42 protein-coding genes and 1 pseudogene (1 of these 43 cut by a window edge) are annotated in these 42,979 nt (G+C 71.7%); 23 read left to right on the top strand and 20 right to left on the bottom strand.

Annotated elements, in window-relative coordinates:
- Together ACH34T_RS21850 and ACH34T_RS21845 are read left to right on the top strand one after the other, a co-directional pair.
- Positions 1 to 497, top strand: a 497-nt coding sequence (locus ACH34T_RS21850; RefSeq protein WP_395994035.1) for an alpha-glucosidase C-terminal domain-containing protein, incomplete at its 5' end; no start/stop codon positions are given.
- A gap of 2 nt (positions 498 to 499) precedes the next feature.
- Entirely contained in the window at positions 500 to 1,933 is a 1,434-nt protein-coding gene (locus tag ACH34T_RS21845; RefSeq protein WP_395994034.1) for an aminoglycoside phosphotransferase, read from the top strand.
- 56 nt (positions 1,934 to 1,989) lie between these two features.
- Here ACH34T_RS21845 and ACH34T_RS21840 read toward each other — a convergent pair whose 3' ends face one another.
- A complete protein-coding gene (locus ACH34T_RS21840) occupies positions 1,990 to 2,778 on the bottom strand; it encodes a GntR family transcriptional regulator (protein ID WP_395994033.1) in 789 nt (262 codons plus the stop codon).
- A gap of 182 nt (positions 2,779 to 2,960) precedes the next feature.
- On the opposite strand from ACH34T_RS21840, the gene ACH34T_RS21835 reads away from it, so the two are divergent.
- From ACH34T_RS21835 to ACH34T_RS21825, 3 genes are all read left to right on the top strand, one after another.
- The gene (locus ACH34T_RS21835; protein WP_395994032.1) at positions 2,961 to 3,179 is read left to right on the top strand and encodes a hypothetical protein; all 219 of its coding nucleotides are present in this window, start codon (positions 2,961 to 2,963) and stop codon (positions 3,177 to 3,179) included.
- A gap of 354 nt (positions 3,180 to 3,533) precedes the next feature.
- Positions 3,534 to 5,780 carry a 1,4-alpha-glucan branching protein GlgB gene (gene glgB / locus ACH34T_RS21830; protein ID WP_395994031.1) on the top strand — a complete coding sequence of 749 codons (2,247 nt, stop codon included), beginning with the start codon at positions 3,534 to 3,536 and terminating at the stop codon, positions 5,778 to 5,780.
- Positions 5,781 to 5,801: 21 nt separating this feature from the next.
- Complete coding sequence (locus tag ACH34T_RS21825) at positions 5,802 to 6,176, top strand: ACT domain-containing protein (RefSeq protein ID WP_395994030.1); 375 nt, start codon at positions 5,802 to 5,804, stop codon at positions 6,174 to 6,176.
- A gap of 13 nt (positions 6,177 to 6,189) precedes the next feature.
- Here the strand turns inward: ACH34T_RS21825 and ACH34T_RS21820 are convergent, their stop codons facing one another.
- Positions 6,190 to 7,047, bottom strand: coding sequence for an NUDIX domain-containing protein (locus ACH34T_RS21820; RefSeq protein WP_395994029.1), 858 nt, complete (start codon positions 7,045 to 7,047; stop codon positions 6,190 to 6,192).
- Between the two features lie 57 nt (positions 7,048 to 7,104).
- Here ACH34T_RS21820 and sppA point away from each other — a divergent pair, with 57 nt between their 5' ends.
- Together sppA and ACH34T_RS21810 are read left to right on the top strand one after the other, a co-directional pair.
- Positions 7,105 to 8,808 carry a signal peptide peptidase SppA gene (gene sppA / locus ACH34T_RS21815; protein ID WP_395994028.1) on the top strand — a complete coding sequence of 568 codons (1,704 nt, stop codon included), beginning with the start codon at positions 7,105 to 7,107 and terminating at the stop codon, positions 8,806 to 8,808.
- A gap of 47 nt (positions 8,809 to 8,855) precedes the next feature.
- The gene (locus tag ACH34T_RS21810; protein ID WP_395994027.1) at positions 8,856 to 9,287 is read left to right on the top strand and encodes a flavin reductase family protein; all 432 of its coding nucleotides are present in this window, start codon (positions 8,856 to 8,858) and stop codon (positions 9,285 to 9,287) included.
- Here the strand turns inward: ACH34T_RS21810 and hutI are convergent.
- The 5 genes and pseudogenes from hutI to hutH form a co-directional block, all read right to left on the bottom strand.
- The gene (hutI, locus tag ACH34T_RS21805) at positions 9,275 to 10,459 is read right to left on the bottom strand and encodes an imidazolonepropionase (RefSeq protein ID WP_395994026.1); all 1,185 of its coding nucleotides are present in this window, start codon (positions 10,457 to 10,459) and stop codon (positions 9,275 to 9,277) included. The genes ACH34T_RS21810 and hutI overlap by 13 nt on opposite strands.
- A gap of 29 nt (positions 10,460 to 10,488) precedes the next feature.
- Complete coding sequence (locus ACH34T_RS21800; protein WP_395994025.1) at positions 10,489 to 11,874, bottom strand: formimidoylglutamate deiminase; 1,386 nt, start codon at positions 11,872 to 11,874, stop codon at positions 10,489 to 10,491.
- Positions 11,875 to 11,884: 10 nt separating this feature from the next.
- Positions 11,885 to 13,100 (bottom strand): annotated as a pseudogene (locus tag ACH34T_RS21795) (allantoate amidohydrolase).
- Between the two features lie 40 nt (positions 13,101 to 13,140).
- Positions 13,141 to 14,796 carry a urocanate hydratase gene (hutU, locus tag ACH34T_RS21790; protein WP_395994024.1) on the bottom strand — a complete coding sequence of 552 codons (1,656 nt, stop codon included), beginning with the start codon at positions 14,794 to 14,796 and terminating at the stop codon, positions 13,141 to 13,143.
- A 78-nt stretch (positions 14,797 to 14,874) separates the two neighbouring features.
- Positions 14,875 to 16,419 carry a histidine ammonia-lyase gene (gene hutH, locus ACH34T_RS21785; protein ID WP_395994043.1) on the bottom strand — a complete coding sequence of 515 codons (1,545 nt, stop codon included), beginning with the start codon at positions 16,417 to 16,419 and terminating at the stop codon, positions 14,875 to 14,877.
- A 268-nt stretch (positions 16,420 to 16,687) separates the two neighbouring features.
- On the opposite strand from hutH, the gene ACH34T_RS21780 reads away from it, so the two are divergent.
- The 10 genes from ACH34T_RS21780 to ACH34T_RS21735 all read left to right on the top strand — a co-directional run bounded on the left by ACH34T_RS21780 (position 16,688) and on the right by ACH34T_RS21735 (position 22,851).
- A complete protein-coding gene (locus ACH34T_RS21780) occupies positions 16,688 to 17,308 on the top strand; it encodes a DUF4360 domain-containing protein (RefSeq protein ID WP_395994023.1) in 621 nt (206 codons plus the stop codon).
- Positions 17,309 to 17,385: 77 nt separating this feature from the next.
- Positions 17,386 to 18,171 carry an IclR family transcriptional regulator gene (locus tag ACH34T_RS21775; RefSeq protein ID WP_395994022.1) on the top strand — a complete coding sequence of 262 codons (786 nt, stop codon included), beginning with the start codon at positions 17,386 to 17,388 and terminating at the stop codon, positions 18,169 to 18,171.
- A gap of 109 nt (positions 18,172 to 18,280) precedes the next feature.
- Positions 18,281 to 18,730, top strand: a complete 450-nt coding sequence (locus ACH34T_RS21770) for a YbaB/EbfC family DNA-binding protein (protein ID WP_395994021.1) — start codon at positions 18,281 to 18,283, stop codon at positions 18,728 to 18,730.
- Positions 18,727 to 19,125: a hypothetical protein gene (locus ACH34T_RS21765; protein ID WP_395994020.1), complete on the top strand. Its 399-nt coding sequence runs from the start codon at positions 18,727 to 18,729 to the stop codon at positions 19,123 to 19,125. The genes ACH34T_RS21770 and ACH34T_RS21765 overlap by 4 nt, the downstream gene beginning before the upstream one ends.
- Before the next feature lie 16 nt (positions 19,126 to 19,141).
- Positions 19,142 to 19,471, top strand: coding sequence for a hypothetical protein (locus ACH34T_RS21760; RefSeq protein WP_395994019.1), 330 nt, complete (start codon positions 19,142 to 19,144; stop codon positions 19,469 to 19,471).
- Positions 19,471 to 19,965 (top strand): hypothetical protein, encoded by a 495-nt coding sequence (locus ACH34T_RS21755; protein ID WP_395994018.1) that lies wholly within the window; start codon positions 19,471 to 19,473, stop codon positions 19,963 to 19,965. The genes ACH34T_RS21760 and ACH34T_RS21755 overlap by 1 nt, the downstream gene beginning before the upstream one ends.
- 27 nt (positions 19,966 to 19,992) lie before the next feature.
- Positions 19,993 to 20,487, top strand: a complete 495-nt coding sequence (locus ACH34T_RS21750; protein ID WP_395994017.1) for an EndoU domain-containing protein — start codon at positions 19,993 to 19,995, stop codon at positions 20,485 to 20,487.
- A 23-nt stretch (positions 20,488 to 20,510) separates the two neighbouring features.
- Positions 20,511 to 20,954: a hypothetical protein gene (locus tag ACH34T_RS21745; protein ID WP_395994016.1), complete on the top strand. Its 444-nt coding sequence runs from the start codon at positions 20,511 to 20,513 to the stop codon at positions 20,952 to 20,954.
- Between the two features lie 164 nt (positions 20,955 to 21,118).
- Positions 21,119 to 22,045 carry an ATP-binding cassette domain-containing protein gene (locus tag ACH34T_RS21740; protein WP_395994015.1) on the top strand — a complete coding sequence of 309 codons (927 nt, stop codon included), beginning with the start codon at positions 21,119 to 21,121 and terminating at the stop codon, positions 22,043 to 22,045.
- Positions 22,042 to 22,851 carry a hypothetical protein gene (locus ACH34T_RS21735; protein WP_395994014.1) on the top strand — a complete coding sequence of 270 codons (810 nt, stop codon included), beginning with the start codon at positions 22,042 to 22,044 and terminating at the stop codon, positions 22,849 to 22,851. Before ACH34T_RS21740 ends, ACH34T_RS21735 begins: the two co-directional genes overlap by 4 nt.
- A gap of 6 nt (positions 22,852 to 22,857) precedes the next feature.
- Here the strand turns inward: ACH34T_RS21735 and ACH34T_RS21730 are convergent, their stop codons facing one another.
- From ACH34T_RS21730 to ACH34T_RS21705, 6 genes are all read right to left on the bottom strand, one after another.
- Positions 22,858 to 23,385: a GNAT family N-acetyltransferase gene (locus tag ACH34T_RS21730; RefSeq protein ID WP_395994013.1), complete on the bottom strand. Its 528-nt coding sequence runs from the start codon at positions 23,383 to 23,385 to the stop codon at positions 22,858 to 22,860.
- A gap of 212 nt (positions 23,386 to 23,597) precedes the next feature.
- Positions 23,598 to 24,389 carry an alpha/beta fold hydrolase gene (locus ACH34T_RS21725; protein WP_395994012.1) on the bottom strand — a complete coding sequence of 264 codons (792 nt, stop codon included), beginning with the start codon at positions 24,387 to 24,389 and terminating at the stop codon, positions 23,598 to 23,600.
- Positions 24,390 to 24,548: 159 nt separating this feature from the next.
- Positions 24,549 to 25,472: an ABC transporter substrate-binding protein gene (locus ACH34T_RS21720; protein ID WP_395994011.1), complete on the bottom strand. Its 924-nt coding sequence runs from the start codon at positions 25,470 to 25,472 to the stop codon at positions 24,549 to 24,551.
- Positions 25,473 to 25,488: 16 nt separating this feature from the next.
- Positions 25,489 to 26,175 carry an ABC transporter permease gene (locus tag ACH34T_RS21715; protein ID WP_395994010.1) on the bottom strand — a complete coding sequence of 229 codons (687 nt, stop codon included), beginning with the start codon at positions 26,173 to 26,175 and terminating at the stop codon, positions 25,489 to 25,491.
- A 76-nt stretch (positions 26,176 to 26,251) separates the two neighbouring features.
- Positions 26,252 to 26,902: an ABC transporter permease gene (locus ACH34T_RS21710; protein ID WP_395994009.1), complete on the bottom strand. Its 651-nt coding sequence runs from the start codon at positions 26,900 to 26,902 to the stop codon at positions 26,252 to 26,254.
- Positions 26,902 to 28,107 (bottom strand): ABC transporter ATP-binding protein, encoded by a 1,206-nt coding sequence (locus ACH34T_RS21705; RefSeq protein WP_395994008.1) that lies wholly within the window; start codon positions 28,105 to 28,107, stop codon positions 26,902 to 26,904. Before ACH34T_RS21705 ends, ACH34T_RS21710 begins: the two co-directional genes overlap by 1 nt.
- Before the next feature lie 177 nt (positions 28,108 to 28,284).
- Here ACH34T_RS21705 and ACH34T_RS21700 point away from each other — a divergent pair, with 177 nt between their 5' ends.
- On the top strand, positions 28,285 to 29,748 hold the full coding sequence (locus ACH34T_RS21700) for an aromatic amino acid ammonia-lyase (protein ID WP_395994007.1): 1,464 nt from the start codon (positions 28,285 to 28,287) through the stop codon (positions 29,746 to 29,748).
- Between the two features lie 3 nt (positions 29,749 to 29,751).
- On the opposite strand, the gene ACH34T_RS21695 is transcribed toward ACH34T_RS21700, so the two are convergent.
- On the bottom strand, positions 29,752 to 30,759 hold the full coding sequence (locus ACH34T_RS21695) for a LacI family DNA-binding transcriptional regulator (RefSeq protein ID WP_395994006.1): 1,008 nt from the start codon (positions 30,757 to 30,759) through the stop codon (positions 29,752 to 29,754).
- Between the two features lie 180 nt (positions 30,760 to 30,939).
- On the opposite strand from ACH34T_RS21695, the gene ACH34T_RS21690 reads away from it, so the two are divergent.
- Complete coding sequence (locus ACH34T_RS21690) at positions 30,940 to 31,464, top strand: cysteine dioxygenase (protein WP_395994005.1); 525 nt, start codon at positions 30,940 to 30,942, stop codon at positions 31,462 to 31,464.
- 235 nt (positions 31,465 to 31,699) lie between these two features.
- Here the strand turns inward: ACH34T_RS21690 and ACH34T_RS21685 are convergent, their stop codons facing one another.
- Positions 31,700 to 32,860: an acyltransferase family protein gene (locus ACH34T_RS21685; RefSeq protein ID WP_395994004.1), complete on the bottom strand. Its 1,161-nt coding sequence runs from the start codon at positions 32,858 to 32,860 to the stop codon at positions 31,700 to 31,702.
- Positions 32,861 to 33,126: 266 nt separating this feature from the next.
- Here ACH34T_RS21685 and ACH34T_RS21680 point away from each other — a divergent pair, with 266 nt between their 5' ends.
- Positions 33,127 to 33,897 carry an SGNH/GDSL hydrolase family protein gene (locus tag ACH34T_RS21680; RefSeq protein WP_395994003.1) on the top strand — a complete coding sequence of 257 codons (771 nt, stop codon included), beginning with the start codon at positions 33,127 to 33,129 and terminating at the stop codon, positions 33,895 to 33,897.
- 30 nt (positions 33,898 to 33,927) lie between these two features.
- Here ACH34T_RS21680 and egtD read toward each other — a convergent pair whose 3' ends face one another.
- The 4 genes from egtD to egtA are packed head-to-tail and all read right to left on the bottom strand — an operon-like array spanning position 33,928 to position 38,239.
- Positions 33,928 to 34,884, bottom strand: coding sequence for an L-histidine N(alpha)-methyltransferase (egtD, locus tag ACH34T_RS21675; protein WP_395994002.1), 957 nt, complete (start codon positions 34,882 to 34,884; stop codon positions 33,928 to 33,930).
- 20 nt (positions 34,885 to 34,904) lie between these two features.
- Positions 34,905 to 35,639, bottom strand: a complete 735-nt coding sequence (egtC, locus tag ACH34T_RS21670; protein WP_395994001.1) for an ergothioneine biosynthesis protein EgtC — start codon at positions 35,637 to 35,639, stop codon at positions 34,905 to 34,907.
- Positions 35,640 to 36,986 (bottom strand): ergothioneine biosynthesis protein EgtB, encoded by a 1,347-nt coding sequence (gene egtB / locus ACH34T_RS21665; protein WP_395994000.1) that lies wholly within the window; start codon positions 36,984 to 36,986, stop codon positions 35,640 to 35,642.
- On the bottom strand, positions 36,974 to 38,239 hold the full coding sequence (gene egtA / locus ACH34T_RS21660; protein ID WP_395993999.1) for an ergothioneine biosynthesis glutamate--cysteine ligase EgtA: 1,266 nt from the start codon (positions 38,237 to 38,239) through the stop codon (positions 36,974 to 36,976). The genes egtB and egtA overlap by 13 nt, the downstream gene beginning before the upstream one ends.
- Before the next feature lie 244 nt (positions 38,240 to 38,483).
- Between egtA and ACH34T_RS21655 the strand changes: the two genes are divergently transcribed.
- Positions 38,484 to 39,782: an RNA polymerase sigma factor gene (locus tag ACH34T_RS21655; RefSeq protein ID WP_395993998.1), complete on the top strand. Its 1,299-nt coding sequence runs from the start codon at positions 38,484 to 38,486 to the stop codon at positions 39,780 to 39,782.
- Positions 39,783 to 39,816: 34 nt separating this feature from the next.
- On the opposite strand, the gene ACH34T_RS21650 is transcribed toward ACH34T_RS21655, so the two are convergent.
- Positions 39,817 to 41,436, bottom strand: a complete 1,620-nt coding sequence (locus ACH34T_RS21650; protein WP_395993997.1) for an MFS transporter — start codon at positions 41,434 to 41,436, stop codon at positions 39,817 to 39,819.
- A gap of 175 nt (positions 41,437 to 41,611) precedes the next feature.
- Here ACH34T_RS21650 and ACH34T_RS21645 point away from each other — a divergent pair, with 175 nt between their 5' ends.
- Positions 41,612 to 42,277: a TetR family transcriptional regulator gene (locus ACH34T_RS21645; protein ID WP_395993996.1), complete on the top strand. Its 666-nt coding sequence runs from the start codon at positions 41,612 to 41,614 to the stop codon at positions 42,275 to 42,277.
- Between the two features lie 31 nt (positions 42,278 to 42,308).
- A protein-coding gene (locus ACH34T_RS21640; RefSeq protein WP_395993995.1) for a glutamate decarboxylase crosses the window boundary here: on the top strand, positions 42,309 to 42,979 show its beginning. Its footprint extends 883 nt past the window's final position; the window shows 671 of its 1,554 coding nt (coding positions 1–671); the start codon lies at positions 42,309 to 42,311; its stop codon lies beyond the right edge, outside the window.

Genomic DNA, 42,979 nt, shown 5'->3' with positions numbered 1-42,979 from the left:
CCCCCGACCGCAACGCCGGCTTCTCCGCCTGCGACCCCGCCCGCCTCTACCTCCCCGTCATCATGGACCCCATCTACGGCTACCAAGCCGTCAACGTCGAAGCCCAAACCAACAACCCCGGCTCCCTACTCCACTGGACCCGCAAAATGATCGAAATCCGCCAACGCCACCCCGTCTTCGGCGTCGGCACCTACGTCGAACTCTCCGCCTCCAACCCCTCCGTCCTCGCCTTCACCCGCGAAATCGACAGCGAGGACGGCAACCAGTGGGGCGGCATGGGCACGGTCCTGTGCGTGAACAACCTGTCGCGTTTCCCGCAGCCCGTGGAACTCGACCTGCGCCGTTTCCGGGACTCCAGCCCGATCGAGTGCATGGGCGGCGTCCAATTCCCCGCCATCGGCGACCTGCCCTATCTGCTGACATTGCCCGGGCACGGTTTCTACTGGTTCCTGCTGCCGCCGCCCGAAGCGCGCGAACAGGGAGAGGGAGCGGTGTAGCCGTGACGCCGTCCGACCATTCCCTCGTCCGGCTCCTGGCCGGCTGGCTGCCCGAGCAGCGATGGTTCGGCGGCAAGGACGGCCCCATCGAGAACCTTTCCATCGGCACCGCCACCGAACTGCGCACCGGCGACCCCGCACTCCACCACCTCATCCTCGACGTCCACCAGAACGGCACCGTCGACCACTACCAACTGCTCCTCGGCGTACGCCGCCACCTGCCCGACCCGCTGCGGCATGTCGCGATCGGACGGCTGACCGGCGGCGAGCAGGGCATCGACGGGCACGTGTACGACGCCGTCCACGACCCGGAGCTCACCCGTCCGCTGCTCGCGCACATGGCGGACGAGACGATGGTCGGGCCGCTGCGGTTCCGCCACGCGCCCGGCGCCGGCCTCCGCACCGACCTGGACGGCGCCCCCATCACGGCGGAGCAGAGCAACACCTCGCTGATCTTCGGCGACGCCCACATCCTCAAGCTGTTCCGCCGCCTCTCCCCCGGCGTCAACCCGGACCTGGAGGTCAACCTGGCGCTCAGCGGCAGAGGCTCCGGGCACGTCCCCGCCGTGCACGGCTGGATCGACCTGGACCCTGGGACGGACGGCGGCGAGAACGAGCCCACGACGCTCGCGCTCCTCTCCGAGTACCTCCGCGGCGCGACCGACGGCTGGCAGCTCGCGCTCACCAGCGTCCGCGACTGGCTGGCGCAGCCCACGCCGCCAGGACCGGGCCGGGCGCCGACCACGAGCGACGCGGGCGCCGCCGGCGGCGACTTCGCCGCCGAGGCCGAACGGCTCGGCGCGGCCACCGCCGAGGTACACCGCGACCTCGCCGCCGCGTTCGGCGTGACGCAGGCGCCGCCCGCCCTGCTGCGGGAGACCGTCTACGCGATGCACGCGCAGCTCGACCAGGTCAGCGCCGCCGTCCCGGAGATACGCCCGTACGCCCACGCGCTCCGGGAGGCGTTCGACGAGGTCACGGCCGGGGCGCGGACGCTGCGGGTCCAGCGCGTCCACGGCGACTACCACCTCGGCCAGGTCCTGCGCACCGGCGCCGGCTGGGCGCTGCTGGACTTCGAGGGCGAGCCCGCCCGCTCCCCCGCCGAGCGCCGCGCCCCCGCGCATCCGCTGCGGGACGTCGCCGGAATGCTGCGCTCCTTCGAGTACGCGGCCCGGTTCCTCATCGCGCGGCACGGCGACCTGCCGCCGGACACGGCCGACGCGCTGGAACTGCGCGCCCGCGCGTGGGCGGAACGCAACCGGAAGGCGTTCTGCACCGGCTACGCCGCGGCCGGCGGGCCCGACCCCGCCGCGCACGCGGCGCTGACGCGGGCGTTCGAGTTCGACAAGGCGGTCTACGAGATCCGGTACGAGGCGCGGAACCGCCCGTCGTGGCTGCCCGTCCCGCTCAGGTCGCTGGCCCACCTCACCGCCTGACCCGCGCCCGCGCGGACGGCCAGAGCCCGCCATGACGGCCAGAGGCGCCGGGACGGTCAAAGGTCGATGGAGTAGTCGAGGACGACGCGGTCGGCGGGGAGCACGATGTCACGGCAGACCTCCATCACCTCGGCGCGCGACAGCAGCCGGCGCGTGATCGCCAGGACCGGCACGCCGCGCGTCATCCGGAGCGTCTCGGCCTCCTCGGGCGTCGGCATGCGGGACCGCACGGACTCCTCGACGCGGGTCGGCGGACGGCCGAGATAGGCCAGCTGCGCGAGCGTCCCGCCGGGCCACGGCTCGCGCGCCGGGTCGGAGACCGGCGTGTCGCCGACGAGCTCCCACGGCAGGTAGTTGACGGAGATCTGCTGCGGCTCGCCGCGCGAGTAGAAGACGAACCGGCGGCGGAGCAGCTCCGTCCCGGACGGGAGCTCGAACAGCGCGCCGAGGTCGTCGTCCGCGCGGACGCGGGTGAACACCCGGTCGAGCCGGTACTCCGCCCAGGTGATCCGCTGGTCGCGGGTGAAGGTCGTCTCGGGGACCGCCATGGGCCTGGTCACCGCGCGGTAGCGGTCCATCGCCACCCGGCGCGCCGGCGGGATGACCTTGACGAGCGTGCCGCCGCCGCGGCGCGTCTCGACAAGCCCCTCGCCGCGCAGCAGCGTGACGGCCTGCCGCACGACGATCTCCGAGACGCCGTGCTCCTCGCACAGCTCGGCGATGGTCGGCAGCCGGGTCCCTGGCGGAAGGCTGCCGTCCCGGATCCCCTCTCGCAGCGTGTCGGCGATGCGCAGGTAGGCGGGACGGTCCGGCACCGGCGTCACCTCCCCTTCTGTGTTCTCCACGCCTCGCCCCCGTTCGAACGGTCATTCGACACGGCGTTCGATCCTGGTACGCCCCTCCCTTGATCCATACCTTCTATGCGCTATCCGCGGGGGCACGGTCCGCTTACGGACAGCTTGACACCTCTCAGCCCGAGTAAGACTTTTGTATACAGAAGAGCGGCCTCGGGGAAAGGACGACCTTGATGGGCGACTTCGACGATCTGAAGGCGGCCATCGAGGGGGACTTTCCGGGCTGGCAGGTGTGGCGCAGCGACGCGGGACGCTGGTACGCGACCCGCAGCGGCGACCTCACCGACGCGCAACTCCAGGCGGGATACGCGATGACGGTGGCCGCCGACGACTCGGTGGGGCTGCGCCGGCTGCTGCTCGACCAGACGCGCGAGGAGCGCGGAGAGAGGTGACGCGACGCCATGGGGAACGGCGGGGCCCGGTCCGCGAGCGGGGGCGGACCGGGCCGGGACGTTCCGGCTCGGCAGGTACCTGTGTCGCGGAGGTGACACAGGAGTGGATCCCAGGGCGGTGTGGTCGATGTCACCCCTGGGGCCAGGTAGACGTGGCCGCACGGGCGGCGCAATCGGCGCGACCCCCTCGACAAAGAGTCGTGCCGCCCGTGCGGTCGCAACACCGCTCTCCCGGCGCGCGGTGGACAGGCAAAACGTCCCGCGGCGGGCCGTCCGGCCCGGAAACTTTCAAGCTCCGGGAAACAGGCGCCCCCGCGAAGTGAGATCGGCGGATCTCGGGGCAACCTCTCCTCCATGGCACGGGTCACGCGCGCGGAGATCGACCGGCTCGTCGGCGGCGACCACCACGATCCGCACGGCGTGCTCGGCGCGCACCCCGGCCGGGACGGCGTCACGGTCCGGGCACTGCGGCCGCTCGCCGAACGCGTCGAGGTCGTCCTGCCGAACGGCGACCGGCACCCCCTCCGCCACTTCCACGAAGGGCTGTTCACCGGGACGCTGCCCGCCGGCGCGTCGCTGTCCGGCGACGACGACGGCGAGGCGCCGCTCGCCGTCCCCGACTACCGGCTCGCCGTCGCCTACGAGGACGGCGCCGAGACGATCCAGGACGACCCGTACCGGCACCTGCCGACGCTCGGCGACCTCGACCTGCACCTGATCGGCGAGGGGCGGCACGAGGAGCTGTGGCGGGCGCTCGGCGCGCGCGTCCGGAGCTACGCCTCCGCGTTCGGCCCGGTGACGGGGACGACGTTCGCGGTGTGGGCGCCGACGGCGCGCGGCGTGCGCGTGGTCGGCGACTTCAACCACTGGGACGGCCGCGGATACCCGATGCGGTCGCTCGGCTCGACCGGCGTCTGGGAGCTGTTCGTTCCCGGCGTCGGCGACGGCGCGTGCTACAAGTTCGAGATCCTCGGCGCGGACGGCGTCCTGCGCGCCAAGGCCGACCCGATGGCGCGGTGCACGGAGACGCCTCCCGCGACGGCGTCCCGCGTTTACACGTCGTCCTATGAGTGGGGCGACGGCGAATGGATGGACGGCCGCAAAGAACGCGACTGGCTGCACGACCCCATGAGCGTGTACGAGGTGCATCTCGGCTCGTGGCGTCCAGGGCTCGGCTATAGGGAGCTCGCTGAGGAACTCACCACGTACGTCCGCGACATGGGTTTCACGCACGTGGAGCTCTTGCCGGTCGCTGAGCATCCGTACGGGCCGTCCTGGGGCTACCAGGTCACGTCCTATTACGCGCCGACCGCGCGCTTCGGTTCCCCGGACGACTTCCGCCACCTGGTCGACCGCCTGCACCAGGCCGGTATCGGCGTCATCATGGACTGGGTCCCGGCCCATTTCCCCAAGGACGAATGGGCGCTGGCCCGTTTCGACGGCACCGCCCTGTACGAGCACGACGATCCGACCCGCGGCGAGCACCCCGACTGGGGGACGCTCGTTTTCAACTACGGGCGCGCCGAAGTCCGCAACTTCCTGGTGGCGAACGCGTCGTACTGGCTGGAGGAGTTCCACATCGACGGGCTGCGCGTGGACGCCGTCGCCTCGATGCTGTACCTCGACTACTCGCGCAACGAAGGCGAATGGACGCCCAACATCTACGGCGGCCGCGAGAACCTGGAGGCCATCTCCTTCCTCCAGGAGATGAACGCGACGGTCTACAAGCGCAACCCCGGCATCATGACGGTCGCCGAAGAATCGACGGCGTGGCCCGGCGTGTCGCGCCCCACGCATCTCGGCGGGCTCGGATTCGGGTTCAAGTGGAACATGGGCTGGATGCACGACACGCTCGAATACCTGCGCCACGAGCCCGTGTTCCGGCACTACCACCACAACGAGATCACGTTCTCGCTGGTGTACGCGTTCTCGGAGAACTACGTCCTGCCGCTGTCGCACGACGAGGTCGTCCACGGCAAAGGGTCGCTGCTGAGCAAGATGCCGGGCGACGCGTGGCAGCAGTTCGCCGGGCTGCGCGCCCTTCTCGCCTACATGTGGTCGCATCCCGGCAAGCAGCTGCTGTTCATGGGGCAGGAGTTCGGGCAGGGCGCCGAATGGGCCGAGGAGCGTCCGCTCGACTGGTGGCTGATGGAGAACGCGGCCGAGGGCGCCCACCATCTGGGGATGCAGAGACTCGTCCGCGACCTGAACCGCGCCTACCGCGACGAGCCCGCCCTCTGGACGCGCGACAGCGACCACGAGGGCTTCCGCTGGATCGACGGCAACGACGCCGGCGGCAACACCCTCTCCTACCTGCGCTACGGGACGTCCCTGCCCGGCACCGAGGGCGACGGCGGCGACCAGCCGGTCGTGGCGTGCGTCGTCAACTTCGCCGGGAACCCGCACGAGGACTACCGGCTCGGCCTGCCCCGCGAGGGCGGCTGGCGCGAGCTCGTCAACACCGACTCCTACGACTACGGCGGCAGCGGCGTCGGCAACCTCGGACGGGTCGAGGCGACCGCCGAACCCTGGCACGGCCTGCCCGCGTCGGCCGCGCTGCGCGTTCCGCCGCTGGGAGCGGTGTGGCTCGTCCCCGAATAACGTGACGAATAGGGTGGCGCGATGAGCACCGCGCAGCGCCTGCACATCGTCCCGTCCCAGTTCACGGTGGAGCACCTCCCGAACGCGACGTTCCCCGAGGACGACGAGTGGATCGCCCTGGTGCGCGCCCCCGAGGGACTGACCGTGGTCAGGGACGCGTCGCCGTTCGCCGAGGCGGAGCGCTGGATCGGCCTCTACGGCGACGCGAGCCACGGCCTGGACACACCGGGAATGCTCGCCGCGATCGTCGGCCCGCTCGACGAGGCCGGGATCTCCGTTTTCGTCGCGTCCACTTACCACGCCGACCTCGTCCTCGTCCCGGAGCACCGCCTGAAGGACGCGACCACGGCGCTCCGCGACGCAGGCCACCGCGTAGAGAACCCGGCCGGAAGCTAGCGGCGGTCGGGGTCTAGAGGCGGTCGAGGAGCCAGCGGGGGCCGGTGACGGCGGCTCCGGCGGCCCGGCAGCGGGCCTTCAGCTCCCGGTCGGCCGTCACCACCAGATGGACGGTGTCGGGCCGCGCCTCCCGCACGAGCTCAACGATCCGGTCGTCGCCGCTGCCGGGCGCCGCCACCACCCGGACCCCGTTCGCGGGCGCGTCGGCGACGCCCCTCGCCGCGCCCTCCACCACGAGGACGATCTCCGGGAAGCAGCGGTCGAACGGGACGAGCCCGTCCGGCACGCCCCGCACACCGGCGTTGAGGGCCTTCAGGTCGTCGCGGAGCCTGGCGTTCGCGCCCGCGCGGTCCTTCCACCAGCCGTCGGCGCGGGCGCCCACGACGTTCGCCGCGTCCACGACGAGGACGAGGCTCTTCATCGCGTCCTGCAACCGTGGCCACGACCGCGCGAACGGCTCGAACAGCTTCCGGTCGGTGACCTCCCCGGCCCGCACCCATTCCGCGCGGCGCGTCTCCCGCGACGCGGGCTCGACGGGCACCCGCTCGGTCAGCGAACCCATGACGGACGTGAACGACCAGCCGCCATGGTCTTCGACGCTGGTGCCGTGCACGGTCACGGTCCCGACGTCGAGCGTGCACTCCTCGGACGTCTCGCGCAGGGCGCCCGTAACGGCGTCCTCATGGCTGTGCAGCGCGCCGCCGAACATGCCCCACGTCCCGCCGCCGAGACCCCACCAGGCGCGCTGCTGCAACAGGATCCACAGCTCGCCGCCGGCGTCGCGGTGGTAGGCCAGGAGCCCGGCGGCGCCGAACCGTCCCCAGTGCGTGTGCCCGAGGTCGCAGTCCGCCCAGCCGTCGCCGTCTCCCATGCGACCGACGATATCCGCTGGCCGACCCATTCACGGCGCACCGCATAGGCTGGGTCCATGGTTGATCCCGGCACAGTCGTCAACGTGATCAAACAGGCCCGCGACCGGCGGACGGCCCCGCTGATCCTGGAACTGGACCTCACCGAGGGCATAGTGGAGGTGGCGCCGTCCGACCCGATCTCAGCGATCATGTCCATGCGGCGGACGAGCCTGCGCGACGTCCTGGACGGCCTGCGCCGCGCCCGCTCCGACACCCGGGTGCGCGCCCTCGTCGTGAAGGTCTCCGGCGGGATCGGGCTGGCGCTCGTCCAGGAGCTGCGCGAGGCCGTCCGGGAGCTGCGGGACGCGGGCAAGCTGACCGTCGCGTGGGCGGAGACGTTCGGCGAGGGCGGGCGCGGCACCGTCCCGTTCTACCTGGCCGCCGGGTTCGACAAGGTGTACCTGCAGCCGACCGGCGAGGTCGGGCTGACCGGCGTCGCGATCGAGGAGCCGTTCCTCGCGGGCGCGCTGGAGAAGGCGGGCGTGCAGCCGAGGTTCGCCAAGCGGCACGAGTACAAGACCATGGCGAACACGTTCATGGAGAAGGCGTACACGCCGGAGCACGAGGAGTCGTCGCGGCGCCTGGTCGACTCGCTCGGGGAGCAGATCACCGCCGGGATCGCCGCGGGCCGCGGCCTCCCGGAGGGCAAGGTCCGCGAGCTCACCGACCGGGGCCCGCTCCTCGCGGACGAGGCCCTCGCGGAGAACCTCGTCGACAAGCTCGGCTACCGCGACGAGGTGTACGCCGACCTGCGCGCGGAGTTCGGCGAGGAGGCGCAACTGCGCTACGTCGCCCGCTACAACCGCGCGCACGGACTGGCGAGCAGGCTGCCGCAGCCCGGCCGGCAGGACGCCGTCGCGCTGATCAACGGGCACGGCCCGATCCGGCTCGGCCGCAGCGGGCGCGGCGGCCCGTTCCCGAACTCGGGCCCGGCGATGGGCTCGGACACGATCGGCGCCGCGTTCCGCGCCGCCGTGAAGGACGACCGGGTCAAGGCGATCGTGTTCCGCGTCAACAGCCCGGGCGGCTCCGCCGTCGCGTCCGACGCGATCTGGCGGGAGGTGGTGCTGGCGCGGCGCGCCGGCAAGCCCGTGGTCGTGTCGATGGGCAACGTCGCGGCGTCCGGCGGCTACTACGTGGCGATGGCCGCCGACACGATCGTCGCGCAGCCCGGCACCCTCACCGGCTCGATCGGCGTCGTCGCCGGGAAGGCGCTGGTGAACGGGCTCCTCGACCGGATCGGGATCGGGTTCGGCAGCGTCGCGGACGGCGACCACGCCCGCATGTTCAGCGCCACGAAGGACTTCAGCGACTCCGAGTGGGAGCGCGTCAACGCGTCCCTCGACAAGATCTACGACGACTTCACCTCGCGGGTCGCCGAGGGCCGCGGGCTGTCGCGCGAGCGCGTCCACGAGCTGGCCAGGGGCCGGGTCTGGACGGGCGCCGACGCCAAGGAGCGCGGTCTCGTCGACGAGCTCGGCGGCATCGACCTGGCGCTGGACGTGGCCCGCAAGAAGTCCGGCCTCGCCGCCGACGCCCCGATCCGCGTGTACCCGCACACGTCGCCGCTGGAGCGGCTGCGCCCGCCGGAGTCCAGCGAGGACCGCGCGGCCGCGGCCGCCCGGTTCGACGCGTGGGGCTCGCTCGGCGGACTCGCGGCCCGGCTCGGCCTGCCCGCCGCCGGTCCGCTGACGCTGCCGGGCACCTGGGAGATCCGCTGACCGCCACGACCGACTTCGTCGAGGCCGTCGCGGGGTTCGCCACGGGCGTGGTCGTGCTGACCGTCCGCGACGGCCGCGACGACCTCGGCACGACGGTCACGTCGTTCATGTCGGTGTCGCTCGAACCGCCGATGGTCGTCGCGGGCGTGGCGACGTCGTCGTACCTGTCGGAGGTCCTGAACCGGCAGGGGCGGTGGGCCGCGACCGTCTTGTCGTCGGGCCAGCGCGCTCTGGCCGGACGCTTCGCCGCCGAAGGCCGTCCAAGCGCCCGCATCCTCCTGGCAAGCGCGCCCCACCATCGCGGCGGCCATTCGGACGCCCTCATCCCCGAGTCGGGCCTCGCCGCCCTCGAATGCGAGACCCGCCAGACCTTCGCCGCGGGCGATCACACCCTGTTCGTCGCGGAGGTCCTCGCCGCCGACTACATCGCCCGCGACGAGAAACCCCTGATCAGGGTCAACCGCCGCTACCTGACCTGAGTTCCGGCCTTCCAGACGGCGGCCGTCTGGGGGACGCCGGGACGGTAGGCGAGGTGGATGTGGGACGGGGCGTCCAGCACGTGGACGTCCGCGCGCGCGCCGACTCCCAGGTGGCCGACGTCCGTGCGGCGGAGCGCGCGGGCGCCGCCGGCCGTCGCCGACCAGACGGCCTCGGCGGGCGTCATGTGCATGTCGCGGACGGCCACGGCGACGCAGAACGCCATGCTGGAGCTGTAGCAGGACCCGGGGTTGCAGTCGCAGGCGAGGGCCACGGTCGCGCCCGCGTCCAGGAGGCGGCGGGCGTCGGGGTACGGCTGGCGGGTGGAGAACTCGACGCCCGGCAGGAGCGTCGCGACCGTCTGGGACGACGCCAACGCGTCCACGTCGGCGTCGCTGAGGAACGTGCAGTGGTCGGCGGACGCGGCGTCCACCTCGACGGCGACCTGCACACCGGGGCCTTCGGTCAGCTGGTTCGCGTGCACGCGCGCGCTCAGCCCGGCCGCGATGCCCGCCTTCAGGATCTCGCGGGCCTGGTCGGCGTCGAAGGCGCCCCGCTCGCAGAAGACGTCCACCCAGCGGGCGTGCGGGGCGCAGACCGACAGCATGTCCGTGGCGGCGAGGCGCGCGTATCCGGCGGTGTCGCCCTCGTACTCGGCGGGCACGAAATGCGCCCCGAGGTAGGTGACCTCGTCGGCGAACTCCGCCGCGATGCGGACGGCCCGCTCCTCCTGCTCGACCGTCAGGCCGTAGCCCGACTTGCACTCGACGGTCGTCGTGCCCTGCCGGGCCATCTCGCCGATGAGGCGGCGGACGTTGGCGCGGAGCTCGTCGTCGGACGCGACGCGGGTGCGTTCGACGGTCGTCCGGATGCCGCCGCCGTCGTACTTCTGGCCGCTCATCCGGGCGGCGAACTCCTCGGCGCGCTCACCGGCGAAGACGAGGTGGGCGTGGGAGTCGACGAAGCCGGGGAGGACGGCCCGTCCGGCGGCGTCGAACGACGCGTCGGCGGGGGGCGCGTCGGATGACGGGCCCGTCCAGGCGACCTTGCCGTCCTCGATCACCAGCGCGGCGTCGCGGACGATGCCGAGACCGCCGCCGGTGGCGGGATCGTTGGTGACCAGTTCCCCGATGTTCGCGATGACCGTGCTGCTGGTGCTGGTGCTGGTGCTCACCCCGGGAAGGATGTCATGTGGCATTCGCGTCACTCCGGGTCGGGTGCGGTGTCGGTGTCGTCGCCGGTGACGGCGGCGATGGCCGCGGCGAGGGCGGCCGGGACGTCGTCGATCAGCAGGTGCCGCCCGTCGTGGACGATCTGCCGCCCCGACACCACCACGTGCCGGACGTCGGCCGCCGTGGCGGCGAACACGGCCGCCTCGGCGGCGTAGTCCGGTCCGGACCCGGCGGTGGCGCCGGCGGTGCGGACCGTGTCGAGCGCGACGGTGACGAGGTCCGCGTACGCGCCGGGTTCGAGCCGTCCCGCCTCCGGCCAGCCGAGCCCGTAGTGGCCGTTGGACGTGGCCGCGGCGAGCAGCTCCCCGGCCGTCCAGTGGCCTCGGGCGCGGGTGCGGAGGCGTTCGTCCAGCTCGACCGCGCGGGCCTCCTCGAACAGGTCGACGACGGCGTGCTGGTCGGAGCCGAGGCAGATCGGCGAACCGGCGTTCGCCAGGTCGCGGGCCTGGCCGATCCCGTCGGCGAGGTCCCGTTCGGTGGTCGGGCACATGCATACGCCGGTCATCGTCGTCCCGAGGAGGCCGATGTCGTCCTCGGTGAGGTGCGTCGCGTGGACGGCCGTGGTGAGCGCGCCGAGCGCTCCCGACTCGGCGAGTAGGCGCGTCGGCGTCAGGCCGTAGGCGTCCAGGCACGCCTCGTTCTCGGCTGGCTGCTCGGACAGGTGGACGTGCAGCGGCGCGCGATGCTCCTTCGCCCACGACGCGACCGCGCCGAGCTGCTCGCGCGGCACCGCCCGGACGGAGTGGATCGCGGCGCCGACCCGGGCGTGCAGCCGCCCCGCTTTGTCGGTCTCCTCGTGCAGGCTGCCGACGCGGCGCGCCCAGTTCCCGGCGGTGCCGTCGCCGAAGCGGAGCTGCGGGCCGGTGAGCGGCTCGCCGATGCCGCCCGCGAGGTAGCAGGCGTCCAGGAGCGTGATGCGGATGCCCGCGTCCGCGGCGGCGGCGATCAGCGCCTCGCCCATCGCGTTCGGCTCGTCGTACGGGTCGCCGCCCGGCCGGTGGTGCAGGTAGTGGAACTCGCCGACGCAGCTGATCCCGGCCAGCGCCATCTCGGCGTACACGGCGGCGGCGAGCGCACGGTAGGAGTCGGGGTCGAGACGGTCGGCGATCTTGTACATCTGGTCGCGCCACGTCCAGAACGTTCCGGAATGGGCCTGGACGCGGGACCGGAGCGCCCGGTGGAAGGCGTGCGAGTGCGCGTTCGCGAGGCCGGGCAGCGTCAGGCCGGGCAGGCGCTGGGCGCTCTCCGGCGCGGGGACGCCGGGCGCGACGCGCGTGATCCGCTCGCCCTCGGCCTCGATGAGCACGTCGGACGCCACGCGGTCGCCGAGCCAGGCGAGTTGGGCATGCCATTGCATATGCGGATTCCTACCCGGCTGCCCTGGTGCTACAAGCGAGGTCGTCCAGTACCGCCGCGAGGGCCTCCACTCCGGCGAGGCAGTCGGCCGGTTCGGCGTACTCCGCGGGCGCGTGCGAGACCCCGGTCGGGTTGCGGACGAACAGCATCGCCGTCGGCAGCCGAGCCGAGAGGACGCCCGCGTCATGCCCCGCGCCCGTCGGCAGGACCGGGACGCCGCCCAGCGTCTCGCCGATCCGGTCGCGCAGGGCGTGGTTGAAGTCGACGATCTCGGAATAGGACTCCTCGGCGAGATCGACGCTCACCCGATGCGGGCGGGCGGCGACCCGGGCGGCCTCGTCGACCTCCGCGACCGTGCGGCGGACGGCGTCGTCCGCCGGGCCCCGGGCGTCCAGCCAGCCGGTCACGGACGAGGCGATCGCGTTCACCCCGCCCGGGACGGACCCGGACCTTTCCGACCGTCGCGACGGTCTCGTTGCGCTCGGCCGCCTCCCGCGCGGCGATCACCATGGCGGCGAACGGGAGCATCGGGTCGCGACGGTCGGGCAGCCGGGTCGTCCCGGCGTGGTTGCCCTCGCCCGCGAAGTCGAACCGCCACCGCCCGTGCGGGACGATCGCGCTCGCGACCCCGACCGGCGCGTCCAGCGCCCGCCCCTGCTCGACGTGCAGTTCGACGAGGCAGCCGATGCGTCCGAGGAGGTCGTCGTCAGGGCCGATCGCCTCGGGGTCGAACCCGGCGTTGTGCAGGACCTCCGCGAACGTGCGTCCGTCCGCGTCCGCGAGGCCGCGGGCCCGCGCCGGGTCGATCGCCCCGGCCAGCAGCCGCGACCCCAGGCACGCCACCCCGAACCGCGCGCCCTCCTCCTCGGCGAACGCCGCGATCCCGATCGGCCGCCCCGGCTTCGCGCCCCGCTCGCGGAGCAGGTCGACGGCGGCGAACGCGGACACGATGCCGAGCGGCCCGTCGAACGCGCCGCCGCCCGGCACCGAGTCCAGATGGCTCCCGGTCAGGACGGCGTCGCCGCGCGAGCCGCCGTCCGGGAGCCACCAGGCGATCATGTTGCCGTTCGCGTCGTGCTCGACGTCGAGGTCGCGGCGGCGCGCCTCGTCCAGGAACCAGGCGCGGCACTCCAGCTCGGGCGGCGTCCACGCGAACCGGTGGTAGCCGCCGGTCGCGTCGTCCCGCCCGACCGGGAGCAGCGCCGCCCACATCTCCTCGAAGCTCATGCGCGCTCCCTGCGGCGGCCCACCTGCGGTCTCGGTGCTCTCATGCGCGCATCGGGATGCGGACGCCGCGCTCGTCGGCGATCTCCGCCGCGCGGTCGTAGCCCGCGTCGACATGCCGCATGACGCCCGTCCCCGGGTCGTTGGTCAGGACGCGCTGGAGCTTCTCGCCCGCGAGGGCCGTCCCGTCCGCGACGCAGACCTGGCCCGCGTGGAGGGACCGGCCGATCCCGACGCCGCCGCCGTGGTGGATCGACACCCATGTCGCGCCGGACGACGTGTTCAGCATCGCGTTCAGCAGCGGCCAGTCGGCGATCGCGTCCGAACCGTCCGCCATGCCCTCCGTCTCCCGGTACGGGCTGGCGACCGAGCCGCAGTCGAGATGGTCGCGGCCGAGGACGATCGGCGCGCTGATCTCGCCGCGCGCCACGAGGTCGTTGAACACCTCACCGGCCTTGTCTCGCTCGCCGTAGCCGAGCCAGCAGATCCGCGACGGCAGGCCCTGGAAGTGGACCTTCTCCTGCGCCATCCTGATCCACCGGGTCAGCGGCTCGTTGTCCGGGAACAGGTCGAGGATCGCCTGGTCGGTGCGGGCGATGTCGGCCGGGTCACCGGACAGCGCCGCCCACCGGAACGGCCCTTTCCCCTCGCAGAAAAGCGGACGGATATAGGCGGGCACGAACCCGGGGAAATCGAAGGCGCGCGTGTATCCGGCGAGCTGCGCCTCACCGCGAATGGAGTTCCCGTAGTCGAAGACCTCGGCGCCCGCGTCCTGGAAACCGACCATCGCCTCGACGTGCGCGGCCATCGACGTCCGGGCCTTGTCGATGAACGCGGCCGGGTCCTTGTCGCGCTCGGCGGCCATGTCCTCGAACGCGACGCCGCGCGGCAGGTACGCCAGCGGGTCGTGCGCGCTGGTCTGGTCGGTGACGATGTCGATCGGCGCGCCCCTGCGCAGCAGTTCCGGGACGACGTCGGCCGCGTTCCCCAGCACCGCGATCGACAGCGGACGCCGCTCGGCCTTCGCCTCCTCCGCGAGCCGCAGCGCCTCGTCCAGGTCCGCGGCGTGGACGTCGCAGTACCGGTGCTGGACGCGCCGCTCGATCCGGGACGGGTCGCATTCGATGCAGATCGCGACGCCGCCGTTCATCGTCACGGCGAGGGGCTGCGCGCCGCCCATCCCGCCGAGCCCGGCAGTCAGCGTGATCGTCCCGGCGAGCGAGCCGCCGAACCGCTTCTCGCCGACGGCCGCGAACGTCTCGTAGGTGCCCTGGAGGATGCCCTGCGTGCCGATGTAGATCCACGACCCGGCGGTCATCTGGCCGAACATCGTCAGCCCGAGCGACTCCAGCCGCCGGAACTCCTCCCACGTCCCCCACTGCGGCACCAGGTTCGAGTTCGCGATCAGCACCCGCGGCGCCCACTCGTGCGTCCGGAAGATCCCGACCGGCTTGCCGGACTGGACGAGCAGCGTCTCGTCCCCCTCCAGTCCGGACAGGGACCTGATAATGCCGTCGAACGCGTCCCAGTTCCGGGCCGCCTTCCCGGACCCGCCGTAGACGACCAGCTCGTCCGGATGCTCGGCGACTTCGGGATCGAGATTGTTCTGGATCATGCGCAGGGCGGCCTCCTGCGGCCAGCCCTTGGCGGCGGTCAGCGACGTGCCGCGCGGCGCGCGGACGGGACGTGGACCTGACATCTTCGGCTCCTTCGAGAGAGCGGGCTAGGAGAGCTGGTCAGAGAGCTTTTCGAGTGCGGGCTCAGGACGAGAGCGGGCTTAGGAGAGGCGGCCGGTGACGGCCTCGGCGGCGGCGATCAGCGACCCGTCCCGGACCATCTCGGTCGCGGCGGCGATCTCGGGCGCGAGGTAGCGGTCCGGTCCCGGCGGCGGGACGGCCTCCCGCAGCTTCGCGACGACGGCGCCGGTCGCCGGTCCGGGACGCAGCGGGGTGCGCAGGTCGAGGGCCCGCGCGGCGGTGAGGATCTCGATGGCGATCACCTGCGCGAGCCCGTCCACGGACCTGCGCAGCTTGCGGGCCGAGTTCCAGCCCATCGACACGTGGTCCTCCTGCATGGCCGAACTCGGAATGGAGTCGGCGCTCGCGGGCGCGGCGCGGCGCTTCAGATCCGACACGATCGCCGCCTGCGTGTACTGCGCGATCATGTGCCCGGAGTCGACGCCCGGATCGTCGGCGAGAAAGGCGGGCAGCCCGTAGGACCGGCCCTTGTCGAGCATCCGGTCGGTGCGCCGCTCCGACATCGAGGCGACGTCCGCCGCCGGCACGGCGAGGAAATCGAGGACATAGGCGATGGGCGCCCCGTGGAAATTGCCGTTGGACTCGACTCGTCCGTCCGGCAGCACCACGGGATTGTCGATGGCGGACGCGAGTTCCCTGCCCGCCACCAATTCGGCGTGCTCCAGCGTGTCGCGGGCCGCCCCGTTGACCTGCGGGGCGCAGCGCAGCGAGTACGCGTCCTGCACGCGCGTGCAGTCGGGCCCGCGATGCGACTCCATGATCTCCGAGTCGCCGAGCAGCGCCCGCAGGTTCGCCGCCGACGCCGCCTGCCCCGGATGCGGCCGGAGTTCCTGCAGGTCGGCGGCGAAGACGCGGTCGGTGCCGAGCAGCGCCTCGACGGTCATCGCGGCCGCGACGTCCGCGGCCGTGAGGAGCCCGTGCAGGTCCTCGATGGCGAGGACGAGCATGCCGAGCATGCCGTCCGTCCCGTTCAGGAGGGCGAGCCCTTCCTTCGCGCCCAGCGTGACCGGCGCGATCCCCGCCTCTTCCAGCGCTTCGGCGGCCGGTTTGAGCACGCCCTGCGCGTCCCTGACCGACCCTTCGCCGATCAGCGCGAGCGCCACATGGGCGAGCGGCGCGAGGTCCCCGGAACAGCCGAGGCTCCCGTGCTCGAAGACCTGGGGCGTGATGCCGGCGTTCAGCAGCGCGGCGAGCGTCCGCACCGTGGCGGGCTGGACGCCTGTCCGCCCGGTGGCGAGCGTCCGCAGCCTGAGCAGCATCAGCGCCCGGACGACCTCCCGCTCGACCTCGGGCCCCGTCCCCGCCGCGTGCGACCGGACGATGTTCAGCTGCAGCTGCGCCCGCTTCTCGGGCGCGATGTGCCGGGTGGCCAGCGCCCCGAACCCGGTGGAGACACCGTAGACGGGCGTGGGACGCGCGGACAGCTCCTCGATGTGCCCGCGCGCGTCCGCGACCAGCTTCAGCGCCTCGTCCGTCAACGAGACCGCCGCACCGCGCCGCGCGACCGCCGCGACCTGCGCGAAGCCGAGCGGTTCCGGTCCGACCCGAACGCCGCCGTCCCCCATGTCAAAGCTCATACCCACCATTGCACCGCCCCCGTCCGCCCAGCACGAGCCCCTGCCCGCCGAAGCTGTCTCAGATCCGAGACAGTGCCGCCGCGACGGCGCGGCGAAGCCGGTCGGTCATATTGAACGCGACAATAGAATGGATTTTCACCATTGCATGCCAATTTAATTGAAATTACTCTCGATGAAGTGTCGGTTCCGGCGATATCGACCGGCCGAACCGACCACAGGCAAGCCCTGGCCACCCCCCTAACCAGGAAGCTCCCTCATGACGCACCCCGGAATCAAGGCGACCGTGACACTGAGCGTCGCCCTGGCCCTGCCCGTCTCGGCCTGGCCACCCGCGTCCGCGGCCTCGATGGGCGACGACCCCACATTCGAGATCGCGACCGTCAACGGCTCGGGATGCCCGCCCGGGTCCGTCAGCGCCGTCACCGGCACGGGCGGCTTCACCATCAAATACCGCGCTTTCACGGCCAGGATCGGCGGCGACGCCAAACCGACGGACTTCCGCAAGAACTGCCAGATCAACCTGAAGGCCACCGTCCCGAAGGGCGTCACCTACGCGGTGATGGGGTCGGACCACCGCGGCTCCGCCGACCTGGGGCCCGGGACGACCGGTCACCTCAAATCGGCGTTCTACTTCGCGGGCACTCCGCAGCTCAGCACGTTCACGGGAGAGATTCGCGGCCCTGTCGCCGACGGCTGGCAGCTCAGCCAGAAAGTCCCGCCCAGCCATCTCCAGTGGGTGCGTTGCGACGATCCTTCGAGCATCAATCTCAACACCGAAATACGCCTGGCGTCCTCGGACAAGACCAAGCCGGGCGTCCTGGACGTGAACGCCGAACTCGGCACTTCCTACCACCTCGCATGGAAGACCTGCCCCTGACGGAGATCCCGCGCCCTTGACCCGTGCGCAGGGGGGCCGGGCCGACCAGCTCGTCTCAGATACGAGACAATGGGGTCATGTCCCAGGTACCGGCCGCCCGCCGCGCCCTGGCGGTCCTGCGCCTGCTGGCCACCGCCCCGGGCCCCCTGCCCGCGTCCTCGATCGCCCGCTCCCTCGGCCTCCCCCGCTCCAGCACCTACCACCTCCTGACCGCGATGGCCGAGGACGGCTTCGTCACCTACATCCCCGAGGAACGCCGCTGGGGCCTGGGCGTCGCGGCCTTCGAGATCGGGTCCGCCTACCTCCGCCACGAACCCCTGGAACGCCTGGCCCGTCCCCTGCTCCGCCGCCTCGTCGACCGCGTCGGCGAGATCGTCCAGCTGGGCATCCTGCACGGCGCGGAGACCCTCTACCTGCTCAAGGAGCAGCCCGTCCGGCACGCCACGCTCGTCACCGACGTGGGCGTCCGGATGCCCGCCCACCTCACCGCCAGCGGCCGCTCGATGCTCGCCCACCTGCCGCCCGCCCAGGTGAGGGCCCTGTTCGCCGTCCCGGTCGCCACCCGCGCGGCCCCCTTCATCAGCCGCACCGGCCGCGGCCCCACGACCCTCACCGACCTCCGCCGCGCCCTCGGCGAGGACGCCCGCCGCGGCTGGTCGGCGGAGGACGGCCACATCACCGAGGGCTTCGCCAGCATCGCCGCCTGCGCCTTCGACCACACGGCCCACCCCACCGCCGCCATCACCATCACCTTCCGCCGCGAAGACCACCCCGAGGAAGCCTGGCCGAGCCTGGCCGAACAGGCCCGCGCCACCGCCGCGACCCTCACGAACCGCCTGAACGGCCGCCTCCCCCACCCCTGACCGCCGCTCGGCCGGAACCACCCGCGTCCGGAATTCGTCCATTACCCGAATGCACTCGCAAGCTGGTAGTACCGTCTATGCGGGTTCCTCTGGACATCAGGGAGCATCGGTGACCGGACCCCCTTCTGAAAATGCGGAAGACCGGCTGGTCAAAGCACGTGAGCAGCTGAAACTGTTGCGCACCGCGACCCATTCCGGCTCGCCCGAAAAAGGGCCTACGGCAGCGTCCGGCGGGCAGTCGGGACGCGGCGCAGGCACGGCGGACGAAGAACGGGTCAAGGCCACCGCGGCCAAAGGACGCCTCGCCGGTCTGGAACTCGATCCCCGCGCAATGCGGTCCTCACCAGAGGAACTCGGCGCGCACATCGCCACGGCCGCCAACGCCGCGCTGGACGACCTGCGCGCCCAGGCGAAACCCGCCGACACCGAGCCCACCGTCGACCAGGCCGCACTCGTCCAATCCCTACGGGACGTCCAGGAACAGGGCATGCGCCAGATGGCCCTGATCAACCAGTCGATCGGCGAGGCATTGGCGAAAGCGCGGGCGAGCATCCGATGAGCTACGAACGCGCCACCGACGACCTGGAAAAGGTCCTGGGAAACGTCCTCAGCGCCGCCGCCCAGCCCCCTCCCACCACTCCGGAGACGTCCGCCGAAGGACACGACCCCGACCGGACGATCCGAGCGGCGGTGACCCCCGAGGGCCGGATCGAGACCGTCGAAATAGGCCCTCGCGCCGCGCGCCTGGACTCGCACGAAATCGCCGAACGCGCCATGGCCGCCATCAACGCCGCCCTCGACGCCTGGGCGGCACGGTCACCCGGCCCCGCCTCCGAAGGGCCGGCCGCCGACCTCGACGGACGCCTGCGCGAAGCCCAGGACCGCAGCCTCCGGCAACTGAGCGAATACACCCGGTCACTACGCGACCTGATGAACTCCTTCGAACCGCGCTGAACAAGGAGAAGAACCCATGGGAATGCCCGGATACGAGGTCGACCCCGAGGGGATCCGGCGCTCCGGAATCGGCATCGGCTCCTCGGCGCAGAAGCTGAAAGCCGATTGGGAAGCGTTCCGGTCCGAACTGGCCGCCTTCGGCGAACCATGGGGAACCGACGACATCGGCTCCCTGATCGGCGAGATGTACCGCGCGGTCTACGAGGTCGCCGCGGAGTGCTACAACGACAACGTCGAGACCATGACCGAGGACTCGGACGCCGTCCAGGCGGTGGCCGCGAACCATTTCCGCGCCGAGCAGCACAACGTCACGGAGGTCAACCGAGTCCGGGACGTGCTGGGCTGATGGGCCTCCAGCTCCCCGGCGAACTTCGCTCCCTCCTGTCGATGCTCGGCTACACCTGGCCCGAGGCCGACGAAGTGAAACTCCTGGAAATGGGCAACGCCTGGCTCCGCTTCGCCGGCTCCCACAGCGGTCCCCTCGGCGAGGCCGACGCCCAGGCCCAGCGGGTGTGGCAGGCCAACAAGGGCGACGACATCGAGGCGTTCCGCAATGCCTGGACGGCCGAAGAGTCCCCCAAGACCAACCTCGAGGACTTCACCACCGCCGCGAACATCATCGGCGCGGGCCTCATGGTGTGCGGCGGCATCGTCCTCGCCCTGAAGATCAACGTCATCGTCCAGCTGACGATCCTGGCCATCCAGATCGCCCAGGCCATCGCCACCGCCGCCCCCACCTTCGGCGCCTCCCTCGCCGAGATCCCCATCTTCAAGATGATCACCGGCGCCATCATCGACCTCCTCATAGACCAGGCCCTCCAGGTGATCCTCAATGGGTGACGTCGCGAACTCCGCGGACAGGGCAGCATGACCGCGAAAGGCAAGGCGGCCGGGGGGCTCATGGCCTCCGCGATCAAATTCCTCAAGAGAGCCAACCGCCGCAACCGCCCCGGCAGGATGCGCCCATGGGCTCGCGACCACGTGATCGGCGGCGGCCACGTCAACGCGCAGGGGCGGGGTTCCGGCTATCACTATCGCCCCGGCGGCCAGGACTTCCCGGGCCGGCGGATCATACCCGGCACCAAGAACGTCGACACCAGAACCGGAGCCTATACGGCTGAACCTGAATACTGGAATCCGAATGGGAATCCTCCGGGCTGGGTTCCCAAGGGCGGTAACAACGGAGTCAGTTCCTTCTTTCCCGATAACTGGACCGCCGCTGAGGTCGACGCCGCCATTCCCGGCGCCTTCCGGAACGCCCAGCCGATCGGCGGCAACATGTGGCGCGGCGAGTACCGCAATGTGGTCATTGAGGGGTACTATCATCAGGGTGGTCTCGGCCACGGCTGGCCCGTGGTGTAACTCTGGAGGGATCGGAGCCATAAGTGACGTTCATGACATTCAGGCTGGATCAGTTCGGGCTGCCGCTTTTTCGTGCCGACAGCAGTCGTTACGACGCTCTCGGCTACTGGCTCATCAGCGACGTCTCCATCCACAAGCTCGTCTGTCTTGACGCCCTGGCCATGCTGGCGGACGTATCCGCCGGGCGCGATCCGTTCGAGCCCTGGAGCAGCGACAACTACACGGTCACCTTCACGCCCACCGGAGTCTCGATCAGAAGCAATTGGTCCGATGAGTCCGGTGAATATGGAGTTGACGAGGTCCGGCAGGCGGTAGAGGAATTCTGGAGGTTTCTGGTCGCCCAGCCGGACAAGCCCCATATGGTGCGGGAATACCATCCCGAGTTGCCCGACTGGCAGGCCAGCCTTCTTCGCTGGGAGGAGAAGTGGAGCCGCAGACACCCCTCCCGCGGCACGCTTTTCGACTAGGAATGGCCGAAGCGCCCACCCCGTGACCTTCATCGGCGGGGCCCGCGACGTTCGGGTTCCTGACGAAAGTCAGGGGTGGGGGGTGGCGTTCGGGGAGTGTGGCGGGTGTTTCCGGCCGCCTAGGTTCGGGCTCGGCATGATGGACGGTCGAGCGGAGAACCCCAGTGATCACTTTGCGGGGACTGACGAAACGGTACGGGGACAAGACCGCGGTGGACGACCTGTCGCTGGAGGTGGCGGCGGGTAAGGTCACCGGGTTCCTCGGCCCGAACGGGGCAGGGAAATCCACCACGATGCGCATGATCGTGGGCCTGGATCATCCGAGCGCGGGCGAGGCGCTGGTGGGCGGGCGCAGGTATGCGGGAATGGCGCGTCCGATCCGTGAGGTCGGGGCGCTGCTGGACGCGGGCTCCGTGCACCCCGGCCGTCCGGCGCGTGCGCAGCTGCTGGCGATGGCGCGCAGCAACGGAATTCCGCGGGCGCGCGTGGACCAGGTGCTGGGGCTTGTCGGGCTGGAATCCGTCGCGGGGCGCCGGGTCGGTACGTATTCGCTGGGAATGCGCCAACGGCTGGGAATCGCGGGAGCGCTGCTGGGCGATCCGGGCGTGCTGATGTTCGACGAGCCGGTGAACGGGCTCGACCCGGACGGAGTTCTGTGGGTGCGGCGGCTCATGCGCGGGCTGGCCGCGGAAGGCCGCACGGTTTTCGTGTCGTCGCACCTGATGAGCGAAATGCAACTCACGGCCGATCAGCTGGTGGTGCTGGGCCGCGGACGCCTCCTCGCCGACGCGCCGATGGCCGAGGTGATCGCGCGCGGCTCCGGCAACGCGGTCCGGGTGCGCAGCCCCCGCGCCGCCGACCTCGCGGAACGGCTCGCCGCCGTCGGCGCCGAAGTGCGCCGGGCGGACGAGAACGAACTGCGCGTCACGGGACTTCCGGTAGACCGGGTCGGCCTCATGGCGTACGAGGCGGGATTCCCCGTGCTCGAACTGACCGCCGTCGAAGCGTCGCTGGAAGAGGCGTACATGGATCTGACCGGGGCGAGCGTGGAATACGGCACCGGCATGCCGGGGGCGGAGGCACTGCGATGACGACGAAAACAGGCCCGATGAGCGTCGAGATCGGAAAAGCGTCCGGCGGGGGTATGCGGGGCGCGGTCGCGGCCGAATGGACGAAGTTGTGGACGATCCGTTCCACGTACTGGGGCCTCGCCGGCGCACTGACGCTCATGATAGGGCTGTCCCTGCTAATGGCGCAGGCAACGGTGTCGAACAACACCGATGAGCGCGCACTGGAACACCCTGGAGTGGTCTCGGTCAGCGACATCGCCACCGGCTCGCTGGACATGGTGCAGTTCGTGATCCTGGCCCTGGCCATTCTGATGATCACGGGTGAATACGCGACGGGAAGCATCCACGCGACGCTCCAATGGATCCCGCCGCGAGGCCGAATGCTGTCGGCTAAAGCGGCCGTCGCGGCGGCGGTCGTCTTCCCGTCCGGGGTGCTGCTGAGCCTGGCGGGCACGGCCGTCGCCTATCCCGTCCTCGGAAAGTGGGGACGCCTCGACGCGGGCGACGTCGTCCACGACGCACTCATGACGGGCCTGTACCTGGCGGTGCTGAGCGTCCTGATCATAGGCGTCGGGGCCATGCTCCGCAGCACCGCCGCGACCCTGACCACCGCGTTCATCTTCATCATGGTGTTGCCGGTCATGCTGGCCAACAGCCGTTCGGAACTGCTCATAGACGTCGCGAAAGGCCTGCCGAGCAAGGCGGGCCAATACCTGCTCAAGGGCGACGCCCCCTATCCGGCGACGATCGCACTGGCAATTCTCGCCGCCTGGACGGCGGCGGCGCTGTGGGGCGGAATCACCGTCCTGCGCCACCGCGACGCCTGATCTCCTTCAGGCCGGGCACGTCCGGTGGTCGAGGCGCTGGCTGAGGATCGCGCCCTCCCAGCCCTCCAGAAAGGTCGACTTGATTCGCCCCGACTGAACGAAACCCGCCCTTTCGTAGTAACGGACGAGCCCCTGATCTCCGCCCGCCCAACACTGGACCCTGAGCAGGGTGATCCCCCTTTCGGCGGCTTCGGCCCGGGCATGGTCCAGCAGCAGTTTGCCGACGCCGAGCCCGGCGACCCGCCGATCGATGACAAGGGCCTCCAGAAAAAGGTCCGGCTCCTCGACGGGAGGGATGGACTGAGGAGCGGCCCCCAGCCGCATGGCCCCGACCACATCGCCCCCGTGCTCGGCGACGCGCATCTCACCCGACTCGGCGAACCGCCGGACCCTCGCGATGCTCTTCGGGCTCTCCGACCAGGGCTCCGAGCCCCACTGTCCCGACCGTCCGGACGCGACGAGCCATTCGACCGCCCGATCGTAGAGCGCCAGAACAGCTGGAACGTCCGCCATGTTCCCGATCCGGATACGCACCTCAACCTCCGCTTCACACCGCACTGCCGTGATCGAATCCCTCGCGCGACGTTAGTCGGACATCAGACGAACTGCCATGAGCACGGTCACAGCAGGCCGGTGCCGACGGTCTGGACGGCGTGGAGGAACTCGCGTCCGGTGGGGAAGCCGTCGGGGTCGGCGAGCCATTGGGCCGCCAGGCCGACGAGGAGCGCCTGGTAGTACGCGCCGATTCAGTTCCGGGTCAGGTAGTCGGTGAGGGCGGGGGCCAGTACGTCGGGCGAGACGATGTGGCCCTGGTCGGGGAGGATCTGGAGCCGTCCGTCCGGCATGGCGGCGGCGATCTGTTCGGCCGTCTCGATCATCCATGAATGGCTGGTGCCGCCGCACAGCACGAGCGTGGGGACCGTCACGCCGCGCGCCTGCTCGATCGGGGTGCGTCCGCCCCGGCTGTCCGCGCTCACAACCTCGAACGGGTCGATGGGCAGGGTCCGGGCGCTCGCCTGGGTCCCCGGGTTCTGGCTCATGAAGTCGACGAGCTGCTGCGGCATCCCCGTGGGCGTCAGGAAGGCCGTGATCGCGTCGGCGGGACGGTCCTGTGCGAGGAGTTCCTTGATGGTGGCGAGAAGCGCCCGCGACCTTTCGCGTTCCTCCGGGTCTTCCTGGAGGAGGAAGGGCGGCTCGTGGAGGACGAGCCCGGTGATGGGCAGGCCGGACGCCGCCGCGTGCAGCGCCAGGGCCGCCCCGGACGAGTGGCCGTACACCGCCGCCTCCCCGCCGGCCTCGGCGATGAGCGCGCCCAGGTCTTCGATCTCCTGCTGGACGGTGTCCGGGGCGGTGTCGCCGCTGTCGCCCCGTCCGCGGCGGTCGTAGCCGAACACGGTGAAGTGCCGTCCCAGCTCGGCGGCCAGCGGGCCGGTCGCCAGGCGGTCGCACAGGGCCCCGGCCACCAGGACGACAGGCGGGCCCTCACCGGTTCGCTCGAACGCGATGGCGGTTCCGTCGGCCGAGATCACTGTGCTCATGGTCGTCCCCTCATGATCGATCCGTCAGGGTATCGGTGCCGCGCCTCTCCATGACGACGCGCGCGCACATCGGAAATCGACAGGCGCGGCGCTCCTTCTTGAAACGGCTCGGGCCCCGCTCCACGAATCGCGGAGCGGGGCCCGAGCGAACCGAGCGGGTCAGGCCAGGCCGGACTTCTTGAGCCACTCTTCGGCGACCTTTTCCTGGTCCTCCTTGTCGATGGCGATGCGCTTCATCATGTCGAGGAGATCCTGGGTGGTGAGCTTGGCGGAGACGGCGTTGAGGGCCGTCCGCGCCGTGTCGTTCACGGACTTCTTGTGCACCAGCGGCGTCACGTTCTGGGCGCTGAAGACGTTCTTCGGGTCTTCCAGGACGACGAGTTTGTTCTGCTCGATGGTCGGGTCGGTGGTGAAGAGGTCGGCGGCCTGGATCTTGTTCTCGGTGAGGAGTTTCACCAGCGTGGCCTGGGCCCCGGCGTCGAACGGCTGGAACTTCTTGAATTCGAGGCCGTAGGCGCTCTTGAGGCCGACGAGACCCTGCTGCCGCGTCTTGAATTCGGACGGGCCCGCGATGGTGAGGTCCTTGGCGACCGGCTTCAGGTCGGCGATGGACTTCAGGCTGTACTTCGCGGCGGTCTGCGGGTTGACGGTGACGGAGTCCTTGTCCTCGGCCTGGGCGGAGTTCAGGATCTCGACGTCGGCGGGCAGTTTCGCCTTGAGCGCCGCGTTGATCTCCGCGGTCGTCGCGGCGGTGCTGTTCTTCTCGACGGACGTCGTCAGCAGCGCGCCGTTGTATTCGGGCATCACGCTGATGCCGCCCTTCACGACCTGGTCGTAGTAGACCTCGCGGGCGCCGATGTTGAATTTGCGGGTGACCTTGACGCCCTTCGCTTCCAGGGCCTGCGCGTAGAGCTCGCCGAGAAGGTTGCTCTCGGGGAAGTTGGCGCCGCCGACGGTGACGGTGCCGCCGTCGCCGCCGCCACCGGCGAGCGGGTTGTCGTCGCCGGAGTCTCCGCCGCCGCAGGCGGACAGCGTCAGGGCGGCCACCAGGCCGACGACCGCGCCACGGATGAGTTTCTTCATTGTCCTTTTCCTTCGGTCAGGATGAACGGGCGGAGCCGAGCAGGCCCGGCGAGACGATGAGGCGGCGCAGCCCCGCGAAGACCAGCTGGACGATCAGCGCGAGCAGCACCACCAGGACGGTGCCCCCGACGACGAGCTGGTAGTCGTTGCGGGCCAGGCCGTCGATGATGTAGCGGCCGAGGCCGCCGAACCCCGGGTACGCGGCGATGGTGGCGGTCGCGACGACCTGGATCGCGGACGTGCGGAGCCCGAGCAGGATCAGCGGCAGCGCGATCGGCAGCTCGGCCCGCCACAGCACGCCCCAGCCGGTCATGCCCATGCCACGGGCCGCGTCCTTGGCGTCGGCGTCCACGGCCCGGACGCCCTCGAAGGTGTTGACGAGGATCGGCGGGACGGCCAGCGCGACGAGCGCGATCAGCACCGGCGTGATGCTGTACTCGATCACGACGACGAACAGCACCAGGCCGAACGTGGGGATCGCGCGGGCGACGTTCGCGACGCTGATGGCGAGGAAACCGCCGCGTCCGGTGTGCCCGACGAGGAGGCCGAGCGCCAGCCCGATCACGGCGGCGCAGAACAGCGACACCCCGCTGTAGTAGACGTGCTGGAGCAGGCGGTGCGGAATCCCGTCGGCGCCGTGCCATTGGGAGGACGCGGTCAGCCACGTCCAGAAAAGGTCGATCTGGTTCCACAGGTCGTTCACGACGCCCTGCCTTTCTGGGGGGCGACCCCCAGACCCCCGGGGAGGCGGCCTGAAGATCCTCGCTTCGCTGCGGTCATCAGGCCGCCTTCCCGCGCGCCCGCGCCCAGGGTGTGAGCAGCCGTTGGACGGTGACCAGGATCGCGTCGGTGACGAGCGCCAGCAGCACGATCAGGACGGTCGCGGCGACGATCTGCGTCTGGAACTGGAGCTGGTAGCCGCGGATGATGTCGTAGCCGAGCCCGCCCTGCCCGATCAGCTGCCCGACGGCGACGAGGCTGATGGACGACACCGCGGCGACCCGCGTCCCGGCGATGACGATGGGCACGGCGATCGGCAGCTCGACCTGCATGAGGCGGCGGAGCGTTCCGAATCCCATGGCGGTCGCGGCCTGCCGGACGGGTTCGGACACCGACGCCAGGCCGTCCACCACGTTCGGGATCAGCACCGACAGGCTGTACAGCGTCAGCGGGATCATGACGGTGGACGCGGTGAGCCCCGTGTACTGGATGAAGATCATGAACAGCGCGAGCGACGGGACCGCGTACAGGACGTTCGCGATGGTGAGCGTCGGCGGGTAGAGCCAGCCCCAGCGGCGGCACAGCACGCCGAGCGGCAGCGAGATGAGCAGGCCGAACAGCACCGGCAGCAGCGCCAGCCTGAGATGGATGAGCGCGTGCTCGGTGAGCGTGTCCCGGTGGTCGGCGATCCAGGACCAGTCGATGTCCATCAGCCCGCGCCTCCGCCGTCCGGACGGGCGTCGTCGCCGGGCGTGTCGTCCACGTCATCCGCGTTCACGTCGTCCACGGCATCCACGGCGGTGGCGCCGTTGCCGCCGTTGCCGTTGCCGTTGGTGTGGGTGCCGTGGGTGGGGACGGCGAGGAGGTCGGTTCCGGCGGCCGTGCCGATCACCGCGCCCGCCTCGTCGACGCCGACCGCCAGGCCCGCCGGGGACAGGACGGCCGCGTCCAGCGCGACGCGCACGGAGTCGGCGCCGACGCGGAACGTGGCGCCGACCGGCGCGAGCGGCGCCTCCGACAGCGCGCCCGCGACCTGGGTGGGACGGGTCCAGCCCAGCGGACGGCGGCCCTCGTCGACGACGAGCACCCAGTCGAGACCGGCGACGTCGGCGGGGTCCGCGGTCACGGACCGGACGGCGTCGTCGCTCAGCCGCAGGTCGCTCGTCCCGGCGAAGGAGAGCGTGCGGATCCCGCGGTTCTGGCCGATGAAACCGGCGACGAAGTCGTCGGCCGGATGGGCCAGGAGGTTCTCGGGGCTGTCGACCTGGACGAGCCTCCCGCCGGTCTGGAACACGGCGATCTTGTCGCCGAGCTTGATGGCCTCGTCGATGTCGTGGGTGACGAACACGATCGTCTTGTGCAGCTCGTCCTGGAGGCGGAGGAACTCGTCCTGCAGTTCGGCGCGGACGACGGGGTCGACGGCGCTGAACGGCTCGTCCATCAGCATGATCGGCGGGTCGGCGGCGAGGGCGCGGGCGACGCCCACGCGCTGCTGCTGGCCGCCCGACAGCTGGAACGGGTACCGCTTGGCCATCGAGTGTTCGAGCCCGACCCGCTCCATCAGCTCCAGCGCCCGCTCCCGCGCCTTCTTCTTGTTCCAGCGCAGCAGGTACGGGACGGTGGCGATGTTGTCCTCGATCGTGCGGTGCGGGAACAGCCCGGCGTGCTGGATGACGTAGCCGATGCCGCGCCGCAGCTCGGCGGGCCGGTTCTCGCGGACGTCCTGCCCGTCGATGAGGACCCGTCCGGACGTGGGCTCCACCATCCGGTTGATGGTGCGCAGCGCCGTGGTCTTGCCGCCGCCCGACGTGCCGACGAACACGGTGATGCGGCCGGCGGGGCAGTCGAGGCTGACGTCGTCGAGCGCGACGGTGCCGCCCGGGTAGCGTTTGGTGACGCCCTCAAAGGTGATCAACGATTCACTCCTCGCAGGGCGCCCTCGACGCCGTCCATCGACTCCGGCTTCTGCCTGCCGTAACTCGGTTCTACCCAACCGTAACTAATGGGTACGGTCACCGTGATGTCCCGGCGTGTCCGGAACTTGAGATCTGGAGCATAACGACCAGTAATGCAGGGAAAGTAGCGTTGCGCCGTGGAGCACAGCCGAATCGTTATCGACGGGACGGCGCTGACCTGCGCCCAGGTGGTACGCGCGGCCCGCGAGGATGTGACGGTCGCCATAGCGCCGGACGGCGTCGACCGGGCCAGGGCGGCCTGGCGGACGGCCGCCGAGGTCGCCGCGTCGCAGCCGGTGTACGGGCGGACGACCGGCGTCGGCGCGAACCGCGTCGTCGACGTCGAGTGGGAGGACTCCGACGCGCACGGGCTGCGGCTGCTGCGCAGCCACGCGGCGGGCGCGGGGCCGCTCGTCGCGCCGGAGATCGTCCGGGCGATGCTGACGGTGCGGCTGAACCAGATCGCGGCGGGCGGCTCGGGCGTCGAACCGGGCGTGTTGCAGGCGCTGGCGGACGTCCTCAACCTGGGCCTTCTTCCTCCGGTGCCGGTGTACGGCGCGATCGGGACGGGCGACCTGACCGCGCTGGCGTCGACGGCGCTGTGCCTGCTGGGCGAGCGGCCCTGGCGGCCGGGACCGGACGGCGCGGCCGAGCGCGGCCCCGGCTACCGGCTGCGGTCGGCCGACGCGCTGGCGTTCATCAGCTCGAACGCGGCGACGCTCGGCGAGGCGGCGCTCGCGGTGGCGGACCTGCGGGAGCTGCTGAGCGCGTCCACGGTGGTCGCGGCGCTGTCGCACTTCGCCGTCCGGGGGTCGGGCGAGCCGTACGCGCGGGCCGTGCAGGACGCGTGCCCGCATCCCGGCCAGCAGGACGTCGCGGCGGCGATGCGGACGCTGCTCGCCTTCGACCAGCCCGCGCCGATGCGCATCCAGGACCCGTACGGCTACCGGGCGTTCCCGCAGGTCCACGGGCCCGCGCTGGAGGCGGCCGGCTACGCCGAGCAGGTCGTCGCCCGCGAGATCAACGCCGCCGCCGAGAACCCGCTCGTGGACGTCGCGGGCCGGACGGTCTGGCACAACGGCAACTTCCACACCGCGTACGTCGGCCTCGCGCTCGACTCCGCCCGCGCCGCGCTGTTCCAGACCATGGCGCTGGCCGCGGCCCGGCTCGGGACGCTCGCGGAGCCGTCGTTCACCGGGCTCTATCCGTTCCAGGGCGCGACGGAGGCGTCGTCCGGAATCATGATCTTGGAGTATGTGGCGCATTCGTGTCTCGCGGACGTCCGCCGCCTCGCGACCCCGGCGGCGCTCGGCAGCGCGGTGCTGTCGCGCGGCGTGGAGGAGCACGCGGGCTTCTCGACGCAGTCGGCGCGCGCGACGACCGACGCCGTCGCCGCGTACCGGCTCGGGCTCGGCTGCGAGCTCGTCGCGGGCGTCCGGGCGCTGCGGATGCAGGGGCGCGCGCCGTCCGGCGGGCCGCTGCGGTCGGCGCTCGACCTGGCCGCCGCCGTCCTCGACCCGCGCGTGGAGGACCGGCCGCTGGACGCCGACATCGCCGCCGCCGCGGACCTGCTCCCCGGCCTGGCCCGGCTGCACCCGTGACCCCTAGCCGGACCGCTCGCCGGTGGAGGCGCGGACGCGGAGGGACGGCTCCCGGACGACGCGGCGCCTGCGCGGCTTGCCGTCGATGACGTCCACGACGAGCCGGACGGCGGAGTGCACGATGCCGTCGATGTCCCAGTCGACGGTGGTGAGCGGCGGGGTGAGCAGCGCCGACATCGGATGGTTGTCGTACCCGCAGACCGCCACGTCGCCGGGGACGTCCAGGCCCAGCTCGCGGGTGGCGGCGTAGACGCCGTAGGCGATCGAGTCGGCGAAGCAGAACACGGCGGAGGGGCGGTCGGAACCGCCGAGCACCCGCAGGGCGACCTCGGTGGACGCGGCGAGCGACTGCGGCACGACCACCACGCCGACCCGCAGGCCCAGCCGCTCGGCCTCGGCGTTCACGTGCACGTCGGCGGGACGGTCGGGCGTGCTGGCCCCGGTCGGGGTGAACACGGTGACGCGCTGGTGCCCGAGGTCGCGCAGGTGCTCCAGCGCGAGCGTGACGCCGCGCCGGTTGTCGAACACGACCTCGCCCTGCGCCTGGCCGCCGTGCAGCGCGTCGCCGATGGACACCACCGGGATGGTGCCGGCGAGCTCCGTCCACAGCGCGGCGGACGGGTCGAGCGGCTGGACGATCAGGCCGTCCACCCGCTGGTCGCGCAGCCGCCTGGCGAGCACCAGCTCCCGCTCGGGATCGCCGCCCGCGTCGACGATGAGGGCGTAGCGGTCGCGGGCCAGCAGCGCCCGGCCGATGCCGACGGCGAGGGACTGCTGCCAGTAGTCCTCCAGGGAGCCGCACAGCAGCCCGACCTGGTCGGTGCGGCCGCTGGCCAGCGCCCGCGCGATCGGATGCGCCTCGTAGCCGAGCTCGTCCGCCGCCGCGCGGACCCGCTCCTGCGTCTCCTCCGATGTCTGGATCCCGCGCAGCGCGTACGAGACGGCCGCAGGCGACAGACCCGTCGCCTGCGCCACTTCCCGGATGGTCGCGCGCTTGCGCTTCTCCGACATCCCCCCAACCCTAGACGCCGCCACTGACAAACCCGCGGACCCGACTTGACGGGACGTCCTCTGAATCGCTTCACTGAAACGGTTAACTGATACGGTTCAGCAGCCGTGTCCAGCCCGTTCGCCGTGCGCTCGACACACTCGGCGCGCGCGGCGACGAGAGAATCGGAGAGGAGCGAACCCGTGTCATCCGAGGTCCTGTCCCGCCCCGCCGGATTCGAGCGCCTGCCAGGACGTCCCCTCGACAGGCACGAGCTGCGCGCGCTGGTCGACGGCCTGGCGCAGCGGCCGGGGCTGTGGCGGCAGCACGTCGTGTTCTCCGGCGGGCGGCGCCACTACGCCTCGCTCTACCGCGACGAGCACGTGGACGTCTGGCTCCTGTGCTGGACGCCCGAGAACGACACCGGCTGGCACGACCACGACGTGTCGTCGGGCGCCGTCCGCGTCGTCGCCGGTGCGATCGAGGAGAACAACCCGCGCATCGGCGGCGACCCCGTGCGCATCGTCGTCGGCGAGGGACGGTCGTTCTCCTTCGGTCCCGACCACATCCACCGGCTCACCGGCCTGGAAGACGCCAGCGTCTCCATCCACGCCTATTCGCCGCCGCTGGACCGGCTCGGCCAGTACTCCATCGACGGGTCGGGCGTGATGCGCCGCCTGACGGTCAGCTACACCGACGAGCTGCGGCCGCCGGACGACCCGTCCTGACGAGCCTTCCGAGGCTGGAGCCTCCGGCGGACCCGACCGGGGGAGACGGGCCCGCCGGAGGCGGTGCGTCCGGCCGAAGCCCGCTCACATCGGCCGGACGCCCCACACATCGTTCAGCGCCGCCGCTCGCCGACATGTCACACCAGCCCACTTCACGGGGCAGACATGTCGCATCGGGGCGAGATCCAGTGATCGGTCCGGGCGCGCCCATACGCGCCTTTCGCCGGACGCAGGTTCACCTGGGGGCGGCGGGGGTCGCCTCGGCCGGGGTGCGATCGGGAGGCTCGGCGCCGTTGAGGCCGGCGCCGCCGCGTCCACCCCGATCGCCGCGGCCGACCAACCTGGTCACCGGGTCGGAAGCCCGCATCGGCTCCAGCGCCGCGAGCAGGCGCCTGCGCATCCAGGCGGCGCCCGGACGTTCGACCAGCCGGTGCACGGCGTACGCCGCCAGCAGGGACGCGCCGATGACGACCGCGAGCGCCGCCCACCTGTTGAGCTCCGGGTACACCGCGTCCAGCAGGGGCAGCGCCAGCTGCGAGTGGACGAGATACAGCGGATACGTGAGCGCCCCGAGAACCGTCAGCCCCCGCCACCGCACCCACTTCAGCTTGCCCGTCGCGACCAGGGCCATCACGGCGAAGATGCCGGTGATGACGACGCTGACCACCACCTCGTTGGCGTCGTGGAAGGCGTGCGCCGCGCGCCAGGCGCCCCAGCGCAGCGCCAGCAGGTACGCGACGGCCACGTATCCCCAGAGCAGCAGCGTCGGCCCGAACCTGTGGATCATGAAGAGCGCCATGCCCGCGATGAAGTACGGGCTCCACGTCGGCACCAGCATCACCTGGAGCAGCTTGTTCCCGGCCTCGTCCGCGAACAGGCCGCCGAACAGCCAGGCCGCCATGAAGATCAGGCAGGAGCGGTACGTGATGCCGATGCCCGCGAGGACGGCGGCGAGAACGTAGAAATGCAGTTCGACCCAGAGCGTCCAGTAGACGGCGTCCACATTCCGGATGCCGACCCCGCCCTGCAGCATCGTCAGGTTCGGCAGCACCAGTCCGGGAATGCCGTTCCCCTGCCGGAACAGGGCGTAGACGGCCGCGCCGAGCAGCACGCTCACCCAGTACGCGGGCATCAGCCGCACCAGCCGGGATATCCCGAACTCCCCCGGCCCGCGGCCCCACACGCTCATCAGGATCACGAATCCGCTGATGACGAAGAAGAGGTCGACGCCGAGATAGCCGAAACGGGCGATCGGCGCGAGCTCCGGGAACACTTCCCGCGCCGGGTCCGGCCACGCTCCGTCACCCCAGAAACCGGTGAAGTGGAACAGCACCACCGCCAGTGCGGCCAGGAAGCGCAGGAGATCTAGTTCGCGGAGCCGTTCCCGTCCAGTCACCGCGGAACCCTTTCGGCGCAAGGTTTCCCGCCCCGAGCCGGAAGGTGAACGGCAGATGTAGGCGAGGCCGCGATTCCCTCCGCGATTACACAGCGCGATTACTCCGAAACGGACCCGCCACACCGTCCGGACCCGCCACGATTCCAGTGCCGGATCAGTAAGATGCCAGGCGACCCCCGAGACTTTGATGCTCCCCCCGGACGACTGATGTTCTTTGACAATCTGCTGGGCTTGGAAGAATCGTCCTGGACGATGGGCGGTTCTCGATGACCTCTCGCCGCGCCCGGCGCGGCGCGGCGACTCTCGTGCTGTGCCTGGGCCTTTCGGCGGCGCTGGCCGCGACGGGCTGTTCCGCGTTCCGGAGCTCGGTGCACCGGCAGGCCGCGGCGGACGGCCCGGGCAAGCGCGACGAGCAGGAACGCCCGCAGAGCCCGCCCGTGGTGATGTTCCTCGGCGACAGCTACACGGTCGGCGAGCGGGGCGTCGAGCCGGAGGAGACGTTCGCGTCCGCCGCGGCGCGGCTGCTCGGCTGGCAGGTCGTCGTCGGCGGCCGCGCGGGCGCGGGGTTCGTCAAGACGAGCGGCGGCGCCGCGTACCTCGGCCTGTTCGAGCGCCAGTTCGGCTGGCGTCCCGCGCCCGACCTGCTGATCGTGTCCGGCGGCCACAACGACTGGCGCGTCCCGGCGCCGCAGGTCGCGGCGGCCGCGCATCTGCTGATCGAGCGGGCGAGGCAGCGCTGGCCCGGCACGCACATCGTGCTGATGGGCCCGCTGTGGGGGTCGGCGACGCCGGTGCAGGGCGCGGTCTCCGTCCGGGACGCGCTGCAGGGCCTCGCCGGGCAGCTCGGCGTCCCGTTCGTCGACCCCATCGGCGAGCGGTGGATCACCGGCGACCGGCAGTCGAACACGGGCAACGCCGCCCAGTACATCAAGCGGGACCGCACCCACCCGAGCCCGGCGGGCCACCGCTACGTGGCGACCCGCCTGGTCTCGGACCTGACGCGGTTCGGCCTCGCCCACCCCGTCCGCAAGTCCTAGCCGCGCCCTGGGCGCAGCCGCCGCCCGGGTCTACCCGAGCGCGGGGCGGGCGAGGGTGAGGGAGAAGTCGGCGGCCGCGTCCGTCCAGAACGCGGCGAGCTCCATCCCGGCGGCGCCGAGTTCGGCTTCGAGGCGTTCGCGGCGGAACTTGGCGGAGATCTCGGTGCGCAGTTCCTCCCCGGCCGCGAACGCCACCTCCAGGTCGAGGCCGCGGACGCGGACGTCCTGGTCGCGGGTGGAGCGGAGCCGCATCTCGATCCACTCCTCCGCCCCGTCCCAGACGGCGACGTGCTCGAACGCGGCCGGGTCGAAGTCGGCGTCCAGCTCCCGGTTGATGACGCGCAGGACGTTGCGGTTGAACTCGGCGGTGACCCCGGCCGCGTCGTCGTAGGCGCGGACGAGCCGGACCGGGTCCTTGACGAGGTCGGCGCCGAGCAGCAGGAAGTCGCCGTCGGACATGGCGGCGCGGAGGCCGCCGAGGAACCCGATCCTGGCGTCGGGCGGCATGTTGCCGATCGTCCCGCCGAGGAACGCGATCAGGCGGCGCTCGCCGCCGGGCAGCAGGTGCAGGTGCTGCTCGTAGTCGGCGACGACGGTCCGGACGGCCAGGCCCGGATGGTCGGCCGCGATGCCCGCCGCCGCCTCCTCCAGGAAGTCGCCGCTGACGTCCACCGGCACGTACGAGCGGAGCGTGCCGGCGAGGGCGTCGAGCAGCAGCCGGGTCTTCTCCCCCGATCCCGCGCCGAGCTCCAGCAGCGTCCGCGCGCCGGTGGCGGCGGCGATCTCGGGCGCCCGCGCGACGAGGATCTCCCGCTCGCGGCGCGTCGGGTAGTACTCGTCCAGCTTCGTGATCTCCTCGAAGAGCGCGCTGCCGCGCTCGTCGTAGAACCACTTGGGCGGCAGGGTCTTGGGCGTGCCGGCTAGCCCGTCCCGGACGTCCCGGCGGAGCGTCTTGGCGAGGTCGTCGGCGGTCAGGAACCGGTCCACGTGGTTCTCCCTCAGCGAATTCAGAGCGGGTCTATGCGGACGCCGGACGCGAGACCGGCGGTGACGAGCGAGCGGTCGGGGACGCGCGTCCAGCGGGGGTCGTCGTCGAGCGGCTCGGACGAGACCCGGATCTCGTCCTCGCCCTCGCGGACGAACAGCGAGTCGCCCCAGGTCGTGGCGGCCAGGGACGTCCCGTCGGAGGCGAGCAGGTTGTAGCGGCCCGGCGCGAACGCGGTGACCGCGCCGACGACGGCGGCCAGGCCATCGCCCAGCGGAAGGCCCTCCCGCCAGTACCGGACGGCGAGCGCGAACAGCGGCGCGGAGTCGACGGGGGCGCGGGCCTCGGTCACCCCGACCCCGTCTCCGGCCAGGTCGCGGAGCTTGGACTCGACGCCGCCGTAGTCCTCGATCTTGCCGTTGTGGCTGAACAGCCACGTCCCGGCGCGGAACGGCTGCGCGCACGACTCGTCCACGGGGAACCCGTCCGTCGCCGACCGGATCGCCGCGACCGCGCACGACGTCCGTACGGCCCCGGCGACCTCACGGAACGATTGGTCGGTCCAGATGGGCTGGGCACGGCGGAACCGGACGGCGGAACCGTCCTGGTACCAGCCGACGCCGAACCCGTCGGCGTTGAGCAGGTTCCCTTGCGTCATGCGTGGCGCGTACGCCTGGGTCTCCAGCGAGTACTCGCCGTCGTAGACGAGGGTGTGCAGTGTCTGTTTGGGCCCTAGGTAGCCCAGGTGGCGGCACATTCAGGCCCCCTCCCGTAGGGTTCGTGCGCAGCGGAAGCCGGAGAAGATCTGTCTGCGGATGGGGTAGTCCCAGTTGCGGAACGATCCGCGTATGGCGAGCGGGTGCGTCGCCCACGAACCGCCGCGCAGGACCTTGTACTCGGGGCCGAAGAAGACCTCCGAGTACTCCTTGTAGGGGAACGACCGGAAGCCTGGGTAGCCGTGAAAGTCGGACGACGTCCATTCCCACACGTCGCCCAGCATCCGCCTGACCCCGTACGCGGACGCACCCGACGCGTACGAGCCGCTCTCCGACGGACGGAGCATTTGCTGACCGAGGTTGGCGCGGCCTTCGGCGTAGTGCTCGCCCCACGGGTATGTGCGGGAGCGCTGCGCGGCGGGATCCCAGCGCGCGGCCTTCTCCCACTCGGCCTCGGTCGGGAGGCGTTTGCCCGCCCAGCGCGCGTAGGCGTCCGCCTCGTACCAGGACACGTGCTGGACGGGCTCGCCGGGCGGGACGGGCTCCGTCCGTCCGAACCGGCGGCGCAGCCACTGCCCGCCTTCACGGGACCAGAACGCGGGGGCGCGTTTGCCGCCGCTGGTACGCCATTCCCATCCGGCGGGGTCCCAGAAGCGCGGGTCGTCGTATCCGCCGGCTTCGATGAAGGCGAGATAGGCGGCGTTGGTCACCGGCTCTACGTCGATGTAGTACGCGGGGACGTCCACCATGTGCGCCGGACGCTCATTGTCGTACGCCCACGGATTGTCGGACGTGCCCATCTGGAATGGACCGGCGTCGATCAGCACCTCGTCCGTTCCGGGGCGGTCGGCACCGTTCCCCAAGGGCTCGGCCAAGGGGTCGAGTAGCGCGGGGGCGCCTTTGCGTAGCTGGTGGGTGGCCAGCATGGTCTCGTCGTGCATGTGCTCGTGCTGGACGACCATCCCGTACACGAACCCGCCGGACGTCAGCGGATTCGCCGTGTCGAACCGCACCGCCGACAGCGAGTCGAGCACCTTGGCGCGAACCGTCTGAATGTAGGAACGCGCCTCGTCCGGCGACAGGAGGGGCAGCGACGGCCGTTCCGCACGCGGATGCTCGAACGCGTCGTACAGGTCGTCTATCTCGGGGCGCATAGCGTCGATGCCCGCCGCCGCGCGCAGCAGCCACAGCTCCTCGTAGTTGCCGACGTGCGCGAGGTCCCAGACGAGCGGCGACATCAGCGGCGACACCTGGCCGGTGAGGTCTGCCTCGGCGAGGACGTGGGTGGTGAGGCCGAAGCTGCGGTCCCGTACCGCCTCCAGCTCGGTGGCGATCAGTTCCTTCAGGTCGTCCTCGGCGATCGAGCCGGGGGCGCTCACCGGGGCCATGTCGTGACCTCCTCTTCCGACGGCGGTAACGGGGACGGCGGGGACGGTGACGGTGATGGGGACGGTGAGGGGGACGGGGACGGCGGGTCGTCGGCGGGGCTGCGTCCGCGCTCTACGTACCGGCGGGCGTACTCCTCGACCAGCGGGACCAGCCCGGACGCGCCGAGCCGTGGCAGCGCGTCCAGCGCCGCGGCGAAGCAGGCCCGCGCGGCGGCGGCCATGGACGCGTCGGACAGCCCGCACCGGGCGGCGTCCGCCCACCGGTGCGCCACCGGCTCGGCCGCCGCCTCCGCCGCGCTCGACGCGGCCGGGTCGTCCAGCAGCGCGGTCGCGACGGCGACGGGGACGGGCCAGTACGGCCCGGGCAGCGCGTCGATCATGCGCAGTTCCAGCCAGCCGCGCGGCCGGACGGGCGGGAACAGCGTGGTCAGGTGATAGGTGAGGTCCTCTTCGTCGGGCTCGCCCTTGGCCAGCCACTCCATGAAGGACATCCCCGGGCCGGTGACCCACTCGTCGTCCGCGGTGTGGAGGAGCATGACGCGGGCGTCGAGCGCGTACCGCGTCCATGCCTCGGCGGGGTCGGCGTCCGCGCCGTCCCGCAGGACGGGCAGGGTGCGGCAGGGGTCGAGCTCGGTCCAGATGCCCTGCCTGGACGAGCGCATCCCGGTGCGGCGTCCGGCGCGCAGCGGCGAGTTCGCGAACGCGGCGACCAGCACCGGGCCGAGCGAGTGGGCGAGCCGCCAGCGCCGGGACGCGTCCGGGTCGTCGGCCCCGATGTCCAGGTTGACCTGGACGGACGCGGTCGAGCACATCATCGCGAGCCCCGCGTCGGGGAAGCCGCCTGAGCAGAAGTAGTCCCGCATGCAGGCGTAGCGCGGATGGACGGCCTGGAACCTCGGCCGCCGGACGGGGTCGACGCCGTGCCCGGCGAGCGCGAGGCCCTCGGGGGCGAGCGCGTCCCGCACGTGCGCGATGTCGGCGCCGAGGGCCGCGCACAGGTCGGCGAGCTTCCCGAACGGCGCGGAGCTGAGCTCGACCTGCCCGCCGGGCTCGTAGGTCACCCTGCTCCCGCCGGACGGCGGGCCCGCGTCAGCGACGAGGGCGCGCACCCGGTCGCCGGGGACGTGGGCGGCGGGATCGGCGGCGTCGACGACGAGCCACTCCGTCTCCGCGCCGACCGTCCCGGGCGGGCCCGTCTTGAAGCAGACGCCGCGAATGTGCTGGTAGACATCGTCCACAGTCATCCGGGTCACGATCACTCCCCACGAAATCCGATAGCGAGTTCGGGACCTTCCCTGCTTAACCGGATCAGAAATCCGACGAATTTCGTGAACTTCCTTAAATCTCCATGAACGTCACTGTCCGCATGCGCCTCGGTTACCTTCCGTGCTATTCGACGTTTCCCCCAATCCCTGACTTCTCAGACATTGACCGGAGGCGCTAGAGTCCCGTCAGCCAGGTTGTGTGGACAGGGTGTGGGCAGGGACGGGAGACCGCATGCGCGGTGACATGGACGCGCTCTACGACGCGCACGCCGACCGCCTGTACGCGTACTGCTGGTCGCTCGTCGGCGACCGCCAGGCCGCCGCCGCCGTCGGCGACACGTTCACCGCCGCCGTGCACCATCCGCCGCGCGGCGACCGGGTGCTCTGGCTGTACTCGCTGTCCCGGACGGCCTGCTCCGAGCGCGGCGCGTTCACCGGAACCGCCTCCGGGACGGGAACCGGCATCGGCAATGCGGCGGGCCCGGGCGGCGCACCGCTGTTCACCGGCTCCGACCCGCTGCTGCGCGCCGCCGGCGGGCTGCGCGCCGACCATCGCGAGGTGCTGCTGCTGTGGGCGGGCGAATGGCTCGAACCCCATGACGTCGCCCTCGTCCTCGGCATCGCGCCGGACACGGTCGCGCAGCTGCTCAACGCCGCCCGGACGCGGCTGGAACGCGCCGTCCTCGACACCCTCATGCGCGGGACGACCGAGCCCCGCCTCGACCTCATCTCCGCCTTCGAGAAGGGCCGGCTGCCGCAGCTCCTCGCCCGCCGCGCGCCGGCGCGGGCGCCCGGCTGGCTGCGCGAGCCGGTCCTCGCCGCCTGCGCGGAGGAGACCACCCGGCCGCTGCCGAGCATCGTCGCGCCGAGCCCGCTCGTGGTGATCGGCGCGGAGCGGGCCCGCTCCGGCGACGGCCGCCCGCGGAACGGCCGGAACGGCCGGGACGCCAGGAACGGCCTGGACGGCCCGCGGCGCGGCCTGTCCGGCGGCATGTCCAAGGGGCTCGGCGCGGCGGCGGGCGTCGCGGCGTCCACCGCGGCGGTCATCGGCCTGCTCGCCTCCTGGCCGTCGGGCAAGGACGGCGGGTCGAACTCGCTGATCCCGACGGCGAGCAACGCCCAGACGAACCCGGCGTCCGCGGGCACCGGCGGCGGCCCGCAGAACCCGATGTCCGGCGTCACCGGGTCCGAGCGCGTGCCGAGCGGCACGCCGGGCTCCCCGGACGACCCGCACCCGAACGCCGACCCGCGCCGGGACCGCGGCGTCCCCGGCGCCACGGCCTCGCCCACGAAGTCCCCGTCCGAGGAGCCGACCGGGGACAGGGAGCCGACCGGCACTCCGGCCGACCCGACCACTCCCCCGGGCGACCCGACGGACCCGCCGACGGACCCGCCCACGGAGACGCCGACGGACCCGCCGACGGATCCTCCGACAGACCCGCCGACGGATCCGCCGACCGAAGACCCGGGGACGTCCAGCCCCAGCCCGACGACCAACCCGGCCCCGTCTCCGGACGCGGGCCAGGGCTGACCCGCCGGAGCGGCACCCCCGTCAAACCGAGGCGTCACGCAGCGGCAGCGCCGTCGACCGGGGTGCTGCCGCGCCGGACCAGCAGCGCCGCGAAGATCGCGACGAGCGCGACCGCACCGGCGACGGTCAGCGCGTTCTGGAAGCCGTCCATGAACGCGAGGTGGCTCCCCGTGGTGATGGCCTCCGCGGCCGGTTCCGGAGTGCCGGGCGGGACGGGCGCGACCCCCTGCGACACGATGCCGCCCTGGCCAGCGAGCTGCTCCGCCGCGGGGCCGGGCACGCCCGCGCCCGTCAGGCGTCCGAACAGCACGTCGCCGACCTTGGTGGACAGCAGCACGCCCAGCACCGACGTCCCGAGGACGCCGCCGAGCTGCGCGGCCGTCTGCTGGAGCCCGCCCGCGACGCCGGCGAGGTGCGCGGGCGCGTTGCCGACGATGGCCTCGGTCCCGGCGACGATCACCATCCCGAACGCCAGCCCGACCAGCACGAACCACGGCCACAGCTCGATGTAGGGGGCGTCCACCCCGATGCGGGACAGCCCGAACATCGCGGCCGCGGTGAACGCCATGCCGAGCACGAGCGGCAGCCTCGGACCGTACCGGCTGGTCAGCGCGCCCGCCAGCGGGGACGCGAAGATGAACACGCCGGTCATCGGCAGCATCCGGACGCCGGCGTCCACCGGGCTCATGCCGTGCACCTGCTGCAGGTAGAGGGTGATGAAGAAGACCGTCCCGAACATCCCGAAGAAGCCGAGGACGATCAGCCCGGTCGCCGCCGACAGCGACACCGACCGGAACAGCCCGAGCGGCAGCAGCGGCTTCTCGACCCGCAGCTCGTTCCAGACGAACGCGGCGAACAGCACGACCGACACGGCGAACGACACCAGCGGGACCGAGTCCCCGAAGCCGTCCTCACCGGCCTTGATCAGGCCCCAGACCAGCGCGAACAGCGCGCCGGAGAGCAGCGCGACGCCGGGCAGGTCGAACGAGCCGACGGACTTCTCGTCCTTGGACTCGCGGATCACCCACAGGCCGACGAGGAGCGCGACGACGCCGAGCGGGGCGTTCAGGAAGAACACCGACTCCCAGTTGACGTTCTCGACGAGCACGCCGGCGACGATCGGGCCGCCCGCGATGGAGATGCCGACCGTGGAGCCCCAGACGCCGATGGCGGCGTTGAGCTTGTTGGCGGGGAACGTGTTGCGCAGGATGGCGAGGCTGGCCGGTTGCAGGAGCGCCCCCGCGAAGCCCTGCACGACGCGCCAGAAGATCACCATCCCGAGGCCGCCGGACAGGCCGATCAGGACCGAGGAGATGGCGAACCCGATGACGCCCGCGAGGAACGTCCGCTTGCGGCCGAACCGGTCGGCGATCTTCCCGGCCGGGATCAGCGTGACGGCGAGCGTCAGCAGGTAGGCGTTGGTGACCCACTGGAGCCCGGACAGGCTGGCGCCGAGGTCCTTGGCGATCGCGGGGTTGGCGATGGACACGACGGTCGCGTCCAGGCCGACCATCATCACGCCGAGCGCGACGGCGACGAGCGTGAGCCAGGGATGGCCGTGCCCGGCCCTGGCCGGACGGCCCCGCGCACGGTCGCGCGGCGGTGTGTGGACGGCGCCCGGTTCGAGTGTCTCGGCGCCCTGGGGCTGAGTCATCGGCGACCTTTCCAAGTGGCATGTCGGCAGGCTTCGATGTGACGAAGACATCAAACTGTCACAAGATGACACTTGTCGTCAAATGCCTCTCGTCGTCCTGCGACATGATTCATATCACGACATTCGTTACCCGCTGACGCTTGGCTGGGGATCGCCGGGTGGTTAAACTTCGCCCATGACCGCGACCGCCCCCGAGACCGGCGCCGCCTGCATCGGGTCACAGCCCCCGGGCAGGCGCGAGCGCAAGAAGCAGCGCACCCGCGAGGCGCTCGTCGACGCCGCGTTCGCCCTCTTCGCCGAGAAGGGCTTCGACGCCACGACCGTCGAGGAGATCGCCGACGCCGTGGACGTCTCGTCCCGCACGTTCTTCCGCTACTTCGCCTCGAAAGAGGACGTCGCGCTCACCTTCCAGGAAGAGCAGACCCACGCCGTCATGTCGGCGCTCGCCGCGCGCCCCGCGGACGAGCCGATCATGACGGCGCTGCGCCGCACCGTGGTGGAGATCGCCCGCGCCTGCGAGCGCGGCGAGCTCGGCTTCGACCCCGAGCGGTTCACCTGCATGTTCGAGATGATGAGCCAGAGCCCCACGCTCATGGCGGGCAGCCTGGAGCACGCGCAGAAGAAGCAGGCGCTGCTGACCGACGTCATCGCCAGGCGGCTCGGCGTCGACCCCGCCACCGACCTGCGCCCGCACGTCATCGCCGGCGTCGCGACCTGCGGTTTCCAGGCCGCCACCGACGCCCTCCGCCGCTACCCCGGCGCGTTCGGCTCGATCTCCGAGACCATCGACCACGCCTTCGACATCCTGGAGAACGGCCTCAACGAGCCTCCCCGCGGCTGACGCCCGCGGGCCCCGTTCCGTGTGGGACGCGATGCCGCGGGTATCGCGTGCGCAGCCGGGGACGTCCCGGCCTGGCGGGCAGGACGGCGCCGGCGAGGCGGAGGAGGTCGGCGGCATGGCGCTCAAGCATCCCCGCCGCGGCGGGCGCGGCGGGCGGGACCTGGAGGTCAACCCGATCTTCAGCCGGGAGCCGCTGAAGGTCCCCCGGTACGCGCTGCCCGCCGGCGAGATGGAGCCGGGCACCGCGTACCAGATCGTCCACGACGAGCTGATGCTGGACGGCAACGCGCGCCTGAACCTGGCCACGTTCGTGTCGACGTGGGCGGAGCCGGAGGCGCTGCGGCTGATGTCCGAGTGCGCCGCCAAGAACATGATCGACAAGGACGAGTACCCGCGGACCGCCGAGCTGGAGCTGCGCTGCGTCCACATGCTCGCCCGCCTCTGGCACGCCGGCGACCCGCGCCGCGCCGTCGGCTGCTCCACGACCGGGTCGAGCGAGGCGGCGATGCTCGGCGGGCTCGCGCTCAAGCGGCGCTGGCGGAAGCGCCGCCGCGACGCGGGCGCCCCCGCCGACCGGCCGAACCTGGTCATGGGCGTCAACGTGCAGATCTGCTGGGAGAAGTTCGCCGACTACTTCGACGTCGAGCCCCGCTACGTGCCGATGGAGGGCGACCGCTTCCACCTCGGCGCGCGGGAGGCGGC

The organism is Actinomadura sp. 9N215 (genome assembly GCF_044326345.1).
Taxonomy (GTDB): Bacteria; Actinomycetota; Actinomycetes; order Streptosporangiales; family Streptosporangiaceae; genus Spirillospora.
Note: the sequence above shows the minus strand (reverse complement) of the source record. Positions and strands in the feature narration are given on the sequence as shown.

Excerpts from the sequence above, each read along its gene's own strand:
- egtC (WP_395994001.1), bottom strand. The coding sequence starts at position 35,639 with ATGTGCCGCCACCTGGGCTACCTAGGGCCCAAACAGACACTGCACACC.
- ACH34T_RS21735 (WP_395994014.1), top strand. The coding sequence starts at position 22,042 with ATGACGACGAAAACAGGCCCGATGAGCGTCGAGATCGGAAAAGCGTCC.
- ACH34T_RS21825 (WP_395994030.1), top strand. The coding sequence starts at position 5,802 with ATGAGCACCGCGCAGCGCCTGCACATCGTCCCGTCCCAGTTCACGGTG.
- egtB (WP_395994000.1), bottom strand. The coding sequence starts at position 36,986 with ATGGCCCCGGTGAGCGCCCCCGGCTCGATCGCCGAGGACGACCTGAAG.
- ACH34T_RS21750 (WP_395994017.1), top strand. The coding sequence starts at position 19,993 with ATGACCGCGAAAGGCAAGGCGGCCGGGGGGCTCATGGCCTCCGCGATC.
- ACH34T_RS21765 (WP_395994020.1), top strand. The coding sequence starts at position 18,727 with ATGAGCTACGAACGCGCCACCGACGACCTGGAAAAGGTCCTGGGAAAC.
- ACH34T_RS21725 (WP_395994012.1), bottom strand. The coding sequence starts at position 24,389 with ATGAGCACAGTGATCTCGGCCGACGGAACCGCCATCGCGTTCGAGCGA.
- sppA (WP_395994028.1), top strand. The coding sequence starts at position 7,105 with ATGGTTGATCCCGGCACAGTCGTCAACGTGATCAAACAGGCCCGCGAC.
- ACH34T_RS21650 (WP_395993997.1), bottom strand. The coding sequence starts at position 41,436 with ATGACTCAGCCCCAGGGCGCCGAGACACTCGAACCGGGCGCCGTCCAC.
- ACH34T_RS21655 (WP_395993998.1), top strand. The coding sequence starts at position 38,484 with ATGCGCGGTGACATGGACGCGCTCTACGACGCGCACGCCGACCGCCTG.
- ACH34T_RS21710 (WP_395994009.1), bottom strand. The coding sequence starts at position 26,902 with ATGGACATCGACTGGTCCTGGATCGCCGACCACCGGGACACGCTCACC.
- ACH34T_RS21755 (WP_395994018.1), top strand. The coding sequence starts at position 19,471 with ATGGGCCTCCAGCTCCCCGGCGAACTTCGCTCCCTCCTGTCGATGCTC.
- ACH34T_RS21835 (WP_395994032.1), top strand. The coding sequence starts at position 2,961 with ATGGGCGACTTCGACGATCTGAAGGCGGCCATCGAGGGGGACTTTCCG.
- ACH34T_RS21680 (WP_395994003.1), top strand. The coding sequence starts at position 33,127 with ATGACCTCTCGCCGCGCCCGGCGCGGCGCGGCGACTCTCGTGCTGTGC.
- ACH34T_RS21800 (WP_395994025.1), bottom strand. The coding sequence starts at position 11,874 with ATGCAATGGCATGCCCAACTCGCCTGGCTCGGCGACCGCGTGGCGTCC.
- ACH34T_RS21720 (WP_395994011.1), bottom strand. The coding sequence starts at position 25,472 with ATGAAGAAACTCATCCGTGGCGCGGTCGTCGGCCTGGTGGCCGCCCTG.
- ACH34T_RS21820 (WP_395994029.1), bottom strand. The coding sequence starts at position 7,047 with ATGGGAGACGGCGACGGCTGGGCGGACTGCGACCTCGGGCACACGCAC.
- ACH34T_RS21645 (WP_395993996.1), top strand. The coding sequence starts at position 41,612 with ATGACCGCGACCGCCCCCGAGACCGGCGCCGCCTGCATCGGGTCACAG.
- ACH34T_RS21695 (WP_395994006.1), bottom strand. The coding sequence starts at position 30,759 with ATGTCGGAGAAGCGCAAGCGCGCGACCATCCGGGAAGTGGCGCAGGCG.
- ACH34T_RS21775 (WP_395994022.1), top strand. The coding sequence starts at position 17,386 with ATGTCCCAGGTACCGGCCGCCCGCCGCGCCCTGGCGGTCCTGCGCCTG.
- ACH34T_RS21760 (WP_395994019.1), top strand. The coding sequence starts at position 19,142 with ATGGGAATGCCCGGATACGAGGTCGACCCCGAGGGGATCCGGCGCTCC.
- hutU (WP_395994024.1), bottom strand. The coding sequence starts at position 14,796 with ATGTCAGGTCCACGTCCCGTCCGCGCGCCGCGCGGCACGTCGCTGACC.
- ACH34T_RS21780 (WP_395994023.1), top strand. The coding sequence starts at position 16,688 with ATGACGCACCCCGGAATCAAGGCGACCGTGACACTGAGCGTCGCCCTG.
- hutH (WP_395994043.1), bottom strand. The coding sequence starts at position 16,419 with ATGGGGGACGGCGGCGTTCGGGTCGGACCGGAACCGCTCGGCTTCGCG.
- glgB (WP_395994031.1), top strand. The coding sequence starts at position 3,534 with ATGGCACGGGTCACGCGCGCGGAGATCGACCGGCTCGTCGGCGGCGAC.